The organism is Streptomyces sp. NPDC001904, from assembly GCF_040297005.1.
GTDB lineage: Bacteria > Actinomycetota > Actinomycetes > Streptomycetales > Streptomycetaceae > Streptomyces.
Window position 1 is genome coordinate 1 of the sequence record NZ_JBEOYI010000026.1, and the last position, 57,671, is coordinate 57,671.

Annotated in this window: 45 protein-coding genes and 1 tRNA gene (1 of these 46 running past the window's edge); 30 read left to right on the top strand and 16 right to left on the bottom strand. The window is 71.3% G+C overall.

All coding sequences use genetic code 11. The annotated features are described in order from the left end of the window. Positions 1-448: 448 nt before the first annotated feature. Both ABT127_RS31340 and ABT127_RS31345 read left to right on the top strand, forming a co-directional pair. Positions 449-2,260: a glycoside hydrolase family 3 protein gene (locus tag ABT127_RS31340; protein WP_351457373.1), complete on the top strand. Its 1,812-nt coding sequence runs from the start codon at positions 449-451 to the stop codon at positions 2,258-2,260. Between the two features lie 168 nt (positions 2,261-2,428). Next, complete coding sequence (locus ABT127_RS31345; RefSeq protein WP_351457376.1) at positions 2,429-3,019, top strand: hypothetical protein; 591 nt, start codon at positions 2,429-2,431, stop codon at positions 3,017-3,019. A 43-nt stretch (positions 3,020-3,062) separates the two neighbouring features. Here ABT127_RS31345 and ABT127_RS31350 read toward each other — a convergent pair whose 3' ends face one another. From ABT127_RS31350 to ABT127_RS31360, 3 genes are all read right to left on the bottom strand, one after another. Beyond that, the gene (locus ABT127_RS31350; RefSeq protein WP_351457379.1) at positions 3,063-4,457 is read right to left on the bottom strand and encodes a S28 family serine protease; all 1,395 of its coding nucleotides are present in this window, start codon (positions 4,455-4,457) and stop codon (positions 3,063-3,065) included. 128 nt (positions 4,458-4,585) lie between these two features. Continuing rightward, positions 4,586-5,008, bottom strand: coding sequence for a hypothetical protein (locus ABT127_RS31355; protein WP_502971812.1), 423 nt, complete (start codon positions 5,006-5,008; stop codon positions 4,586-4,588). Positions 5,009-5,085: 77 nt separating this feature from the next. Continuing rightward, on the bottom strand, positions 5,086-8,835 hold the full coding sequence (locus ABT127_RS31360) for an ABC transporter ATP-binding protein (RefSeq protein ID WP_351457381.1): 3,750 nt from the start codon (positions 8,833-8,835) through the stop codon (positions 5,086-5,088). A 162-nt stretch (positions 8,836-8,997) separates the two neighbouring features. Between ABT127_RS31360 and ABT127_RS31365 the strand changes: the two genes are divergently transcribed. Together ABT127_RS31365 and ABT127_RS31370 are read left to right on the top strand one after the other, a co-directional pair. Continuing rightward, positions 8,998-11,133: an ArnT family glycosyltransferase gene (locus ABT127_RS31365; protein WP_351457384.1), complete on the top strand. Its 2,136-nt coding sequence runs from the start codon at positions 8,998-9,000 to the stop codon at positions 11,131-11,133. A gap of 148 nt (positions 11,134-11,281) precedes the next feature. After that, positions 11,282-12,076 carry an endonuclease I family protein gene (locus ABT127_RS31370; protein WP_351457386.1) on the top strand — a complete coding sequence of 265 codons (795 nt, stop codon included), beginning with the start codon at positions 11,282-11,284 and terminating at the stop codon, positions 12,074-12,076. Positions 12,077-12,082: 6 nt separating this feature from the next. Here the strand turns inward: ABT127_RS31370 and ABT127_RS31375 are convergent, their stop codons facing one another. After that, on the bottom strand, positions 12,083-12,982 hold the full coding sequence (locus ABT127_RS31375) for a LysR family transcriptional regulator (protein ID WP_351457611.1): 900 nt from the start codon (positions 12,980-12,982) through the stop codon (positions 12,083-12,085). A gap of 131 nt (positions 12,983-13,113) precedes the next feature. On the opposite strand from ABT127_RS31375, the gene ABT127_RS31380 reads away from it, so the two are divergent. Both ABT127_RS31380 and ABT127_RS31385 read left to right on the top strand, forming a co-directional pair. Beyond that, the gene (locus ABT127_RS31380) at positions 13,114-13,887 is read left to right on the top strand and encodes an alpha/beta fold hydrolase (protein WP_351457389.1); all 774 of its coding nucleotides are present in this window, start codon (positions 13,114-13,116) and stop codon (positions 13,885-13,887) included. Between the two features lie 36 nt (positions 13,888-13,923). Continuing rightward, positions 13,924-14,742, top strand: a complete 819-nt coding sequence (locus ABT127_RS31385; RefSeq protein WP_351457391.1) for an alpha/beta fold hydrolase — start codon at positions 13,924-13,926, stop codon at positions 14,740-14,742. Here the strand turns inward: ABT127_RS31385 and ABT127_RS31390 are convergent. From ABT127_RS31390 to ABT127_RS31400, 3 genes are read right to left on the bottom strand one after another with little or no spacing between them, the layout of a single operon-like run. Further along, positions 14,739-16,412: a thiamine pyrophosphate-binding protein gene (locus tag ABT127_RS31390; RefSeq protein WP_351457394.1), complete on the bottom strand. Its 1,674-nt coding sequence runs from the start codon at positions 16,410-16,412 to the stop codon at positions 14,739-14,741. The genes ABT127_RS31385 and ABT127_RS31390 overlap by 4 nt on opposite strands. 46 nt (positions 16,413-16,458) lie before the next feature. After that, positions 16,459-17,454, bottom strand: coding sequence for an agmatinase (gene speB, locus ABT127_RS31395; protein WP_351457397.1), 996 nt, complete (start codon positions 17,452-17,454; stop codon positions 16,459-16,461). A 26-nt stretch (positions 17,455-17,480) separates the two neighbouring features. Further along, complete coding sequence (locus tag ABT127_RS31400; protein ID WP_351457400.1) at positions 17,481-18,971, bottom strand: sodium:solute symporter family protein; 1,491 nt, start codon at positions 18,969-18,971, stop codon at positions 17,481-17,483. A 188-nt stretch (positions 18,972-19,159) separates the two neighbouring features. On the opposite strand from ABT127_RS31400, the gene ABT127_RS31405 reads away from it, so the two are divergent. Next, positions 19,160-20,614 carry a PucR family transcriptional regulator ligand-binding domain-containing protein gene (locus ABT127_RS31405; RefSeq protein ID WP_351457403.1) on the top strand — a complete coding sequence of 485 codons (1,455 nt, stop codon included), beginning with the start codon at positions 19,160-19,162 and terminating at the stop codon, positions 20,612-20,614. A gap of 273 nt (positions 20,615-20,887) precedes the next feature. Here ABT127_RS31405 and ABT127_RS31410 read toward each other — a convergent pair whose 3' ends face one another. Continuing rightward, a complete protein-coding gene (locus ABT127_RS31410) occupies positions 20,888-21,736 on the bottom strand; it encodes a nitrilase-related carbon-nitrogen hydrolase (protein ID WP_351457406.1) in 849 nt (282 codons plus the stop codon). Between the two features lie 147 nt (positions 21,737-21,883). Further along, the gene (locus tag ABT127_RS31415; protein ID WP_351457409.1) at positions 21,884-22,870 is read right to left on the bottom strand and encodes a DMT family transporter; all 987 of its coding nucleotides are present in this window, start codon (positions 22,868-22,870) and stop codon (positions 21,884-21,886) included. A 128-nt stretch (positions 22,871-22,998) separates the two neighbouring features. Here ABT127_RS31415 and ABT127_RS31420 point away from each other — a divergent pair, with 128 nt between their 5' ends. After that, entirely contained in the window at positions 22,999-23,802 is an 804-nt protein-coding gene (locus ABT127_RS31420) for a phosphatase (RefSeq protein ID WP_351457412.1), read from the top strand. Positions 23,803-23,898: 96 nt separating this feature from the next. Here the strand turns inward: ABT127_RS31420 and ABT127_RS31425 are convergent, their stop codons facing one another. The 4 genes from ABT127_RS31425 to ABT127_RS31440 form a co-directional block, all read right to left on the bottom strand. Beyond that, on the bottom strand, positions 23,899-24,897 hold the full coding sequence (locus ABT127_RS31425) for a cation diffusion facilitator family transporter (protein WP_502971813.1): 999 nt from the start codon (positions 24,895-24,897) through the stop codon (positions 23,899-23,901). Positions 24,898-24,917: 20 nt separating this feature from the next. Next, entirely contained in the window at positions 24,918-25,787 is an 870-nt protein-coding gene (locus tag ABT127_RS31430; RefSeq protein ID WP_111664738.1) for an acyl-CoA thioesterase, read from the bottom strand. 35 nt (positions 25,788-25,822) lie between these two features. Further along, complete coding sequence (locus ABT127_RS31435) at positions 25,823-26,980, bottom strand: acyl-CoA dehydrogenase family protein (protein WP_351457414.1); 1,158 nt, start codon at positions 26,978-26,980, stop codon at positions 25,823-25,825. 82 nt (positions 26,981-27,062) lie between these two features. Beyond that, positions 27,063-27,662: an SACE_7040 family transcriptional regulator gene (locus tag ABT127_RS31440; protein WP_351457417.1), complete on the bottom strand. Its 600-nt coding sequence runs from the start codon at positions 27,660-27,662 to the stop codon at positions 27,063-27,065. Between the two features lie 93 nt (positions 27,663-27,755). Between ABT127_RS31440 and ABT127_RS31445 the strand changes: the two genes are divergently transcribed. The 11 genes from ABT127_RS31445 (at position 27,756) to ABT127_RS31495 (ending at position 41,758) form a co-directional block, all read left to right on the top strand. Continuing rightward, positions 27,756-29,378 (top strand): carboxyl transferase domain-containing protein, encoded by a 1,623-nt coding sequence (locus ABT127_RS31445; RefSeq protein ID WP_351457420.1) that lies wholly within the window; start codon positions 27,756-27,758, stop codon positions 29,376-29,378. A gap of 15 nt (positions 29,379-29,393) precedes the next feature. Then, on the top strand, positions 29,394-31,400 hold the full coding sequence (locus tag ABT127_RS31450) for an ATP-binding protein (RefSeq protein ID WP_351457423.1): 2,007 nt from the start codon (positions 29,394-29,396) through the stop codon (positions 31,398-31,400). Between the two features lie 11 nt (positions 31,401-31,411). Next, positions 31,412-32,344: a hydroxymethylglutaryl-CoA lyase gene (locus ABT127_RS31455; RefSeq protein WP_351457615.1), complete on the top strand. Its 933-nt coding sequence runs from the start codon at positions 31,412-31,414 to the stop codon at positions 32,342-32,344. A 5-nt stretch (positions 32,345-32,349) separates the two neighbouring features. Beyond that, positions 32,350-33,510 carry an acyl-CoA dehydrogenase family protein gene (locus tag ABT127_RS31460; RefSeq protein ID WP_351457425.1) on the top strand — a complete coding sequence of 387 codons (1,161 nt, stop codon included), beginning with the start codon at positions 32,350-32,352 and terminating at the stop codon, positions 33,508-33,510. Positions 33,511-33,677: 167 nt separating this feature from the next. Continuing rightward, positions 33,678-34,727 carry an ABC transporter substrate-binding protein gene (locus ABT127_RS31465; RefSeq protein ID WP_351457428.1) on the top strand — a complete coding sequence of 350 codons (1,050 nt, stop codon included), beginning with the start codon at positions 33,678-33,680 and terminating at the stop codon, positions 34,725-34,727. A 4-nt stretch (positions 34,728-34,731) separates the two neighbouring features. Next, on the top strand, positions 34,732-35,598 hold the full coding sequence (locus ABT127_RS31470; RefSeq protein WP_351457431.1) for a siderophore-interacting protein: 867 nt from the start codon (positions 34,732-34,734) through the stop codon (positions 35,596-35,598). Positions 35,599-35,769: 171 nt separating this feature from the next. After that, positions 35,770-37,212, top strand: a complete 1,443-nt coding sequence (gene desA, locus ABT127_RS31475) for a lysine decarboxylase DesA (RefSeq protein ID WP_351457434.1) — start codon at positions 35,770-35,772, stop codon at positions 37,210-37,212. Next, a complete protein-coding gene (locus ABT127_RS31480; protein WP_351457437.1) occupies positions 37,196-38,473 on the top strand; it encodes a lysine N(6)-hydroxylase/L-ornithine N(5)-oxygenase family protein in 1,278 nt (425 codons plus the stop codon). Before desA ends, ABT127_RS31480 begins: the two co-directional genes overlap by 17 nt. Next, entirely contained in the window at positions 38,470-39,030 is a 561-nt protein-coding gene (locus ABT127_RS31485; RefSeq protein ID WP_351457440.1) for a GNAT family N-acetyltransferase, read from the top strand. The genes ABT127_RS31480 and ABT127_RS31485 overlap by 4 nt, the downstream gene beginning before the upstream one ends. Continuing rightward, entirely contained in the window at positions 39,027-40,805 is a 1,779-nt protein-coding gene (locus ABT127_RS31490) for an IucA/IucC family protein (RefSeq protein ID WP_351457442.1), read from the top strand. The genes ABT127_RS31485 and ABT127_RS31490 overlap by 4 nt, the downstream gene beginning before the upstream one ends. A 65-nt stretch (positions 40,806-40,870) precedes the next feature. Further along, entirely contained in the window at positions 40,871-41,758 is an 888-nt protein-coding gene (locus ABT127_RS31495; protein WP_351457445.1) for a DUF4429 domain-containing protein, read from the top strand. Between the two features lie 7 nt (positions 41,759-41,765). Here the strand turns inward: ABT127_RS31495 and ABT127_RS31500 are convergent, their stop codons facing one another. After that, positions 41,766-43,346, bottom strand: a complete 1,581-nt coding sequence (locus tag ABT127_RS31500) for a purple acid phosphatase family protein (RefSeq protein WP_351457447.1) — start codon at positions 43,344-43,346, stop codon at positions 41,766-41,768. A 196-nt stretch (positions 43,347-43,542) separates the two neighbouring features. Here ABT127_RS31500 and ABT127_RS31505 point away from each other — a divergent pair, with 196 nt between their 5' ends. Both ABT127_RS31505 and glmS read left to right on the top strand, forming a co-directional pair. Then, a complete protein-coding gene (locus ABT127_RS31505) occupies positions 43,543-43,800 on the top strand; it encodes a hypothetical protein (protein WP_111664752.1) in 258 nt (85 codons plus the stop codon). Between the two features lie 48 nt (positions 43,801-43,848). Then, positions 43,849-45,666 (top strand): glutamine--fructose-6-phosphate transaminase (isomerizing), encoded by a 1,818-nt coding sequence (gene glmS / locus ABT127_RS31510; RefSeq protein ID WP_351457450.1) that lies wholly within the window; start codon positions 43,849-43,851, stop codon positions 45,664-45,666. Between the two features lie 211 nt (positions 45,667-45,877). Here the strand turns inward: glmS and ABT127_RS31515 are convergent, their stop codons facing one another. Then, positions 45,878-46,402 carry a universal stress protein gene (locus ABT127_RS31515; protein WP_351457453.1) on the bottom strand — a complete coding sequence of 175 codons (525 nt, stop codon included), beginning with the start codon at positions 46,400-46,402 and terminating at the stop codon, positions 45,878-45,880. Between the two features lie 341 nt (positions 46,403-46,743). Between ABT127_RS31515 and ABT127_RS31520 the strand changes: the two genes are divergently transcribed. The 4 genes from ABT127_RS31520 (at position 46,744) to ABT127_RS31535 (ending at position 49,714) form a co-directional block, all read left to right on the top strand. Then, positions 46,744-47,148, top strand: a complete 405-nt coding sequence (locus ABT127_RS31520; RefSeq protein WP_351457455.1) for a hypothetical protein — start codon at positions 46,744-46,746, stop codon at positions 47,146-47,148. Positions 47,149-47,546: 398 nt separating this feature from the next. Next, on the top strand, positions 47,547-48,854 hold the full coding sequence (locus ABT127_RS31525; RefSeq protein WP_351457457.1) for a helix-turn-helix domain-containing protein: 1,308 nt from the start codon (positions 47,547-47,549) through the stop codon (positions 48,852-48,854). Positions 48,855-48,916: 62 nt separating this feature from the next. Next, entirely contained in the window at positions 48,917-49,519 is a 603-nt protein-coding gene (gene orn, locus ABT127_RS31530; protein ID WP_111664756.1) for an oligoribonuclease, read from the top strand. A gap of 122 nt (positions 49,520-49,641) precedes the next feature. Next, positions 49,642-49,714, top strand: a tRNA-His gene (locus ABT127_RS31535). Between the two features lie 273 nt (positions 49,715-49,987). Here ABT127_RS31535 and ABT127_RS31540 read toward each other — a convergent pair. Then, positions 49,988-51,043: a LacI family DNA-binding transcriptional regulator gene (locus ABT127_RS31540; RefSeq protein ID WP_351457459.1), complete on the bottom strand. Its 1,056-nt coding sequence runs from the start codon at positions 51,041-51,043 to the stop codon at positions 49,988-49,990. A 254-nt stretch (positions 51,044-51,297) separates the two neighbouring features. On the opposite strand from ABT127_RS31540, the gene ABT127_RS31545 reads away from it, so the two are divergent. From ABT127_RS31545 to aspT, 5 genes are all read left to right on the top strand, one after another. After that, on the top strand, positions 51,298-52,623 hold the full coding sequence (locus tag ABT127_RS31545) for an ABC transporter substrate-binding protein (protein WP_351457462.1): 1,326 nt from the start codon (positions 51,298-51,300) through the stop codon (positions 52,621-52,623). After that, positions 52,620-53,654, top strand: a complete 1,035-nt coding sequence (locus tag ABT127_RS31550; RefSeq protein WP_351457465.1) for a carbohydrate ABC transporter permease — start codon at positions 52,620-52,622, stop codon at positions 53,652-53,654. The genes ABT127_RS31545 and ABT127_RS31550 overlap by 4 nt, the downstream gene beginning before the upstream one ends. Further along, positions 53,651-54,556, top strand: a complete 906-nt coding sequence (locus ABT127_RS31555) for a carbohydrate ABC transporter permease (protein ID WP_502971814.1) — start codon at positions 53,651-53,653, stop codon at positions 54,554-54,556. Before ABT127_RS31550 ends, ABT127_RS31555 begins: the two co-directional genes overlap by 4 nt. A gap of 144 nt (positions 54,557-54,700) precedes the next feature. After that, positions 54,701-56,152 (top strand): GH1 family beta-glucosidase, encoded by a 1,452-nt coding sequence (locus tag ABT127_RS31560; protein ID WP_351457467.1) that lies wholly within the window; start codon positions 54,701-54,703, stop codon positions 56,150-56,152. 126 nt (positions 56,153-56,278) lie between these two features. Then, positions 56,279-57,671: the 5' portion of an aspartate-alanine antiporter gene (gene aspT / locus ABT127_RS31565; protein ID WP_351457470.1), read on the top strand. Its footprint extends 284 nt past the window's final position; the window shows 1,393 of its 1,677 coding nt (coding positions 1-1,393); it begins with the start codon at positions 56,279-56,281; its stop codon lies beyond the right edge, outside the window.

Here is a 57,671-nt window from a genome sequence, read left to right on the forward strand (position 1 = left end):
CGCAGTTCCCCGCGCCCCTGAGGCATGCGCTGACGCGCAGCCTCCCCTGAAGGCCGCAGGCCTCTCAGGGGCGCGGGGAACTGCGCGAGAAGCCCCACCGGCCGGCAGCCGGGCGACAACCCCAGAAGCCCCCCGCGCACCAACTTCCCGGAACCCCCGGAAGACGGGAACCCGGGCGTGGGGCCCGGCGTCCAAGGGGCGAGCTGCCGGTGAGTCTCCGCAGTGCGGTGTCGGCCTCGCTGCTGGCTGCGACCGCTGACCACCCTCTCCGCCGCATGCGGCCGGCAGCAAGCCGTCACCGGCGCACCCCCTCCAACAGCGCCGGTGACGGCCCCTCTTCATGCCCGCTCTCTTGACTGGCAGAAACTTTCCCCATATTCATAGCGCGCGGAAGTTTCCTTCAGCCCCGTGCAAGTGCCCCGCCGCCCTCCCTCCGGAAGGAGCGCAAGTGCACCACCTCTCCAGACGTACGCTGCTCGCCGCCACCACCGCGGGTGTCGCCGCGACCGCCCTGAGCGCCGCACCCGCCCAGGCGTCCAAAGGCCTCTCCGACAAGACCCTGAAGAAGATCATCTCCGGGATGTCCCTGGAGGAGAAGGTCGGCCAGCTCTTCGTGATGCGGGTGTACGGACACTCGGCCGACGCCCCGGACCAGGCCGACATCGACGCGAACCTCAAAGAGATCGGGGTGCGCACGGCCGACGAGCTGATCGACAAGTACAAGCTCGGCGGCATCATCTACTTCCAGTGGGCGCACAACGTCCGCGACCCCCACCAGATAGCCGACCTCAGCAACGGCATCCAGCGGGCCGGACAGCGACAGCCCTCCCGCATACCGCTGCTGATCGCCACCGACCAGGAGCACGGCATCGTCTGCCGGGTCGGCAAGCCCGCCACCCTGTTCCCGGGCGCGATGGCGCTCGGCGCGGGCGGCAGCCACGGCGACGCGCGCGAGGCGGGGCAGATCGCCGGCGCCGAGCTGCGCGCGCTCGGCATCGTCCAGGACTACGCGCCCGACGCGGACGTCAACGTCAACCCGGCCAACCCGGTCATCGGCGTCCGCTCCTTCGGCGCCGACCCCGACGCCGTCGCCGGCCTGGTCGCCGCCCAGGTCAAGGGCTACCAGTCGGCCGGCATCGCCTCGACGGCCAAGCACTTCCCCGGACACGGCGACACCGCCACCGACTCGCACACCGGCCTGCCGGTCATCACGCACACGCGCGAGCAGTGGGAGCAGCTGGACCGGCCGTCGTTCGAGGCCGCGATAGCCGCCGGCATCGACTCGATCATGACGGCCCACATCGTCGTACCGGCCCTGGACCCGGCCGAGGACCCGGCGACGCTCTCGCGCCCGATCCTCACCGGCATCCTGCGCGAACAGCTCGGCTACGACGGCGTCGTCATCACCGACTCGCTCGGCATGGAGGGCGTGCGGACCAAGTACGGCGACGCGCGCGTCCCCGTCCTCGCGCTCCGGGCCGGAGTCGACCAGCTGCTCAACCCGCCGACCCTGGACGTCTCCTGGAACGCGGTCCTCGACGCCGTGAAGAGCGGCGAGCTGGCCGAGGCCCGGCTCGACGAATCGATCCTGCGCATCCTGCGCCTGAAGGCGAAGCTCGGGCTCTTCAAGGCCAAGGAGCTCTACGTCTCGCACGGCGGCGTCGACCGCACCGTCGGGACCGCCGCGCACCTGGCCGCCGCGGACCGGATCGCCGAGCGCACCACGACGCTCCTGGTGAACAAGGAGAAGCTGCTCCCGCTCTCCCGCCGCACCCACAGGAACGTCCTCGTCCTCGGCGCCAACCCGGCCTCGCCCTCGCTCAGCGACGGCCCGCCGATCACCGTGATCGGCGCCGCCCTCACCGAACGCGGCTTCTCCGCCGCGGTGCTGGCGACGGGCACGGCGCCGAGCCAGGCCGTCATCGACCAGGCCGTCGCCGCGGCGGCGGGCAAGGACGCCGTCGTCATCGCCACGTACAACGTGACCGCGGGCAGCGCCCAGCAGAAGCTGGTGAACGCGGTCGCCGCCACCGGCGTCCCGGTCGTCACCCTGTCCGTGCGCAATCCCTACGACGTCGCCCACCTGGGCGCCGCCGACGCGCACGTGGCCGCGTACTCGTGGATCGACGTCGAACTGCGCGCCGCCGTACGGGTGTTGACGGGCGCGGCCAAGCCGCGGGGCAGGCTGCCGGTCCCCGTGCAGCGGGCCGACGACCCGACCCAGGTGCTCTGTCCGATCGGGTACGGGCTGAGGTACTGACGTAACCGCCGCCGTACGGGCAGGGGCAGGCCCGTACCTCCCTGTCCGTACGGGGGTCTACGTCCGCACCACCGGCACACCACCTCCGGCCTACGCAAAGCACCCCGTACCGCTGGCGTGCCCACGCGTCCGCGGGTCAGTCTTGACGGGCACACCCGGGGGGCTGTCATGCGTGCGCGAACGGTTGGAGCGGGGTGCGCGGGGCTGCTGCTGTCCCTCGCGCTGGCCGGCTGTCAGGGCGCGCCGGTAGACGCGGCGAGGGCCACGCCGACACGCGTGTCGCCGTCCGGGTACGGGGCGGTCTTCCTGGCGGCCGGCGAGTGCGGTGCGCGGGGGCCGGCCTCGTTCGGCGAGGTGGCGTGCCGCAGCGAGAGCGCCGTCGCCCGGGTGCTCGCCCGCCACGACGGCGGGCCCTCCGGCGGCCCGGTCTGCCCGGCCGGCACCGACTTCGTGCTGCACATCAGCGAGAGCGACCCCGCGGGCATCGCCTCCCGGGGCTTCGCGTGCATGCGCAATCTGGAGCCCCCGCACCCCGGTGACCCGGGCGGCGGGGGCGGCCCGCGCACCGTCGTCGGCGACTGCGTGTACGCGGCCGGTGAGGGCCGGGTCCGGGAGACGGCCTGCGACGGTTCGGGCGAGCGCGCGCCGCAGTACCGGGTGGGCTCCGCGGTGCGGGTGCGCGACCGGTGCCCGCCGTCGACGGCCCTGTACGTGGCTCTGGGCGGCGGCGCTCCGGTGGGGTGCGCGGTGCGGCTGTGAGGGGGCGGCGGCGGGCCACCGCCCCCTCACGGCGTCGGCCGGGTCACGGCCGGAGCGTCAGCTCCCGGGCCGGGTCGGTCCGGTCCAGCTTCGCGTCGTGCGGCGCCTTGGCCGTCGTACCGGACAGGCCGGCCCACGCGAGGATCCGCTGGGTGGCGAGGTCCTTGTCACCGGCGGTCAGCGCGGCGACGTTCGCGCCGTGGTTGGCGTGCGGCGCGGTCAGCACGTACGAGTCCTCGGCGCCGCGGCCGAGGCGGAAGCGCTCGGCGCCCCACGGGTCGTTGTCGCCGTACACGTACAGCATGCGCGTGGCGTGGTGGCGCACCCAGGCGTCCACGTCGGGCATCGCCCGCTTGTCGAACTTCATGGGGATGGAGCGCGGCACGAAGTTGCGCGGCGGCTGGTAGCCGTAGCGGGAGAGCTTGCCGAGCCAGGGCTGCCTGATGTCGGGCGAGCCGAGCTGGGTGCCCGCCTGGTAGTAGTACGGGGTGTACCGCTCCAGGCCCTGGTCGGCGTAGGACGACCAGCCGCCGACGGCGTCGACGTAGTCGAAGAGGGCCTGGTCGGTGACGGTCTTCGCGTCCGGGACGTCCGCGCAGGCCGACTCGGGCTGGTACTGCCAGAAGCCCCACACGAGGTCGAGGACGGTCGCCTCGTACGCCTTGTCCAGCGAACCGACCGTGTTCACGGTGTAGTTGTTGGCGGCGAGGTAGTCCTTGTACTTCTTCTCCAGCGCGGTGCGGCGCACCAGCGTCTCGCGCTGCACCTTCTGCAGGGCGACGCGGCAGTCCTTCGGACCGACGTGCGCGAGGAAGCGGTCGTAGGCCGAGTCCTCGTCGTTCACGACGTCGTTCGGGGCGACGTAGGCGACGACGCCGTCCATGTCCCGCGGGTAGAAGCGCTCGTAGTACGTGGCGGTCATGCCGCCCTTGGAGCCGCCGGTGGTCAGCCAGTTGGCACCGTAGACGGGCTTGAGGGCCTGGTAGATGGCGTGCTGGTCGCTGGCCGCCTGCCAGATGTCGAGCTTGGACCAGTCGGCGGGCTGCGGCCGGGACGGGGTGAAGAAGCGGTACTCGACGGAGACCTGGTTGCCGTCGACGATCCGGGTCGGCTCGCTGCGCGAGGGCGTCGTCGAGACGTTGTAGCCGCTGGTGAACATGACCGTGGGACGGCTGACGTCCTTGTGCAGCACGGTGATCCGCTGCTGGAACGTGCCCTTGGACGGATGCTTGTGGTCGACGGGCTGGGTGAAGTTCAGGACGAAGTAGCGGTACCCGTCGTACGGCTTCTCCTCGACGAGGCTGATGCCGGGTACGGCGAGCAGCCGGTCCTTGATGTCGGTGGCGTCCGCGGCGGCGGTGGCCGTCGTCGTGCCGGCCGCGGCCACCGTGCCTATCAGCACGACGAGCGACAGCAGCCATCTGAGCACCTTGCGCATACACACTCCCCTGGAGACGCGAGTACAACAGCGCCCCGGAAACTATCGGAGCGATCCGCGTACCACCAGAGGGACTTGGTGTCCGCTGAGCAGAACAGGCCCGGCGCGGCAGGCCCGGAGGACCGGCCTCAGCACAGGATCCAGCCGGTGCTGACCGACCGCGAGCCCACCTTCCCCGTCACCCGGACGCAGCGGTGCCCCGCGTGCACGATGACCGGTCCCGCGCGCTGGGTGAAGCGGCCCGCGTCGACGACCGCGCGGTTGCCGCGCGCCTGGACGCCGACCGACATGTACTGGCGGGTGCCGCCGCGCTCGGGATAGGTGACGGCGCAGACGTAGCCGTTGTTCTTGTAGACGACCGTCCGGCCGGTGGCGAAGGAGAGGGTGCGGACCTTGTGCCCGGAGCAGAGCACCGCCGCGTGCGCGCTGCCGACGGCCGGACCGCCGACGACCAGCAGGCCCGAGCCGAGCAGCGCGGCCAGCAGGAGCGCGGCCGGGCGGCGCGGCCCGCGGCGTATGCCGGCGCCCGCCTCACCGTCTCTTCGCACCACGGATCCCTCCCGTCACATCGGCATCAGCGTACTGATGAACGGACGCGACACAGGGGTCGTACGGTTGCGCGAATCCATCACCTCGACGCGCTGACCACGTCCGCCGCGTCGTCGTCCTCGCCGATGAAGGTGCGCCACAGCCGGGCGTACGTGCCGTCGAGGGCGAGCAGCTCGTCGTGGGTGCCGTCCTCCACGACCCGCCCGTGGTCCATCACCACGACCCGGTCGGCGCGGGCCGCCGTCGTCAGGCGGTGGGCGACGACCAGGGTGGTGCGTCGGCCGGCCAGCCGCTCGGTGGCCGCGTTGACCTGGGCCTCGGTGGCGAGGTCGAGGGCGGCCGTGGCCTCGTCGAGCAGCAGGACGTCGGGGTCGACGAGCTCGGCGCGGGCCAGGGCGATCAGCTGGCGCTGGCCCGCCGAGAGGTTGCGGCCGCGCTCGGCGACCTCGTGGAGGTAGCCGCCGTCCAGGGTGGCGATCATGGCGTGCGCACCGACCGTCCGGGCCGCCGCCTCCACCTCGGCGTCCGTCGCCCCGGGCCGCCCGTACGCGATGGCGTCGCGGACCGTGCCGGGGAAGAGGTACGCCTCCTGCGGGACGACGCCGAGCCGGTGCCGGTACGCGGTGAGGTCGAGGTCGCGCAGGTCGGTGCCGTCGGCGGTGACCCGGCCGCCGGTCGGGTCGTAGAACCGGGCGACCAGCTTGACCAGGGTCGACTTGCCCGCGCCGGTCTCGCCGACGAACGCGACGGTCTGCCCGGCCGGGATCCGCAGCCGTACGCCGGACAGGGCGGTCTCCCCCTCTTCTGCGGGGCCGTACGCGAAGTCGACGTCCTCGAAGGCGATCTCGCCGCGCAGGGACAGCACGTCCAGGGGCTCGGCGGCGCCCTTCGTGGAGGTCGGCTCGCGCAGCAGTTCCTGGATGCGGCCCAGCGAGACGGTGGCCTGCTGGTAGCCGTCGAAGACCTGGGAGAGCTGCTGCACGGGCGCGAAGAACAGGTCGATGTAGAGCAGGTAGGCGACCAGCGCGCCGGTCGTCAGCGTGCCCGCGTCCACCCGGTGGGCGCCCACCATCAGCACGGCGGCGGCCGCCACCGACGACAGCAGCTGGACGAACGGGAAGTAGACGGAGATCAGCCACTGGCCGCGGATCCGCGCGCTGCGGTAGCTGTCGCTGCCCGCCGCGAACCGCGCCCTGCCGTCCTTCTCGCGCCGGAACGCCTGCACGATGCGCAGTCCGGCGACGGTCTCCTGGAGGTCGGCGTTGACGACGGAGACCCGCTCGCGGGCCAGCTCGTACGCCTTGACGCTGGAGCGGCGGAAGTAGAACGTGCCGACGATCAGCAGCGGCAGCGTCGCGAAGACGACGAGGGCGAGCTGGAGGTCGATGACGAGCAGGGCGACCATGATGCCGAAGAAGGTGACGACGGAGACGAACGCGGTGACCAGGCCGGTCTGCAGGAACGTCGACAGCGCGTCGACGTCCGTCGTCATCCGGGTCATGATCCGGCCGGTCAGCTCCCGCTCGTAGTAGTCGAGACCGAGCCGCTGGAGCTGGGAGAAGATCTTCAGGCGGAGCGAGTAGAGCACCCGCTCGCCGGTGCGGCCGGTCATCCGGGTCTCGCCGATCTGCGCGGCCCACTGCACGAGCACGGCGACGAGGGCCAGCCCGGACGCGGCCCAGACCGCGCCGAGCGCCAGCCGGCTGACGCCCTCGTCGATGCCGTGCCGGATGAGGACGGGCAGCAGCAGTCCGACGCCCGCGTCGACCGCGACCAGGCCCAGGCTGATCAGCAGCACCGGCCCGAAGCCGCGCAGCAGCCGCCGCAGGCCGTAGGAGTCCTCGGGCGTGACGGCCCGTGCCTCGTCGATGTCGGGGGTGTCGGTGGCGGGCGGCAGCGCGTCCACCTGCGCGAGCAGCCCGGGAGTGGCGGGCATCCCGGACAGCGCCGGATCCTTGGTGTTGTCACGGTCGCCGCTCCACAGCCCGGGGGTGACCCCGCGCTCGGCGTCGAACTCGGCGTCCAGCTCCTCCCGTACGGACGTGTCCTCGGCCGGGGCCGTGGGCAGCGTGTGCCCGGGCGATACGCCGCCCAGCTCGTCGGGGTCGGTGAGCAGCCGCCGGTAGAGCGGCGAGCCGGCCTCCAGCTCCGCGTGCGTGCCGATGGCGGCGAGCCGGCCGCCGTCGAGGACGGCGATGCGGTCCGCGAGGTTCAGGGTGGAGCGGCGGTGCGCGATGAGCAGGGTGGTGCGGCCCGCCATGACCTCCTTGAGCGCCTCGTGGATCTCGTGCTCGACGCGCGCGTCCACGGCGGACGTGGCGTCGTCGAGGACCAGCAGGCGCGGGTCGGTGAGGATGGCGCGGGCGAGCGCGACGCGCTGGCGCTGGCCGCCGGAGAGGGTCAGCCCGTGCTCGCCGACCTTGGTGTCGTACCCCTCGGGCAGCTCGGCGATGAACCGGTCGGCCTGCGCGGCGCGCGCGGCGGCCTCGACCTGCTCGTCGGTGGCGTCCGGCATCCCGTAGGCGATGTTGGCCCGCACGGTGTCGGAGAAGAGGAAGGAGTCCTCCGGCACGAGGCCGATGGCGGCCCGCAGCGAGGCGAGGCTCAGCTCGCGCACGTCGTGGCCGCCGACGAGGACGGCGCCGCGCGTGACGTCGTACAGGCGCGGCAGCAGCAGCGACACGGTGGACTTGCCGGAGCCGGACGAACCGACGACGGCCAGGGTCTCGCCCGCGCGGATCTCGAAGGAGAGCCCGTCCAGAACGGGCCGGTCCCCGCCCGCGTACTCGAAGGCGACGTCGTCGAACTCGACGGTGGCCGGGGCGTCGGCGGGCAGTTCCTTGGTGCCGTCCACGAGCGACGGCTCGGTGTCGATGAGTTCCAGGACGCGCTCGGCGCCGGCCCGGGCCTGCTGCCCGACGGTCAGCACGACGGCGAGCATCCGCACCGGGCCGACGAGCTGGGACAGGTACGAGGAGAAGGCGACGAAGGTCCCGAGCGTGATCTGCCCGCGCACGGCGAGCCAGCCGCCGAGGGCCAGCATCGCGACCTGCCCGAGCGCGGGCACGGCCTGGAGGGCGGGGGTGAACTTGGAATTGAGCCGGATGGTGCGCAGCCGCCCGGCGAACAGCCGCCGACCGACCTCACGCAGCTTCCCCGTCTCCTGGTCCTCCTGCCCGAAGCCCTTCACGACCCGGACGCCGCTCACCGCGCCGTCGACGACACCCGCCACGGCTGCGGCCTGCGCCTGCGCGTACCAGGTGGCGGGGTGCAGCCGGGAGCGGCTGCGCTTGGCGATGAACCACAGGGCGGGGGCGACGGCGACCGCGACCAGGGTCAGCGGCAGCGACAGCCACGCCATGATCACCAGGGATATGAGGAACAGCATGAAGTTCCCGATGGTCATCGGGAGCATGAAGAGCAGGCCCTGGATGAGCTGAAGGTCGCTGGTGGCACGGCCGACGACCTGCCCGGTGGACAGCTCGTCCTGCCGCCGCCCGTCGAGCCGGGTGATGGTGTCGTACATGTCGGTGCGCAGGTCGTGCTGGACGTCGAGGGCGAGCCGGCCGCCGTAGTAGCGGCGGACGTAGGCCAGGACGTAGACGACGACGGCCGCGCCGATCAGCGCGCCCGCCCACAGCCCCATGGACCGCGTGTGGTCGCCGATCACATCGTCGATGATCACCTTCGTGATCAGCGGGACCAGCGCCATGACGGCCATGCCGCCGAGCGAGGCCCCGAGCGCGAGCACGACGTCCTTGGGATAGCGCCAGGCGTATCCCGCGAGCCGCTTCGCCCAGCCCCGCCCGACCTGTTTCTCCGCCGTCACACCGTCGCCTCTCGCCAACCCTCTGCTGTGCCGTGAGGACCAACACGGCACGCCGCCGATTTCATCCCGCCGCAACAATCCGACGGGCGTTCCCCCGGCTTTCACAGGTGGCACCCAGCCTCGGCACAGCCCGCGCCCACCCGCGCCGTGCACCTTTCCCTGGTGACCTCTGCGACCGAACCGCTCCCCCACGCTCCCGCCCCGCCACCACCGGCGGCCCCGCCGACCGCGCACCGCGCCCCGCGCTGGTCGCTGCCCGCGCTGCTCGGCATCCTGGCGCTCGCCGCGGTGCTGTACGCCTGGAACCTCTCGTCGAACGGCCTGAACAGCTTCTACAGCGCCGCGGTCTACAGCGGCACGCAGAGCTGGAAGGCCTGGTTCTTCGGCTCCATCGACGCGGGCAACTTCCTGACCGTCGACAAGCCGCCCTTCGCACTGATGGTGATGGGCCTGTCCTGCCGGATCCTCGGCTTCGGCACCTGGCAGATGATGCTGCCGCAGATCGGGGCCGCGCTCGGCACGATCTGGATCCTGCACTCCTCCGTGAAGCGGGTGTGGGGCCACGCGGCCGCCGCGCTCGCCGCGCTGGTCCTGGCCCTGACCCCGATCACGGTCGCGATCGACCGGGACAACAACCCGGACACCCTGCTGGTCCTGCTGATGGTGGGCGGCGCGGCCCTCGCGCTGCGCGCCACCCGCGACGGCCGGCTCCTGCCGCTGCTCGGCTCGGCCCTCTGCTTCGGCCTGGCCTTCAACACCAAGATGCTCCAGGGCTACATCGCGCTGCCCGCCGTCCTCGCCGTGTACCTGTACGCGTCTCAGCCGGGCTGGGCGAGGAGGATCCGCAACCTGGTGCTCGCCGCCGTGGTCCTCGCGGTCTCCAGCTTCTGGTGGGCGACGGCCGTCTCCCTCGTACCGGCCGACGACCGCCCCTACATCGGCGGCTCCACGGACGGCTCGGCCTGGGACCTGATCATGGGCTACAACGGCCTGGGCCGGGTCCTCGGCGGCGAGGGCAACGGCGGGGGCGGCGGAGGAGGGGGCGGCGGCTTCTCCGGCGCCGCGGGTCTCGGCCGGCTCTTCAACGACACGCTCGGCGGGCAGATCTCCTGGCTGATCCCGTTCGCGGTGATCGCCCTGACCGGCGGTCTGGTGCTGCGCGGGCGCGCCTCCCGCACCGACATCACGCGCGCCGCGCTGGTGCTGTGGGGCGGCTGGCTGCTGCTGCACTACGGCACGTTCGCGACGGCCGAGGGCACCATGCACCCGTACTACACGACCGCGGTCGCCCCCGGCGTCGCGGCGCTGTGCGGAGGCGGCGGCGTGATGCTGCTGCGCGCCTTCCGCACCGACAGGCGATGGGTGTGGGTGCTGCCCGTCGCGCTCGGTGCCACCGGGATCTGGGCGGTCGTGCTGCTGCGCCGCGCCTCCGGCTGGAACGGCTGGCTGTGGCCGCTGATCGCCCTCGTCATGGCGCTCGCGATCGCGGGCCTGCTGCTCTTCCGCACGGCGTCGGGCACACGGCTGCGGCTGTTCGCCGCGGCGGTGGCGGCGGCGGTCGTCGCGTCCGTGGCGGGCCCCGCCGCGTACTCCTTCGCGGAGCCGTTCTCGTCCGGCGCGGGCGGCGGCATGGGCGGCACCAACCCGACGGCCGGGCCCACGACGGGCGACGGCATGGGCGGCCCGGGTGGCGGCGGTGGCGGCGCTGGCGGCCGCGGTGGCTTCCCCGGAGGCGGCGAGATGCCGGGCGGGGGCGGCCGGCAGGGTTCAGGCCCGGGCCAGGGCAACCGGCCCGGCGGGATGCCGGGCCAGGGCGAGGGCGGCCAGGAGGGCGGGTTCACCCCGCCGAACGGCGGCGGGGAGATGCCGGGTGGCGCAGAGGCGCCCGGCGGCGGCATGGGCGGCTCGGTCGACAGCGACCTGATCGCGTACCTGGAGAAGCACCAGGACGGCGCCACGTGGCTGCTGGCGGTGTCCAACTCACAGTCCGCCGCACAGATCATCCTGAGCACCGAGAAGCCCGTGATCTCCATGTACGGCTTCACCGGCTCCGACAAGGGCATGACCGTCGCCAAGCTCGAGAAGCTGGTGAAGAGCGGTCAGTTGCACTACATCCAGGTCGGCGAGAGCGGGATGGGCGGCGGTATGGGCGGCGACGACGTCGGCTCCGCGGTCACCGCGTGGGTGAAGAAGCACGGGACGGCGGTGAAGGCGAGTGCGTACGGCAAGAGCTCGTCGTCCTCGTCCGCGTCCTCGTCCTCGTCCCTCTACCGCCTGGACCCGTCGGACGTGAACTGACCTACGCACAGCGGTCCCTGATACTCCATCAGGGATCGCATTTGTGTCACACGATCGACCCGAAACGTTCACCCAAACACTACGTGTCCATGTCACTCTACGCGGGTTGCCTTCCAGTCAACCCGCGTAGAACGGACGGACACCCCTCATGCCCGGAATCCCCATACGCACCGCCGCCCTCACTGCCGCCGCCCTGATGACGGCCGTCGCCCTCCCCCTGGCCACCGCGGGCCCCGCCTCCGCGACGACCACCGCGTACGACTCGACGTACTACAAGAACGCGATCGGCAAGACCGGCGCGAGCCTCAAGTCCTCGCTGCACACGATCATCAGCAGCCAGAGCAAGATCTCGTACTCCGCGGTCTGGGACGCGCTCAAGGTCACCGACCAGGATCCGAACAACAGCAACAACGTGATCCTGCTGTACAGCGGTGTCTCGCGGGCCAAGTCCCTCAACGGCGGGGCCGTCGGCGACTGGAACCGCGAGCACACCTGGGCCAAGTCCCACGGCGACTTCGGCGAGGTGACGGGCCCCGGCACGGACCTGCACCACCTGCGCCCCGCCGACGTCCAGGTCAACAGCGTCCGCGGCAACAAGGACTTCGACGACGGCGGCAGCGCCGTCTCGGGCGGCGGCGGCAGCCTCACCGACTCCGACTCCTTCGAGCCGCGCGACGCCGACAAGGGCGACGTGGCCCGCATGATCCTCTACATGGCGGTGCGCTACGACGGCGGCGACGGCTTCGCCGACCTGGAGCCGAACGAGAAGGTCAACAACGGAAGCGCCGCCTTCATGGGCAAGCTCTCCGTGCTCAAGCAGTGGAGCCAGGAGGACCCGCCGAGCGCCTTCGAGGAGAAGCGCAACCAGGTCATCTACGACACCTACCAGCACAACCGCAACCCGTTCATCGACCACCCGGAGTGGGTCGAGTCGATCTGGTAGCGGCAACTACGGCGCGCCGTCCCCCACTTCGCCGCACGCGACGAGCAGTGCCGCGAGGCGGCGGGACGGCGGGCCGGGGCGCACGGCCAGGCAGGTCGGCAGGGACGGCGCCGCCGCCGGTCCGGTGAACGGCCGGAAGGCGATGCGGTGCGCGGGCTGCACGGCGGCCTGCGCGGCGAAGTAGACGCTCCAGCTCGACCGGCCCGTGGCGATCGCGGCCAGGGTGTCCTGGTCGGTGGTGAACGCCGGGCCCATGACCGGCTCGAACCCCGCCACCCGGCAGGCGTCGACGACCGTGTCGACCAGGTGCGGGTTGCTCTCGCGGGACGCGATCCGCAGGGGCAGCCCGGCCAGGTCCGCGAGATCGATCCCGTCCCGCCCGGCGAGCGGGTGCGCGGCGGGCAGCGCCGCGACCAGTTCGTCCCGCCACAGCGGCAGCAGTTCGAGGCCCGGGGCGCGGTCGGCGCCGCGCACGAAGGTGGCGTCCAGGTCGCCGTCGCGCACCTGCTGGAGCCGTAGCGCCGTGGTGCCGCTGACCAGCTCGACCAGCAGCCGCGGCGCCCGCTCCGACAGCGCGGTCAGCACCGCGTCGAGGCGCAGGCCGAGCCCCGTGCTCGTACCGACGCGCAGCGTGGACTCCTGCTCGCCCCGCACGGTGTCCATCGCCTCGGCCACCGCTCGCTCGGCCGCGAGCAGCGCGCGGGCGTGCGGCAGAAGCGCCCGTCCCGCGCCGGTCAGCCGCACGGCCCGCCTGCTGCGGTCGAAGAGCTCGACACCGAACTCCTTCTCCAGACGCCGCACTTGCTGACTCACCGCGGGCTGCACGATGTGCAGCCGTTCGGCGGCCCGCCCGAAGTGCAGTTCCTCGGCCACCGCCACGAAGTACTTCACCTGCCGCAACTCCACGCCGCCCCGCCCCTCACCCATCACGATCCGTGATGAGTCTAGGAGCGGATCACCCATTGGCCCACGGCCGTCCGCCCGCTGGAATTGCCCCACCGCCGCATCACCCCAGCGCACCGGGAAGGCAGCCCCTCATGGCGTACACGACCGTCAACGGCACGGCACTCCACTACGAGGACCTCGGCACGGGCCGGCCCCTGGTGTTCCTGCACGGCTGGGGCACCAGCGGCCGGGTGTGGGACGCGCAGGCGGCCGACCTCATGGCCGACCACCGCGTGATCGCCCTCGACTGGCGGGGCTGCGGTCGCTCGGAGCGCCCCACGGACGGCTACACCATCACCCAACTCACCGATGACGTGCTGGCGTTCATCGAAGTCCTGGAGCTCGACCGGCCGGTACTGATCGGCTCGTCGATCGCGGGCGCCTTCATCGTCGAGGCGGCCCTCGCCGCGCCCGACCGGATCGGCGCGATCGTCCCGGTCGACTCGGGCGTCCACCACTTCTCCGGGCTCCAGGACGCCATGGACAAGCTGCTCACGGACCTGCGCGCCGACCGGGCGGGAACGCTCGCCGCCTTCGTGCCGCACTGGTACCGGCCCGGGGCGAGCGACGCGATGATCGACTGGACGGTGCGCCAGCTCCTGGAGTCGACGTTCCGCATCGACGGACTCGTCGTCGACCAGGCAGCCTACGACCCGCGCGGCCGGGTGGCCGCCCTGCGCGTGCCCACCCACTTCCTGCACGGCGAACTCGACACCGAGGTCCCCCTGTCGGTGCCCCGCGAACTCACCGCCCTGATCCCGGGTGCTCGCCTCACGGTGATCGACGGCGCGGGCCACATGTCGCAGCAGGACCAGGCCGACCGGTTCACCGCCGCCCTGCGCGCGGCCCTCGCCGGCCTGCACTGACCAACCCGACCAGGCTTTTCCTTGAAGGAGTTACGCATGCCTTTCGTCGACGTGCCCACCTCGGGCGGGATCGCCAAGGCCCACTACCTCGTCACCGGCAACGGTCCCGGCCTGGTCCTGGTGCACGGAACCGGCGCCAGTGCGGAGGCCAACTGGAGCCCGCTCATGGCCGAGTTGAGCGACCGCTGCACGATCGTCGCCCCCGACCTCCAGGGTTCGGGCGGGACGAGTGACCCGGGTGGCCCGGTCTCCGTGACCGACATGGTGGCCGTCGTCGTCGCGGCGGCATGGGACGCGGGGCTGGAGCGCTTCCACCTCGTGGGCCACTCGCTCGGCGCCGTGGTCGCGACGGCGGCGGCCGCCCTGCATCCGGACGCGGTGACCTCACTGATCGCGCACGCGGGCTGGGTGCGCACGGACGCCCACATGGCGTTCCAGTTCGACCTGTGGCGGCAGCTGGCCGGCACCGACCCGGACGCGCTGGCCCGGCTGATCCTGCTCACCGCGCTGGGCAAGGACACGCTGCGCGGCTGGGACGAGGAGACGTTCGCGCAGGCGGCGGCCGGGTTCGCCGAGCTGATCACGGGTGGCCTGGACGGCTTCGTCCGGCAGACCGAGACGGACACCGCAGTCGACCTCACCGGCCTGCTCCCCCGCATCACCGCCCCGACGCTCCTGCTGTCCAGCGCCGACGACCGCCTCGTCCCACCGCACCACCAGCTCGACCTGGCCGAAGGCATCACGCACGCCCGCCTGCTGCGCGTCCCCGGCGGACACGGCCTGCCCGGCGAGAACCCGGACCTGCTCACGGCCAAGGTGGCGGAGTTCCTGGACGGACTCGGCCAGGGGGCCTAGCCCAGGTGCGTCGGCGCGAACATCTTCAGCAGCGCCGGCAGCACGACCACGCTCGGGCCGGGCGCGGCCAGGGCGGCGGCCAGATCCTCGCGGAGCTTCTCCGGTGACGTGCGCACGGCCGGCACGCCGAAGGACTCCGCGAGGGCCACGTAGTCCGGCCGGGTCAGCTCGGTGGCGGTCGCCTGGCCGAAGGTGTCGTTCATGTACTCGCGCAGGATGCCGTAGCCGCCGTCGTCGACGATCAGCCAGGTGACGTTCAGGGACTCCTGCTTCGCCGTGGCCAGTTCGGCGATCGAGTACAGGGCGCCGCCGTCGCCGGAGACCGCGAGGACCGGCGTCGTCGGGTCGGCCGCCGCGGCGCCGAGCGCGGCCGGGAAGCCGTAGCCGAGACCGCCCGCGCCCTGCGCCGAGTGCAGCGGGCCGGGCCAGGCCGACCAGGCCCAGTAGGCCAGGATCGTCATGTCCCAGAAGGACGGCGCCTTCGGCGGGAGCGCGGCGCGGACCGAGGCCAGCACGTCCTGTTCCAGGGTGAGTTCCTGGGAGTCGATGCGTTCCCGTACGGCGTTCAGGACCTCGGCGACGCGTGCCGGGGCCTTCTCGTCCGGGCGCTCCGCCACCGTCTCCAGGAGGGCCTGGACGGCGAGGCGGGCGTCCGCGTGGATGCCGAGCGCCGGGTGGTTGGACTCCAGCTTGCCCGCGTCCGCCTCGATCTGGATCACCCGGCCGCGCGGCGCGAACGTGTGGTAGTTCGAGGAGAGTTCGCCGAGTCCCGAGCCGACGACCAGCAGGACGTCCGCGTCCTCCAGGAAGTCGGTGACGTGCCGGTCCTCCATCCAGGACTGGAGCGAGAGCGGGTGCTCCCAGGGGAAGGCGCCCTTGCCGCCGAAGGTGCACACCACCGGGGCGTTCACCCTCTCCGCGAGCGCGCGCAGCTTGCCCGCCGCGTCGGCGCGGACCACTCCGCCGCCCGCGATGATCACCGGCCGCTCGGCCTTCGCGAGCAGATCGGCCGCGACCGCGGTCAGCTCGGGGCGGGGCACGAGTTCGTGCGGGGTGGCGTCGACCGCCGTGACCTGGGGCAGGGTCGCCGGGGCGAGCAGGACGTCCTGCGGGATCTCCACGTAGACCGGGCCGTGCGGCGCGCTCAGCGCCGACTCCCAGGCCGCGGCGATCGCCGACGGGATCTGCGACTGGGTGCGCACGGTGTGGACGGACTTCACCACGTCGCGGAACGCGGCCTGCTGGTCGCGCAGCTCGTGGAGGTAGCCGTGCCGCCCGCCGCCCAGCCCGGCCACCGGCACCTGGCTGACGATCGTGAGCACCGGCGCGGAGGCCGCGGCCGCCTCCTGGAGCGCGGAGAGGGAGGTGAGCGCGCCGGGCCCGGTGGACAGGAACAGCGGCGCGACCTCTCCGGTCACCCGGCCGTACGCGTCCGCCGCGAATCCGGCGTTGTTCTCCACGCGCAGGCCCACGTAGCGCAGGTCGCTGCGGCGCAGCGCGTCGAAGAGGCCGAGCGCGTGCTGGCCGGGCAGCCCGAAGACGGTGGACGCGCCGAGCCCCGCGAGGGTCTCCACGACCAGGTCGCCGCCGGTCCGCCCGGGCGGCGGGTTGAGGGCCGCTTCGGTCTGGGCCTCGGTGGGCCGCAGGACGAGATCGTGGTCGTGGGTCATCGCGGGGCTCTCTCCTCGAAGTGCCGGAGGTGGTCCGGTGGTGCGGTCAGGCCGTGCGGGACGCCGCGATCTGCCGCGCCATGATCGTCGTCAGCTCGTACGCGGTGTGCGAGGCGGCGACGGCCGTGATCTCGGCGTGGTCGTAGGCGGGGGCCACCTCGACGACGTCCGCCGACACCAGGTTGCACGATGCCAGACCGCGCAGGATCTCCAGGAGCTCGCGGGAGGTCATGCCGCCCGCCTCCGGGGTGCCCGTGCCGGGGGCGTGGGCCGGGTCGAGGCAGTCGATGTCGATGGAGATGTACAGCGGCCGGTCGCCGATGCGCTGGCGCAGCTGGTCGGCGACCTCGTCGGCGCCGCGCCGGTAGACGTCGGCGGAGGTGACGATGCCGAAGCCGAGCTTCTCGTCGTCGGTGAGGTCGCTCTTGCCGTAGAGCGGGCCGCGGGTGCCGACGTGGGAGAGGGCCGAGGTGTCGAGGATGCCCTCCTCGACGGCGCGGCGGAACGGGGTGCCGTGCGTGTACTCGGCGCCGAAGTACGTGTCCCAGGTGTCGAGGTGCGCGTCGAAGTGGAGCAGCGCGACCGGGCCGTGCTTCTTGGCGACCGAGCGGAGCAGCGGCAGCGCGATGGTGTGGTCGCCGCCGAGCGTCATCATGCGGGCGCCGGAGCCGAGGATGCCGTCGGCGGCGGCCTCGATCGTCTCGACGGCCTCGTTGATGTTGAACGGGTTCGCGGCGACGTCACCGGCGTCCACGACCTGCGCGAGGGCGAACGGGGACGCGTCCTGCGCCGGGTTGTAGGGGCGCAGGAGCCGGGACGCCTCGCGGATCGCGTTGCCGCCGAAGCGGGCGCCCGGCCGGTAGGAGACACCGGTGTCGAAGGGCACGCCGACGACCGCGACGTCCGCGGTGCCGACCTCGTCCAGGCGCGGGAGGCGCGCGAAGGTCGCCGGGCCCGCGTAGCGCGGGACGAGCGAGGAGTCGACGGGACCGACCGGACCGTTGGGGTCGGCCTGCACGCGGGGCGTCTCGTTGGGGTTCATGCGCGGGTGCCTTCTTTCCTGCGGGGTTACTGGGCGGCGGCCACGGGGGCGGCGGGCTCGGACGCGGACTCGGCGGTGCCGCGTCCGGCGAGCCGCTCGCGCCAGTGGGCGAGGACGGCGGCGTCGGTCGGCCGGGTGGCCAGGGAGACGACGACGTAGACGACGAGGGACGCCGACAGGCCGTAGTAGACGGGCTCGTTGGCGAGGATCCCGAACTTCATCATCAGGCCGATGACGGAGAGACCGCCGACGACGACGGAGGCGAGGGCGCCGGTGCCGGTGCCGCGCTTCCAGATCAGCCCGCCGAGGATCGGCACGAGGAGGCCGGCGACGAGCAGGTTGTAGGCGACGGTCAGCGCCTCGACGACGTTGTTGAGGATGATCGAGGTGATGATCGCGACGACGCCGAGGACCAGGATGAAGATCCGGTTGCCCTTGACCTCGTCGTGCTCGGCGCCCTCGGCTCCGGACGCGGTGTCGGGCCTGATGCCGCGCAGCCGCTTCCAGATGTCGTTGTTGGCGACGGTGGCGCAGGCGATCAGGGCGCCGGACGACGTCGACATGACGGCGGCGAGCGCGGCGGCGAGGACCAGGCCGCGGATGCCGACGGGCAGCTCGTCCTTGACGATCTGGGCGAACGCCTCGTCGGCCTGGCCCAGGCCCTTCGGGTAGATGACCTTGGCCGCGGTGCCGATGACGGCGCCGCCGATCGCGTAGAGCAGGCAGTAGACACCGGAGACGGTGCCGCCCCAGCGGGCCACCTTGTCGTTGCGGGCGGTGAACACGCGCTGCCAGATGTCCTGGCCGATGAGCATGCCGAACGTGTAGATCAGCACGTACGTGAAGATCGTCTCGCCGCCGATGCCCAGCGGGTCGAAGTACGAGGTGGGCAGCGCGGCCTTCATCTCGCTGAAGCCGCCCGCCTTCACGACGGCCACCGGCAGCAGGATCAGCAGCACGCCGATCGTCTTGACGACGAACTGCACCATGTCGGTGATGGTGATGGACCACATGCCGCCGAGCGTCGAGTAGGCGACGACGATGGAGCCGCCGATCACGATCGCCAGCCAGCGCGGCACGTCGAAGAGCACGTCGAAGATCGTGGCGTACGCGATCGTGGAGGTGACCACCAGCATCAGCGTGTACGCCCACATCACGATGCCGGAGATCATCCCGGCGCTGCCGCCGTAGCGCAGGTCGAGCATCTCCGAGACGGTGTAGACCTTCAGGCGGGCGATGCGCGCCGAGAAGAACAGCGACAGGGCGAGGATGCCGAGGCCGATGGTGAAGACCATCCAGGCGCCCGACAGGCCGTACTGGTAGCCGAGGCCGACGCCGCCGATGGTGGAGGCGCCGCCGAGGACGACGGCGGCCATCGTGCCGGAGTACATGGCCGGACCCAGGCGCCGGCCGGCGACCAGGAAGTCACTCTTGGACTTGGCGCGGCGCATGCCCCACCAGCCCATGGCCAGCATGCCGGCCAGGTAGAGGACGATCACGATGTAGTCGACGGCCATGGGGCAGCCCTCCTTCACACACTTCGGTGGCGTGTCGTGCGGTGCGGGGAAACAGACCCGGATCTCGTCACGGGGACATCCGCCCGTACCCGTACTCACCGGTCGGCACGACCTTAGGTGGCTGGAAAGCGTCGCTGAAGTGTACGTTTCCTCTACTGATCGCGTACGAACCAGAGGAAACGCACACCATGTCCTCCCCGTCGGCACCCGACCGCCGTACGCCCGTCGTGCCGTCGCTGCCCGCCGTGCCCCCGCTGCCCACCGTGCAGCTGAGCGCCCTGCTGGCCCGTACCGAGCTGGGCCTGCGGCAGCTCGCGGGGCCGCCGGCCGACGCGGTTCCGGTGCACTCGGCCCACACCTCGGAGCTGTCGGACCCGTACCCGTATCTGCTGGGCGGCGAGCTGCTGCTGACGGCGGGCGTGCACGCGCCGGAGGCGACGGGGACCGACGCCTACTACGACGGCTACGTGGAGCGGATCGTCGCGGCGGGCGCCGCGGCCCTGGGGTTCGGCGTGGCGCCGGTGCACGACACGGTGCCGTCCGGTCTGGTCGCGGCGTGCGAGCGGCACCGGCTGGCGCTGGTGGAGGTGCCGGAGGAGACGACGTTCAGCGCGGTCGGCCGCACCCTGTGGGACCTGATGACGGCGGTGCGCCATCTCGAACTGCGCCGGGTCACCGAGGCGCAGCAGGGGCTCGCCACCGCGGCCGCCCGGCCCGATCCGGTCCCGGCCGTCCTGCGTCAACTCGCCCAGCGCACAGGCGGGTTCGCGGTGCTGGTCGGCCCGGAGGGCACCGAACCGCAGCGCGCCGGAACCCCGCCGTCCGAGGCGGCGGAGACGGCTCTGGCCGACCTGGTGCGGGTGGTGCTGCCCGGGACGACCCGGCTCTTCCCGACGCCCGCGTCCGCCTCGGACGAGGTGGACGGCGTGCAGCTGTCGGCGTACGCGCTCGGCGGTTCCGGCGGCCGGGCGCTCGGGCTCGCCACCGCGGCGCGGGCGCCCGGCGACCACACCGTCGCGGGGGTCGCGGTCGTCCTGCTCTCGCTGCTGCAGGGCGAGCACCGGTCGACGGGGGACGTCCGGCGCTCCGCGGCGCTGGTCCGGCTGCTGCTCGGCGAGGATCCGCGGGACGCCGCCGAGCTGCTCGGCGCGCCGGGCCGCTGGCGGGTGGTGCACGCGCAGGCGCAGGGCACCCGGCCGGTGCCGGCGCTCGGCACCCCGCTGGTCGACGCCGCCGACTCCCTGCTCCGCGCGCTCGTCCCGGCCGACCTGGACGTCACCGCGCACGACGGCTGGGCCCTGGGCGTCTCGGCGCCGGCCGGCCCCGGTCAGCTGCGCAGCGCGTCCGCTCAGGCGGCCCATGCCCTGGCCCGCGCCCGGGCCCTGCGCACTCCGCTGGTCCGGCACCGCGACGACATCCCGCCGCCCGCCCTGACCGCGCTGGCCGACCGTCCCGAACTGCGGCGGACCCTGCGCACCTGGCTCTCCCTGCACGGAAGCTGGGACCGCACGGCGAACGCCCTCGGGGTCCACCGGAACACGGTGCGGCAGCGCATCGCCAAGTGCGGGGTGCTGATCTCGGCGGACCTGGACGACCCGGACGTCCGCATGGAGCTGTGGTTCGCCCTACGGGATCTGCCGTGAGGCGGTCCCGTCCTCGGGCGCGGGTGCGTCGTGGCTGGCCGCGCAGTTCCCCGCGCCCCTGAGTTGTCTTTCGTCCGCGGGCCGGTGGCCGCTTCTCGCGCAGTTCCCCGCGCCCCTGAGATGCGCACTTCGTGCGCCATCTCATCAACAGAGGCGCGGCGGAGCCGCAGCCTCAGGGGAGGCGGCGCGCAGCGCCTGCCTCAGGGGCGCGGGGAACTGCGCGACCAGCCCCCACCGGGCCGCGGACGAACGGAACGGCGGCACGGCCCGGCCTCAATACAGCTCGGGGCGGCGGTCGCCGAAGACGTCGTTGTGGGCGCCCAGGGACTTGTCCCGGGCCGCTCCGAGATCACAGGAGGCGAGCAACAACGCCGACCCCGCCGTCGGCACCCGCCCGGCGACCGGGAAGCCGTCGGGATCGACGATCACCGAGCCACCCGTCCAGACGACCCCGCGCTCGTCCCCGGCCCGATCGGCCACGGCAACGTACATCCGGTTCCCGGCGGCAGCCGCCTGCGCCTTGGTGACCTCGGCGGGCCGCTCCCCCTCGGGCCGCGGGAACAGCGGCCAGTTCACGGGCGCGCACAACAGCTCGGTACCGGCGAGGGCCGCCCGCCGCACCCACTCGGGGAACTCCAGGTCGTAGCAGACCATGACACCGATCCGCCCGACCCCGTCGATGTCGACGGTCGGCGGCGCCTCGTCACCGGGGACGAAGAAGTCCTTCTCGGTGCCGAAGAGGTGGACCTTGCGGTAGACGGCGCGCAGCTCGCCGGCCGGGTCGACGACGACGGCCGAGTTGCGGACGCGGTCGTCGGCGTCCAGCTCGGCGAGCCCCGCGACCAGGGTGACGCCGTGCCGCCGGGCGGCCGCCGACCAGGCGGTGACGGTCGGCCCGTCCAGCGGCTCGGCGAGGGCACGCGCCTCGGCGACGGAGTCGAAGACGTAGCCGCTGTTGGCGAGTTCGGGCAGGACGACCACCCGGGCCCCGGCGCGGGCGGCGGCCTCGATCGCCTCCTCGGCGGCGGCCAGGTTCTCGGCGACGTCGCCGACCCCGAGGGCGAGCTGGGCGCAGGCCACGGTGGTCATCGGCCGGCCGTCCCGCTCCGTGGAGTCGTTCATCGCGGAGCCTTTCCTCTCGCCGTACGGGGCGCGCGGGCGCACGCCTGGTGACGGCTGGACCCTAACCCGCGCCCCCGCGCCCCGTCTCCGCCCATCCGTCCAAATGCCCCTCCCGCACCTGGACACGGCGTAGGAGGAGACCGCAGATCAGCAGTCCGCGTTCTCCTGCCGCTCGGGACCGGGGACGATCTCCGGCTCCCGGACGGCGGCCCGCGCCCGGGCCCGCGACCGGGAGACCGCGACGCCGGCCAGGCAGAGCACGCCGCCGAGCAGCGTCAGCCAGCCGGGCACCTCGTCCAGGAACAGCCAGCTGAGCAGGACCACGATGGCGGGCACGGCGTACGTCGTCGCGCCCATCTTCCCGGCGGGCGTGCGGGCCAGGGCGTAGGTCCAGGTGGTGAAGGCGAGCGCGGTGGGCACGACGCCGAGGTAGACCATGTTGAGCGTCGCGGACATCGGGGCCCTGGACGCCTCCGAGACCAGCTGTCCGGAGAAGGGCAGGCAGACCGCCGTACCGATGAGACAGGCGAACGCGGTGACCTGGAGCGGGGAGCCGTACGACAGGGCGGGCTTCTGGGAGACGACACCGACCGCGTACGCCACGGCGGCCAGCAGGCACAGCACGACGCCCCCGATCAGCTCCCCGGAGCTGCCCTCGACGTCCCCGGAGCCCGAGGACCCGGCCGACATCGACAGGCCGACCACGACGGCCCCCGCGAACGAGACGAGCATCCCGGCGAGCAGCCGCGGCGGCAGTCCCTCGCCGAGCAGCCGGGCGGCGAGCAGCGCCATCAGGATCGGCCCGACGTTCACCAGCAGCGCGGCGGTCCCGGCGTCGACGAGCCGCTCGCCCCAGTTCAGCGCCACCATGTAGCCGCCGAACCAGACGACGCCCGAGATCACGATCCCGCGCCAGGCGCCGCGCGGCGGCAGCCCTTCACGGCGGATCAGCACCAGCGCGACCAGCACCACCGACCCGGCGAGCAGCCGCCCCAGGGCCAGGGATCCCGGCGAGTAGGCGGCGCCCGCGCTGCGGATGGAGACGAAGGCGGAGGCCCAGGCGAGCACCGTGAAACAGACGGCGCCGACGGTGAGCGGTCCGGGGGCGGCGGGACGCGGGTCCGATGAGGTCATACGGGGGAGCGTACGGAGAAAACCGTGCGGGGAGCACCGGAATATCGAGGACCGGAGCGGCAGTGGCGCCGGTCCCACTCCGCGGAACCGATCAGCACCCCCTGGCATGCCCCGGCACAATGGGAGCCATGCCGATACCCGGGATTCCCACCGACAGTCCGACCCGCGCCGCCCTGATCGACCACCTCGTCCGCACCCGCATCGCGGGCGACGTGGCCACGCCCCGCGAGAACAACCTCTCCCACTACCGCAAGCTCGCGAACGGCGACCGGCACTTCTGGCTGGGCCTGGAACTCGGCGACCGCTGGACCGACGAGCAGGACGTGCTGTCGGTGATGGCCGAGCGCTGCGGTGTCGTCGACGACGCGGAGCACCGCTACGGCCAGGACACCATCGACCCGGAGCTGACGGTCGACGCCCTGGAGCGGATGGCGGCCCGGCTGCGCAAGGCGGCCGAGGACCGCCAGCGCGTGCTGTTCGCGACCGGGCACCCGGGCGGGCTGCTCGACGTGCACCGGGCGACGGCCGCCGCTCTGCGCGCGGCCGGCTGCGAGATCGTGGTGATCCCCGAGGGGCTGGCCACCGAGGAGGGCATGGTCTTCCAGTTCGCGGACGTGGCGATGCTGGAGCGCGGGGCGACGCTGTGGCACACGCACTCCCCCGACCCGATGACGCGCATCCTGGACGGCCTGGAGCGCGAGGGCCGCCCGCTGCCCGATCTGGTCGTCGCCGACCACGGCTGGGCGGGGTGCGCGGCCCAGCGCGGGCTCGACTCCGTCGGTTACGCGGACTGCAACGACCCCGCGCTGTTCGTCGGCGAGGCCGAGGGCACGATGCAGGTGACGGTCCCCTTGGACGACCACGTCACGAGCCCCCGTCACTACGACCCGATGACGGCCTATTTGCTGAACGCGGCGGGCCTTCTCGACTGACCGGCCCCTCGGCGCCCCTGGACGAGCGGAGCTCGTCTCAGGGGCGCGGGGAACCGCGCGACCAGCCACGACGGTGGCGCACCCGCGAACGCGGCGCTACCAGGGCTCCAGCCCCGCCTCACGGCGCTGGGCGAACCCGGGCGTCGGGTCCAGGTACACCCGGCGCACCGAAGGGAACCGCTCCTGCAACCGCCGGGCGGCATCCTCACAGGCCCACTCGATCTGGGCAGCGGTCGACGCGTCCCGGAAATCGACCTTGGCGGCGACCAGCGCCTCCCGGGGCCCCTGCACCAGCGTCGTCAGCTCCAGCACGCTCTCGACGTGCTCGCTGCCGACCAGCAGCGCACGGATCTCGTCGCGCATCGGCCGCGGCAACGGCCGCCCCACCAGCAACGCCGCATTGGACCGCCCCAGCACCCACGCGACCCACAGCAGCAGCGCCCCGATGCACAGCGAAGCGATCCCGTCCCACACCCCGGACCCGGTCAACTGCCCGCCCAGCAGGCCGCCGGCGGCCAGCAGCAGACCGGCGAGGGCGGCGCTGTCCTCCATGACGACGGCCTTCACGGCGGTGTCGGGCGTGTGCTTCAGATACGTACCGACGGGCGCCTTGTACCGGGCGGCCTCCCCCCGCGCCTGCTTGACGGCGGTGCGCAGCGAGAAGCCCTCCAGGACGAAGGCGACGGCCAGGACGATGTACGAGACCAGCGGGTCGCCCAGCTCCTCACCGGCGATCAGCGTGTGGATGCCGTCGTAGAGGGAGAAGACGGCGCCGCCGACGAACGTGGCGACGGCGGCGAGCAGCGCCCAGACGTACCGTTCGCCGCCGTGGCCCAGCGGGTGGTCCTCGTCGGCGGGCTTGGCGCCGCGCTTCAGGGCGGTGAGCAGCATCAGTTCGGTGACGGTGTCCGCGAACGAGTGCGCGGCCTCCGACAGCATCGCGCTGGATCCGCTGATGAGCCCGGCGACGACCTTGGCGAGCGCGATGCCGAGGTTCGCCGCCGCGGCGACGAGCACCGTGAAGACGCTCTCCCCGCCGTCCTGCTCCGCGTCGTCGTACCCGTCCGCCACCGCACTTCCGTCCCGTTCATCCACGTACGGGACCTTATGTCCGATCAGCGGGGAACGCGAACCACGCCTTCCTGGATCACGGTGATCGCGAGCCGGCCGTCCTGGGTGTAGATGCGGGCCTGGCCGAGGCCCCGGCCGCCGGACGCGGAGGGCGACTGCTGGTCGTAGAGGAGCCATTCGTCGGCACGGAAGGGCCGGTGGAACCACATGGCGTGGTCGAGGGAGGCCCCGACGACGTCGCCGACGGCCCAGCCGCCGCGGCCGTGCGCGAGCAGCACGGAGTCGAGGAGGGTCATGTCGGAGACGTAGGTGGCCAGGCAGACGTGCAGCAGCGGGTCGTCCGCCAGCTTGCCGTCGGTGCGGAACCAGACCTGCGAGCGCGGCTGCTGCGGCTCGCCGACGAAGGCGAACGGCGGCGCGTCCGCGTACCGCAGGTCGACGGCCTCGCGCGCTTCGAGCATCCGCCGGACGCGGTCGGCGCCGAGGACGTCGGCGTAGCGCGGCAGCATCTCGGCGGCGGTCGGCAGCGACGCGGGGTCGGGCGCGGGCGGCATGTCGGCCTGGTGCTCCAGGCCGTCCTCGTACGTCTGGAAGGACGCGGAGAGGTGGAAGATCGGCTGCCCGTGCTGGATCGCGACGACCCGGCGGGTGGTGAAGGAGCGGCCGTCCCTGATCCGGTCGACGGTGTAGACGATGGGCGCGCCCGGGTCGCCCGCGACGAGGAAGTACGCGTGCAGGGAGTGGGCGTGCCGGTCGGCCGGGACGGTGCGCCCGGCCGCGACCAGCGCCTGGGCCGCCACCTGTCCGCCGAAGACCCGGGGGACGACGGCGGACCGGGACTGGCCCCGGAAGATGTCCTCCTCGATCCGCTCCAGGTCGAGCAGATCGAGGAGGGACTGAAGTGCCTTGTTCATGCGCTCAGTTGTATGCGACGTCCGGATCCTGTGGGTTACAGGCCCATGTTCTTCGCGATGATCATCTTCATGACCTCGCTGGTGCCGCCGTAGATGCGGTTGACGCGGTTGTCCGCGTACAGGCGGGCGATCGGGTACTCGTTCATGAACCCGTAGCCGCCGTGCAGCTGGAGGCAGCGGTCGATGACGCGGTGCGCGACCTCGGTGTTGAACAGCTTGGCCGAAGCGGCCTCGGCGGCCGTCAGCTCACCGGCGTCGAGGGCCTCCAGGGCGCGGTCGGCGACGGCCTCGGCGGCGTCCACCTCGGCCTGGCAGGCGGCCAGCTCGAACTTGGTGTTCTGGAAGGACGCGACCGGCTTGCCGAAGACGGTGCGGTCCTGCACGTACTGCTTGGCGAACGCGACGGCGGCCTTGGCCTGCGCGTACGCGCCGTAGGCGATGCCCCAGCGCTCGGAGGGGAGGTTCTGGCCGAGGTAGTAGAAGCCCTTGTTCTCCTCGCCCAGCAGGTCCTCGACGGGCACCTTCACGTCGACGAACGCCAGCTCGGCGGTGTCGGAGGTGCGCAGGCCCAGCTTGTCCAGCTTGCGGCCGATCGAGTAGCCCTCGAGCTTGGTGTCGACGGCGAAGAGGGAGATGCCGAAGCGGCGGTCCTCGGCGGTCGGCGCGGCAGTGCGGGCGCAGACGATGACGCGGTCGGCGTGCACGCCGCCGGTGATGAAGGTCTTCGAGCCGTTGAGGACGTAGTGCGTGCCGTCCTCGGAGAGCTTCGCCGTGGTCTTCATGCCGGCGAGGTCGGAGCCGGTGCCCGGCTCGGTCATCGCGAGGGCCCACATCTCCTCGGCGGTGACGAACTTCTCCAGGTAGCGCTTCTTCTGCTCGTCGGTGCCGAGCATCTTGATGTAGGGAAGCGCGAGCAGGACGTGGACGCCCGAGCCGCCGAACGTGACGCCCGCGCGCGCGGTCTCCTCGTACTGGATGGCCTCGAACTTGTGCGTCTCCAGGCCCGCGCCGCCGAACTCCTCGGGGACGTTGATGCCGAAGAGACCCAGGTCGGCGAGCTTGGTGTACAGCTCGCGCGGGACGATGCCCTCCTGGAACCACGCGTCGTAGTGGGGGACGACCTCGGCCTCGACGAAGGCGCGCAGGGTCTCCCGGAACGCCTCGTGGTCCTCATCAAAAACGGTACGGCGCACGGAGAACTCTCCCTCTACGACGACTAAGCGCTTGCTCAGAACAACGTTACCGGCCGGTCACCGGAGCGTCCAGAGATACACATCACTCTGCGGCAGCCGCGAAGGCCCCGCGCGCCAGCTTGTGCAACATCCGCGCCGTGGCCTCCCGCCCGGGCAGCGGACCCGGCCGGGACAGGTGCGGCGTGGAGTTCAGCAGCCCGAAGACCGCGTGCACGGCCACCCGGGCCTGCGGCTCCACGAGATCGGGGCAGACCTTGCGGACGACCTCGACCCACAGCTCCACGTACTGGCGCTGCAGCGAGCGCACCAGCTTGCGGTCGGTGTCGCGCAGGCGGTCCAGCTCCCGGTCGTGCAGCGTGATCAGGTCCCGGTCGTCGAGGGCGAAGTCGATGTGGCCCTCGATGAGCGAGTCGAGCAGCGCCTCCGGGCCGTGCTCGGCCTCGGCGACCCGGCGCCGGCCACCGGTGAGCAACTGCCCGCTGATGCCGACGAGCAGCTCGGCGAGCATCGCGTCCTTGCCGGCGAAGTGGCGGTAGAGGCCGGGCCCGCTGATGCCCACCGCGGCGCCTATCTCGTCGACCCCGACGCCGTGGAACCCGCGCTCGGCGAAGAGCCGGGCCGCCTCTTTGAGGATCTGCTCGCGACGGGTGGGGGCATCGGTTCTGGTGGCTCTGGAGACCATGCGTCAATTCTAGACAGCGCGGTTAGCGACCGTTAACCTGAAGGCGAGAGGTTAACGGTCATTAACGTCGTGACGTGGTGAGGGGACCGCAGGATGCAGGAGGCACCTGAGCTGACGAGCGCGGCGGATCCCGCGTCGGAGGCCTGGCGGGCCAATGAGGCGGCCCACCGGGCGCTCGCGGCCGAGCTGCGCGAGAAGCTGACGGCCGCGCGGCTCGGCGGCGGTGAGCGCTCCCGGGCCCGGCACACCGCACGCGGCAAGCTGCTGCCGCGCGACCGCGTGGACACCCTGCTCGACCCGGGCTCCCCGTTCCTGGAGCTGGCCCCGCTCGCGGCCGACGGGATGTACGGGGACCAGGCGCCGGCCGCCGGAGTGATCGCCGGCATCGGCCGGGTGTCGGGCCGCGCCTGCGTGATCGTCGCCAATGACGCGACCGTCAAGGGCGGCACGTACTACCCGATGACGGTGAAGAAGCACCTGCGCGCCCAGGAGGTCGCGCTGGAGAACCGGCTGCCGTGCGTCTATCTGGTGGACTCCGGCGGCGCCTTCCTGCCGATGCAGGACGAGGTCTTTCCGGACCGCGAGCACTTCGGCCGGATCTTCTACAACCAGGCGCGGATGTCCGGGGCGGGCATCCCGCAGATCGCGGCGGTGCTCGGCTCGTGCACCGCGGGCGGCGCGTACGTCCCGGCGATGAGCGACGAAGCGGTGATCGTCCGCAATCAGGGCACGATCTTCCTCGGCGGCCCGCCGCTGGTGAAGGCCGCCACGGGCGAGGTCGTCACGGCCGAGGAGCTGGGCGGCGGCGAGGTCCACTCGCGCGTCTCGGGCGTCACCGACCACCTCGCCGAGGACGACGCGCACGCGCTGCGCATCGTCCGCACGATCGTCTCCACGCTGCCGGAGCGCGGCCCGCTGCCGTGGTCGGTGACGGCGGCGGTCGAGCCCAAGGTGGACCCGGCCGGGCTGTACGGCGCGGTCCCGGTCGACTCGCGCACGCCGTACGACGTCCGTGAGGTCATCGCCCGGGTCGTGGACGGCTCGCGGTTCGCCGAGTTCAAGTCGGAGTTCGGGCAGACGCTGGTCACCGGCTTCGCCCGGATCCACGGCCACCCGGTCGGCATCGTCGCCAACAACGGCATCCTGTTCGCCGAATCCGCCCAGAAGGGCGCCCACTTCATCGAGCTGTGCGACCAGCGCGGCATCCCGCTGGTGTTCCTGCAGAACATCTCGGGCTTCATGGTCGGCAAGGACTACGAGGCGGGCGGGATCGCCAAGCACGGCGCCAAGATGGTCACGGCGGTGGCCTGCGCGCGCGTCCCGAAGCTGACGGTGGTGATCGGCGGCTCGTACGGCGCGGGGAACTACTCGATGTGCGGCCGCGCGTACTCGCCCCGCTTCCTGTGGATGTGGCCCGGCGCGAAGATCAGCGTCATGGGCGGCGAGCAGGCCGCCTCGGTCCTCGCGACCGTCAAGCGCGACCAGTTGGAGGCGCGGGGCGAGGAGTGGCCCGCGGACGAGGAAGAGGCGTTCAAGGCCCCGGTCCGCGCCCAGTACGACACCCAGGGGAGCGCCTACTACGCCACGGCCCGGCTCTGGGACGACGGCGTGATCGACCCCATGGAGACCCGCCAGGTCCTCGGCCTGGCGCTGACCGCCTGCGCCCACGCGCCGCTTCCGGAGAAGTCCGGCGGCTTCGGCGTCTTCCGGATGTGAGAGGAGCTTAGGGAAGTGTTCGACACAGTCCTGGTCGCCAACCGCGGCGAGATCGCCGTCCGCGTCATCCGTACGCTGCGGCAGCTCGGCATCCGCTCGGTGGCGGTCCACAGCGACGCCGACGCGGACGCCCGGCACGTGCGCGAGGCCGACGAGTCGGTGCGCATCGGGCCGCCGCCCGCCGCCGAGAGCTATCTGTCGGTGGAGCGGATCGTCGAGGCCGCGCTGCGCACGGGGGCACAGGCCGTGCACCCGGGGTACGGCTTCCTCGCGGAGAACGCGACGTTCGCGCGGGCCTGCGAGGACGCGGGCCTGACCTTCATCGGTCCGTCCCCGGACGCGATCGCGCTGATGGGCGACAAGATCCGCGCCAAGGAGACGGTCGAGGCGGCCGGTGTCCCGGTGGTCCCGGGCGGCCGCGACCCCGATCTGGCGCGGGCCGCGGCGGAGTTGGGCGCACCCGTGCTGCTCAAGCCGTCCGCGGGCGGCGGCGGCAAGGGCATGCGGCTGGTGCGCGACCTGGCTCTCCTGGAGGAGGAGATCGCCGCCGCGCGCCGCGAGGCCCGGGCCTCCTTCGGCGACGACACGCTGCTCGTGGAGCGGTGGGTCGACCGCCCCCGGCACATCGAGATCCAGGTCCTGGCGGACGGGCACGGCCATGTCGTGCACCTCGGCGAGCGCGAGTGCTCGCTCCAGCGCCGCCACCAGAAGATCATCGAGGAGGCGCCCAGCGTGCTCCTCGACGAGGCGACCCGGGAGGCGATGGGCGCGGCGGCCGTGGAGGCGGCGCGCTCGTGCGGCTACCGGGGCGCGGGCACGGTGGAGTTCATCGTGCCGGGCGAGGATCCGTCCTCGTACTACTTCATGGAGATGAACACCCGCCTCCAGGTCGAGCACCCGGTCACCGAGCTGGTCACGGGCCTGGACCTGGTGGAGTGGCAGGTGCGGGTCGCGGCGGGCGAACACCTCCCCTTCGCCCAGGCCGACATCACCCTGACCGGTCACGCGGTGGAGGCCCGCCTGTGCGCGGAGGACCCCTCGCGCGGCTTCCTCCCCTCCGGCGGCACGGTCCTCGCCCTGCACGAGCCGGAGGGCGACGGCGTGCGCACCGACTCCGGGCTCAGCGAGGGCACCGAGGTCTCGTCGCTCTACGACCCGATGCTGGCGAAGGTCATCGCGTACGGCCCCGACCGGGACACGGCACTGCGCCGGCTGCGGGCCGCGCTGGCCCGGACGGTGACGCTCGGCGTGCCGACGAACGCCGGCTTCCTGCGCCGCCTGCTGGCCCATCCGGCGGTCGTGGCGGGCGAGTTGGACACCGGGCTCGTGGAGCGGGAGGCCGAGTCACTGGTCGCGGCGGACATCCCGCCGGAGGTGTACGCGGCGGCGGGCGTCCTGCGTCAGCAGGCACTCGCCCCGGCGGCGGACGGCTGGGTGGACCCGTTCGCCCGCCCCGACGGGTGGCGCCTGGGCGGCAGCCCCGCCTGGACCGTGCACCACGTCCGCGCCCCCGGCCACGACCCGGTCGAGCTCCGCGTCCGCGGCGCCGAGGTCCTGGTCGACGGCGTGCCCACCATCCCCGCCCGCCTGACCGCCTCCGCGGGCGACTGGCTGTCCCGCGACGGCGACGCCTGGCAGCTCCGCGACCACGACCCGGTGACGGCCGCCCTGTCCGGCGCATCCTCCACCGGCGCGGGCTCCCTCACCGCCCCCATGCCGGGCACGGTGACGGTGGTGAAGGTGGCGGTGGGCGACGAAGTCACCGCGGGCCAGAGCCTGCTGGTGGTGGAGGCCATGAAGATGGAACACGTCATCGCGGCCCCCCACGCGGGCACGGTCACGGAGCTGGACGTCTCCCCCGGCACGACGGTGGCGATGGACCAGGTACTGGCGGTCGTCGAACCCTCCAGCACGGCCGAGGGAATCGCGCCCGAAGGGGCGCGGGGAACTGCGCGAGCAACCACGACGGCGGAGAACTCACCACCCGACGGAAGCCCCTACGGCGAGACGGAGACAAGGTGACCGCCCTCCCGATGGTGGCCCCCGCCGAGGGCCTCCCCACCCGCGTGCGGATCCACGAGGTGGGCCCCCGCGACGGCCTGCAGAACGAGAAGTCCACGGTCCCCACGGAGATCAAGGCGGAGTTCATCCACCGCCTGGCCCGCGCGGGCCTGACCACGATCGAGGCCACCAGCTTCGTCCACCCCAAGTGGGTGCCCCAACTGGCGGACGCGGAGACCCTGTTCCCCGGCCTCCAGGACCTCGGCCCCGCCGTGCACCTCCCGGTCCTGGTCCCGAACGAAAGGGGCCTGGACCGAGCCCTGGCCCTCGGCGCGAGCCGCATCGCCGTGTTCGCCAGCGCCACCGAATCCTTCGCCAAGGCCAACCTCAACCGCACGGTCGCCGAGTCCCTGGCGATGTTCGAGCCGGTGGTGGCCCGCGCCAAGGAGGCGCGGTCGCACGTGCGCGGCTATCTCTCCATGTGCTTCGGCGACCCGTGGGAGGGCCCGGTCCCGGTCCACCAGGTCGTCTCCGTCGCCAAGTCCCTGCGGGAGCTGGGCTGCGACGAGCTGAGCCTCGGCGACACGATCGGCGTGGCCACCCCCGGCCACGTCCAGACCCTGCTCGCGGAGCTGAACGAGGAGGGCGTGCCCACCGACGTGCTCGGCGTGCACTTCCACGACACCTACGGGCAGGCGCTCGCCAACACCCTGGCGGCGCTCCAGCACGGGGTCACCACGGTCGACGCGTCCGCCGGAGGCCTCGGCGGCTGCCCGTACGCGAAGAGCGCCACCGGCAATCTCGCCACCGAGGACCTCGTCTGGATGCTGCGCGGGCTCGGCATCGAGACCGGCGTCGATCTCGGCCTGCTCACCGACACCAGCAGGTGGATGGCCGGACACCTGGGCCGGCCCAGCCCCTCCCGCACCGTGCGGGCCCTCTCCGCGACCCCACAGGAGCAGTGAGAACGATGGATCACCACCTCTCCCCCGAGCACGAGGAACTGCGGCGCACCGTCGAGGAGTTCGCGCACGAGGTCGTGGCGCCGAAGATCGGCGACTACTACGAGCGGCACGAGTTCCCGTACGAGATCGTGCGCGAGATGGGGCGGATGGGCCTGTTCGGGCTGCCGTTCCCGGAGGAGTACGGCGGCATGGGCGGCGACTACCTGGCGCTCGGCATCGCGCTGGAGGAGCTGGCCCGCGTCGACTCCTCGGTCGCCATCACCCTCGAAGCCGGTGTCTCGCTCGGCGCGATGCCGCTCCATCTCTTCGGCACCGAGGAGCAGAAGCGGCAGTGGCTGCCGAAGCTCTGCGCGGGCGAGATCCTGGGCGCGTTCGGTCTGACCGAGCCGGAGGCCGGTTCGGACGCGGGCGGCACCCGCACCACGGCCGTCCGCGACCCGGAGACCGGCGACTGGGTGATCAACGGCACGAAGTGCTTCATCACCAACTCCGGCACCGACATCACGGGCCTGGTCACGGTGGCGGCGGTGACCGGCCGCACGGCGGACGGCAAGCCGCAGATCTCCTCGGTCATCGTGCCGTCCGGGACGCCCGGCTTCACGGTCGCGGCCCCGTACTCGAAGGTGGGGTGGAACGCGTCGGACACCCGTGAGCTCCACTTCGACGACGTCCGCGTACCGGCGGAGAACCTGCTGGGCGCGGAGGGCCGCGGCTTCGCCCAGTTCCTGCGCATCCTCGACGAGGGCCGGATCGCGATCTCGGCGCTCGCCACCGGTCTCGCCCAGGGCTGCGTCGACGAGTCGGTGAAGTACGCCAAGGAGCGCCACGCCTTCGGGCGGAGCATCGGCGGCTACCAGGCGATCCAGTTCAAGATCGCCGACATGGAGATGAAGGCGCACACCGCGCGGCTCGCCTGGCGGGACGCGGCGTCGCGGCTGGTGTCCGGGGAGCCGTTCAAGAAGGAGGCGGCACTCGCGAAGCTCTACTCGTCGACGATCGCGGTGGACAACGCGCGGGAGGCGACCCAGATCCACGGCGGCTACGGCTTCATGAACGAGTACCCGGTGGCCCGCATGTGGCGGGACTCCAAGATCCTGGAGATCGGCGAGGGCACGAGCGAGGTGCAGCGCATGCTGATCGCGAGGGAACTGGGACTGACCTCTTAGCAGTTCAAGCCCCTCCGGCGATTGAGGAGCGGGGTCCGGGGCAGAGCCCCGTGTCCTCGGACGCAACGGGCCCCGCCCTCTGGACATGCCAGGAACTTAGGTTAACCTACCCTCAGTTCTGCGACCCCGCCCGGCCAGAGTTCCGGCACGTCCGAAAGCAGCCCGTGATGCCCAACGCCCGACTGCCCCGCCCCACCCGCCGCGGCATACTCGCCGCCGGCGGCGCCCTCGGCCTCGGTGCCGCGCTGGCCGCCTGCGGCAGCGACAGCGGTTCCAAAGACAGCGGTTCGGACGCGACGAAGGCCGCGGACAAGGCCGGTCCGTTCTCCTTCAAGGACGACCGCGGCACGACCGTGAAGCTGGACAAGACCCCGGCGAACATCGTCGCCTTCACCGGCGTCGGCGCGGCCCTCTACGACTACGGCATCCAGGTCAAGGGCGTCTTCGGCCCGACCACCGTCAAGGGCGGCAAGCCGGACGTGCAGGCCGGCGACATGCCCGTCGACAAGGTCACGGTCATCGGCAACACCTGGGGCCAGTTCAACATCGAGAAGTACGCTGGCCTGGCGCCCGACGTCCTGATCACCACGATGTTCGACTCCGCGGGCACGCTCTGGTACGTCCCCGAGGAGTCCAAGGACAAGATCGCCAAGCTCGCCCCGAGCGTCGGCATCTCCGTCTTCGACCGTCAGCTGACCCAGCCGCTGGAGCGGATGTACGCGCTGGCCGAGTCGCTGGGCGCCGACCTGAAGGACGCCAAGGTCGTCGCGGCGAAGAAGCGCTTCGAGGACGCCGCGGCCCGGCTGCGCAAGGCCGCCAAGGCCCACCCCGACATCAAGGTCCTGGCCGGTTCGGCGAGCGCGGACATCTTCTACGTGTCCGGCACGAACCTCTCCATCGACCTGGAGTACTTCAAGGCCCTCGGCGTGAACTTCGTCGAGCCCTCGGAGAAGGCGAAGAAGGCATCCGGCGGCTGGTTCGAGAACCTGAGCTGGGAGAACGTCGACAAGTACCCGGCCGACATCATCATGATGGACGACCGCGCCCAGGCCCTCCAGCCCGACGCCATCGACGAGGGCACCTGGAAGAAGCTGCCCGCGGTGAAGGCCGGGCAGGTCATCGCCCGCTCCGCCGAGCCGATCCTGTCCTACGACAAGTGCGCCCCGCTCCTGGAGAACCTCGCCAAGGCGATCGAGACCGCGAAGAAGGTGTCCTGACCCCATGACCGCGACGGCCGAAGCCCCCGCTGTAGCCCCTTTCCGATTCTTCGATCTGCAAGTGGTCCGCACGCGGCGGCTCGGCCCGTCGCTGCTCCGGGTGACCTTCACCGGTCCCGACCTGGAGCACTTCCACGGCGGCGGCCGGGACCAGTCCCTCTCCCTCTTCCTGCCGCAGCCGGGCCAGGACGCCCCCGTCCTGCCGCCCATCGTGCCCGGCGACGACGGCCACGGCTGGCACGCCGCGTACCGGGCGCTGCCGGACGACGTCCGCGCGGTCATGCGCTCGTACACCCTGAGCGGCCAGCGCCGGCACCCCGCGCAGGAGGTCGACATCGACTTCGTGCTGCACAACGACGACCCGGCGACCACCGGCCCCGCCTGCCGCTGGGCCGAGGCCGCCACCGCCGGCGACAAGGTCGTGGTGCTCGGCCCCGCGATCGCCGACAACGCCGCCGTGCGCTGCCAGCCCCCGGCCGACTTCGACCACATCCTGATGTGGGGCGACGAGACGGCCCTGCCCGCCGCGCTCGGCATCCTGGCCTGGCTGCCCGCGTCCGTCTCCGCCCACGTGTGGCTGGAGGTCCCGCACCGCGCCGACATCCAGCCGATCCTCACCGCGGCCAATCTCACCGTGCACTGGCTGGTCCGCGACGAGCAGGCCCCGACCGCGCTCGACGCCATCCGCGCCGCCCAACTCCCCGAGACCACAAGGCCGTACGCCTGGCTGTCCGGCGAGTCCGGGTCGATGAAGGAGCTGCGCCGCCATCTGGTGCGCGAGCGCGGCTACGACAAGCGCGCGGTGAAGTTCGTCGGGTACTGGCGGCGCGGTCTCAGCGAGGACGCGCTGCGGGCCGAGGCCGCCGCGTAGACACAATTCCCGCCAAACAACTGCACATTTCGCCATAAACAGGGGCGGGGTCGCGCGTAGAACTTAGGTTAGGCTAACCTAAGTCAAGCGTCGCGGCCCCGCCCCTGCTCATGGCCGCGGCACTCCTGCCCCACCCGGGAACCACCTCATCCCCACCCGGAGGATCCGTTCATGCGCTCGCACCTGCTCAATGACACGACCGCGGAGTTGTACCGCAGCTCCGTGACCGAGGGAATCGAGCGGGTGGCGGCCAAACTCGCCACCGCTGCACGGCCGTTCACCGGCGTCACACCCGACGCCCTCTCCCCCACCGTCGACGCCGTGAACCTCGACGAGCCGCTGCACGACACCATCGCCGCGCTCGACGAGCTGGAGGACGTCTACCTCCGCGACGCCGTCTACTTCCACCACCCGCGCTATCTCGCCCACCTCAACTGCCCGGTCGTCATCCCGGCCGTGCTCGGCGAGGCCGTCCTGTCGGCGGTCAACTCCTCGCTCGACACCTGGGACCAGTCGGCCGGCGGCACGCTCATCGAGCGCAAACTGATCGACTGGACCGCCGCCCGGATCGGCCTCGGCCCGGCCGCCGACGGCGTCTTCACCTCGGGCGGCTCGCAGTCCAACCTCCAGGCGCTGCTGCTCGCCCGCGAGGAGAGCAAGACCGACGACCTCGGCAGACTGCGGATCTTCGCGTCCGAGGCCGGACACTTCAGCGTCCAGAAGTCCGCCAAACTCCTCGGCCTGCCCCCGGAGTCCGTCGTGACCGTCCCGGTCGACAAGGACAAGCGGATGCGCGCCCTGGCCCTCGCGGCCGAACTGGAGCGCTGCAAGGCCGAGGACCTCGTCCCCATGGCCGTCGTCGCCACCGCGGGCACCACCGACTTCGGCTCCATCGACCCGCTGCCGGAGATCGCCGAGCTCTGTGCCCAGTACGACACCTGGATGCACGTGGACGCGGCCTACGGCTGCGGCCTGCTCGCCTCGCGCACCCGCCGGGACCGCCTCGACGGCATCGAGCGCGCCGACTCCGTCACCGTCGACTACCACAAGTCCTTCTTCCAGCCGGTGAGTTCGAGCGCCGTGCTGGTCCGCGACAGCGCCACCCTGCGGCACGCCACCTACCACGCGGAGTACCTCAACCCGCGGCGCACCGTCGCCGAGCGCATCCCCAACCAGGTGGACAAGTCGCTGCAGACCACCCGCCGCTTCGACGCCCTCAAGCTGTGGCTCACCCTGCGCGTGATGGGCGCCGACGGCATCGGCGGCCTCTTCGACGAGGTCTGCGAACTGGCCCACCGGGCCTGGGAGGTGCTCGCCGCCGACCCGCGCTTCGACGTGGTCGTCGAGCCGAGCCTGTCCACCCTCGTCTACCGCTACATCCCCGCGACCGTCGCCGACCCGGCCGAGATCGACCGGGCCAACCTCTATGCCCGCAAAGCACTGTTCGCCTCCGGCGACGCGGTCGTGGCGGGCACCAAGACCGGCGGCCGCCAGTACCTGAAGTTCACCCTGCTCAACCCCGAGACGACCCTTGACGACATCAAGGCCGTCCTCGACCTCATCGCCGGCCACGCCGAGCAGTACCTGGGAGACACCCTTGACCGCGCCTCTTGAGACCTACGACTTCATCGGGATCGGGCTCGGCCCCTTCAACCTCGGTCTCGCCTGTCTCACCGAACCCATAGCCGAGCTGAACGGCGTCTTCCTGGAGTCCAAGCCGGACTTCGAGTGGCACTCGGGCATGTTCCTCGACGGGGCCCACCTCCAGACCCCGTTCATGTCGGACCTGGTGACCCTCGCCGACCCGACCTCCCCCTACTCCTTCCTCAACTACCTGAAGGAATCTGGGCGGTTGTACTCGTTCTACATCCGCGAGAACTTCTATCCGCTGCGCGTGGAGTACAACGCGTACTGCCGCTGGGCCGCGGCCAAGCTCTCCTCGATCCGGTTCAGCACCACGGTGACCGAGGTGCGCTTCGAGGACGACACCGAGACGTACGTCGTCACCACCGACACCGGCGAGACCCACCGCGCCCGCCGCCTGGTGCTCGGCACCGGCACCCCGCCGCACATCCCGGAGGCCTGCGCGGAGCTGGGCGGCGACGGAGTCCTGCACAACTCCCGCTACATGCAGCACAAGCAGGCCCTCCAGCAGAAGAAGTCGATCACGCTGGTCGGCAGCGGCCAGTCCGCCGCCGAGATCTACTACGACCTGCTGAGCGAGATCGACGTCCACGGCTACCGCCTGAACTGGGTCACCCGCTCCCCCCGCTTCTTCCCGCTCGAATACACCAAGCTGACGCTGGAGATGACGTCCCCGGACTACATCGACTACTTCCACGCGCTGCCGGAGGCCACCCGGTACTCGCTGGAGGAGCGGCAGAAGGGTCTGTTCAAGGGCATCGACGGCGAGCTGATCGACGCCATCTTCGACCTGCTCTACCAGAAGGGCCTCGACGGCCCGGTCCCGACGAGGCTGCTCACCAACTCGGCGCTGCGCACGGCCTCGTACGACGACAACGGCACGTACACCCTCGGCCTGCACCAGGAGGAGCAGGACAAGGCGTACGAGATCGAGACCGAGGGCCTGATCCTCGCCACCGGCTACAAGTACGCGACGCCCGCGTTCCTGGAGCCCGTCAAGGACCGCATCCGGCTCGACGGGCGGGGCCGCTTCGACGTCGCCCGCAACTACACGATCGACACCACCGGGAGCGGCATCTTCCTGCAGAACGCGGGCGTGCACACCCACTCGATCACCAGCCCCGACCTGGGCATGGGCGCCTACCGCAACAGCTACATCATCGGCGAGCTGCTCGGCACCGAGTACTACCCCGTCGAGAAGACCATCGCCTTCCAGGAGTTCGCAGTATGAGCACCACCACCCGCACGCTCGGCAAACTGACCCTGCGCCCCGTCGACCCGCTGGCCGACGCGGAGCTGCTGCACCGCTGGGTCACCGATCCGAAGGCCGCGTTCTGGCTGATGCAGGACGCGAAACTGCAGGACGTCGAGCGCGAGTACATGTCCATCGCGGCGGCCGAGCACCACGACGCGTTCCTCGGCCTGCACGACGGGGAGCCCGCGTTCCTGATGGAGCGCTACGACCCGCGTCACGTCGAACTCGTCGGCCTGTACGAGCCCGAGCCCGGCGACATCGGCATGCACTTCCTGACCGCGCCGTCGGAGATACGCATACCGGGCTTCACCCGGGCCGTGATCACGGCGGTGATGGAACACCTCTTCGCCGACCCGGCGGTCGAGCGCGTCGTCGTCGAGCCCGACGTGCGCAACACGGCGGTCCACGCGCTCAACGAGGCCGTCGGCTTCGTCCCCGAGCGGGAGATCGACAAGCCGGAGAAGAAGGCGCTGCTGAGTTTCTGCACGCGCGAACAGTTCGAGAAGGCCACCGGAAGGAGCGCGCGAGCATGAGCATCGCGGACGCAGTCTCCCATCTGACCCCCGAGCACTGGGCGGAGGCCAACCGTCTCCTGATCCGCAAGGCGCTCGCCGAGTTCGCCCACGAGCGGCTGCTCACCCCGGAGCCCGCCGAGGACGGGGCCGACCGGTACGCCGTCCGCAGCGACGACGGCCAGACCAGCTACCGGTTCGCGGCCCGGCGGCTGCGCCTCGACCACTGGCAGGTGTCGGCCGACTCCGTCACGCGCCACCGTGACGGCGCGGAACTCCCGCTGAACGCGCTGGAGTTCTTCATCGAGATGAAGGACTCGCTCGGCCTGAGCGAATCGATCCTGCCGGTCTATCTGGAGGAGATCTCCTCCACCCTGTCCGGCACCTGCTACAAGCTGGCGAAGCCGGCCGCGACGGCCGCCGAGCTCGCGGCCACCGACGACTTCCAGGCCATCGAGACGGGCATGACCGAGGGCCACCCGTGCTTCGTCGCCAACAACGGCCGGCTCGGCTTCGGCATCCACGAGTACCTGTCGTACGCGCCCGAGACCGCGAGCCCGGTCCGGCTGATCTGGCTGGCGGCGACCCGCGAGCGCGCCGCGTTCACGGCGGGCGCCGGCCTGGAGTACGAGTCCTTCCTGCGTGCCGAACTCGGCCAGGAGACCCTCGACCGCTTCGGCACGACCCTGCGCGACCAGGGCCTGGACCCGGCGGACTTCCTGCTGATCCCGGTGCACCCGTGGCAGTGGTGGAACAAGCTGTCGGTCACCTTCGCGGCGGAGGTCGCCCAGCGGCACCTCGTCTGCCTCGGCGAGGGCGACGACGAGTACCTGGCCCAGCAGTCGATCCGTACGTTCTTCAACACCACCGACCCCGCCAAGCACTATGTGAAGACGGCCCTGTCGGTCATCAACATGGGCTTCATGCGCGGCCTGTCGGCGGCGTACATGGAGGCGACGCCCGCGATCAACGACTGGCTCGCCGCGCTCATCGAGAACGACGAGGTGCTCAAGGGCACCGGCCTGACGATCATCCGCGAGCGGGCGGCGGTCGGCTACCGGCACCTGGAGTACGAGGCGGCCACCGACCGCTACTCCCCGTACCGCAAGATGCTCGCGGCCCTGTGGCGCGAGTCCCCGGTCCCGTCCCTGGCCCCCGGCGAGCGGCTGGCCACCATGGCCTCGCTGCTGCACGTGGACCGCGAGGGCCGCTCGCTCGCGGGCGCCCTGATCGAGCGCTCGGGCCTGACGCCGACGGAGTGGCTGAAGCCGTACCTCACGGCGTACCTGACCCCGCTGCTGCACAGCTTCTACGCCTACGACCTGGTGTTCATGCCGCACGGCGAGAACGTCATCCTGGTCCTGGACGAGCGGGGCGTGGTCCAGCGGGCCGTCTACAAGGACATCGCCGAGGAGATCGCGGTCATGGACCCGGACGCGGTGCTGCCGCCGAAGGTCGACCGCATCCGCGCCGACGTGCCCGACGACATGAAACTCCTGTCGATCTTCACGGACGTCTTCGACTGCTTCTTCCGCTTCCTGGCGGCGAACCTGGTCGCGGACGGCGTCGTCGACGAGGACACGTTCTGGGCGGCGGTCGCGGACTGCGTCCGTGACTACCAGGCGTCGGCGCCCCAACTCGCCGACAAGTTCGCCCGGTTCGACATGTTCGCCCCGAGCTTCGCGCTGTCCTGCCTGAACCGGCTCCAGCTGCGCAACAACGAGCAGATGGTGGACCTGGCCGACCCCTCGGGCGCCCTGCAGCTGGTCGGCGCCCTCGACAACCCGATCGCCTGATCGCAGGCGCACAGACCGCAGGGGCTCGGGAGACGGTCCTCCCGGGCCCCTGCCAGAATTGCCCCATGGCGGAAATCATCCAGCGCGACGGGACGTGGACGTTCGACGGCGACGCGCTGCGGCTCGTCCCCGGACGCGACAAGGGCGTGAACCTGCTGCGCAGGACCCTGGGTGAGCTGACCGTCCCGCTCGCGGCGCTGGCCGGGGTCTCCTTCGAGCAGGGCCGGAAGTCGGGGCGGCTGCGGCTGCGGCTGCGCGACGGCGCGGACCCGCTGCTGCAGGCCACCGGCGGCAAGCTGACGGAGGGCACGGACCCGTACCAGCTGACCGTGGAGCCGGACCGCTACGGCGTCGCGGAGTACCTCGTGGACGAGGTGCGGGCCGCGCTGCTGCTCGAACAGGTCCCGTCGTCGGCCTGCACCGCGTACCTGTTGCCCGGCCCGGCCGTGCCGCTCTCGGTCTCCGCGGGCGACGGCACGGCGAGCTTCGACGGGGAGCACGTCCGGCTCGAGTGGAACTGGAAGACGGAGGACGCGAAGGCGACCGCCGGCACCCGGCAGCTGGCCCTCGCCGACATCGAGGCGGTGGAGTGGCAACCGGCCGCGGGCCTGGAGAACGGCTGTCTGCGCTTCACCGTCCGCTCCTCGCCGACCAAGGCCCCGCCGAAGTACGACCCGAACTCCGTCGAGCTGTGGGGCTTCAAGAAGGACCCGCTGATGGCGCTGGTCGCGGCGGCGGTGCAGGCCCGGCTGCCGCATCCGGGCGCGGGGACCGCGGCCCCCGCCCTGGAGAAGGCGCCCGAGGCCGCGCCTCCGGCACCCGCGAAGGTGCCGGAGGACGACCACGACGCGCTGCTGCGCCGGCTGCGCGAACTGGGCGAGCTGCACCAGGCCGGCGTCCTGACGGCCGAGGAGTTCGCGGCGGCGAAGCAGGCGGTCCTCAAGCGGCTCTAGGGCGTGTCTACCGCTTGGACCTGCGGGCCACCACGAACTTGTCGATCTCCGCGCCGGTCTCGGCGATGCCGCGCACCGTCAGGGTCGCCGTGCGCCCGAAGGACGCGGGCTTCACGTCCACGCGCAGGAACGAGTAGTTGGTGTAGCGCACCCGCGACCAGTCGACGGTGACGGCCTTCTTGGCGCCGCCCTCCTCGGTGACGTACGAGGCGAACGGGTCGGTGTCCTTCTCGTTGCCCTCGTAGGAGTCGGTGACCGGGAAGGCGTACAGGCTCTTGCCCGCCGCGCCGGCCGTGACGTAGACGACGCCCTCGGTCTCCGGGTAGACGGTGCCGCCGATCGGCAGCTCCTTGGTGACCTTCTCGCCCTTGAGCACGTCGGAGCGCTCGTAGACGTGGTTGTGGCCGTTGATCACCAGGTCGACGGTGTACTTCTCGAACAGCGGCACCCACTCCTTGCGCACGCCCCCCTCCGAGGCGTGCGCGGTGGCGGTGCAGTACGCGCAGTGGTGGAAGAAGACGACGACGAAGTCGATGCCGGAGTTGTGCGCGCGGAACTTCTTCAGCTGCGCCTCGAACCACTTCGTCTGGGTGCCGCCGGACAGCCCGAGGTTGGCCGGGATCTCGAACGACACGTCGTTGGCGTCGAGCGAGATGATCGCCGTGTTGCCGTGCACGAAGGAGTAGACGCCGGGCAGGTTCTCGGGGTCGGGGCCGTTGGCCGGGGGCTCGAAGCGGGCCTGCTGGCTGCCGTAGCCGTGCGGCGCGTACCAGGCCTCCATGTCGTGGTTGCCGTAGGAGACCATCCACGGCACGGTCTTGGCGACGGACTCGGTCTGCGCGAGGAACTGGTCCCAGGTCCGCGCGTCGAAGGTGTCCGTGGTCTGGCCCGAGCCCGACGGGTCGGCGTACGCGATGTCACCGGCGTGCAGGTGGAAGGACGGGCCCTGGGCCAGGATCAGGGAGTCGTTGGCGAGCGCGTGGTAGCTGACGCCCTGGTCGCCGAAGGCGGTGAAGGTGAAGGGCTCCGCGTGCGAGGGCGCCGTGGTGAAGGTGCCGATCGTGCCCGCGAACTTCGGCGAGGCGGGGTCGAAGCCCTGGTGGCCGACGCCGTAGTAGTAGGTGCGGCCCGGCTTGAGGTGGGACAGCTTGGCGTGCACGTAGTACTGGGTGTGGTCGGCGCTGGTGCCGACCCCGGCCGGGGTGTACAGCGCGCGGACCTCGGCGGAGATCTTCCGCGACAGCTCACCGGCGCTGGACCCGATCCGGATGAACGGGTTCTTGACCGGCGCCGGCACCTGCCAGGAGACCGTCATCTCGGTGCGCGGGTCCTCGCCGTAGGAGAGGTGCCGGCCGAAGGGGGCGACGAGCGCGCCGTCGATGTCGGCGGTCGCGGCGGCCGGCGCGGCGGCCGGGGCGGCCTGGGCGACGGCGCCGGGCACGAAGACCCCGCCGGCGATCGCGCCGACGGTGACGGCGCCGCCGCGCATCATCGTGCGCCGGGAGAAGGTGCTGCGCAGGTACTCGTGCTGCTCGGCGAGGCTCCGCTCGGCCAGTTCGGCGGGAACGCCCATACGTGGAATGTCCATGACCCGAAAGGTGCTGGTGGCAACCATCCCGGCCGGATACGCCGGATGAACGCGGGCCGAACAAGCGGCATGGCGCCCTTCAAACCTTCACAGCCAGCGCCCCGACGCCCTCGCCGCTCCCCCCGACCACGCCACGCCTGCCCGATATCGGGCAGATTTCTTGCGAAACCCCCGACCGTCCCCCAGGATCTACCGAGTGCACGAGGAACTTGTCGATCATCTGACGCGGACCACCGCCCTGAGCCGGGGCGAGGCGCTGCGGGTGATCCAGGACGTGCTCGCCTACTACGACGAACCGACGGAGGGCTTCGTCCGCCGCCGCCACCGCGAGCTCCAGGGTCAGGGCCTGGTGAACGCGGCGATCTTCGAACAGATCGCGGCGGAGCTGCCCTACCGGGCGGTGGCCCCGCCGGAGCTCTCGCTCCGGCAGCTCCGCCGGATCGTCTACGGCTGAACCAGCCGACTGAACCAGTGCTTCACGCAGAGGGGATTTCACCAACTTATGTGCGGAATTGTCGGTTACATCGGCAAGCGTGACGTGGCACCGCTGCTCCTGGAGGGCCTGCAGCGCCTGGAGTACCGGGGGTACGACTCCGCGGGCGTCGTCATCACCAGCCCCAAGGCGGCCGGCCTGAAGATGGTCAAGGCCAAGGGCCGCGTCCGTGACCTGGAGGCGAAGGTCCCGGCGCGCTTCAAGGGCACGACCGGCATCGCGCACACCCGCTGGGCCACGCACGGCGCCCCCTCCGACGAGAACGCGCACCCGCACATGTCCGGCGACAACAAGGTCGCCGTCGTGCACAACGGCATCATCGACAACGCCTCCGAGCTGCGCGCGAAGCTCACCGCCGAGGGCGTCGTCTTCCTCTCCGAGACCGACACCGAGGTCCTCACCCACCTCGTCGCCCGCTCGCAGGCGACGGACCTGGAGGACAAGGTCCGCGACGCGCTGCGCCTGATCGAGGGCACCTACGGCATCGCGGTCGTGCACGCCGACTTCCCGGACCGCATCGTCGTGGCCCGCAACGGCTCGCCGGTCGTCCTCGGCATCGGCGACAAGGAGATGTTCGTCGCCTCGGACATCGCCGCGCTGGTCTCGCACACCCGCCAGATCGTCACCCTCGACGACGGTGAGATGGCGACCCTGAAGTCCGACGACTTCCGTACGTACACCACGGAGGGCACCCGCACGACGGCCTCCCCCACCACGGTGGAGTGGGAGGCGGCCTCCTACGACATGGGCGGCCACGACACGTACATGCACAAGGAGATCTCCGAGCAGGCCGACGCCGTGGACCGCGTGCTGCGCGGCCGCATCGACGACCGCTTCTCCACCGTGCACCTGGGCGGCCTCAACCTCGACGCCCGCGAGGCCCGCACCGTGCGCCGCGTGAAGATCCTCGGCTGCGGCACCTCGTACCACGCGGGCCTGATCGGCGCCCAGATGATCGAGGAGCTGGCCCGCATCCCCGCGGACGCCGAGCCGGCCTCCGAGTTCCGCTACCGCAACCCGGTCGTCGACCCCGACACCCTGTACATCGCGGTGTCCCAGTCGGGCGAGACGTACGACGTCCTCGCCGCCGTCCAGGAGCTGAAGCGCAAGGGCGCCCGCGTCTTCGGCGTGGTCAACGTCGTCGGCTCGGCGATCGCCCGCGAGTCCGACGCCGGTGTCTACGTCCACGCGGGCCCCGAGGTCTGCGTCGTCTCCACGAAGTGCTTCACCAACACCACGGTCGCCTTCGCCCTGCTCGCCCTGCACCTCGGCCGCATCCGCGACCTCTCCGTCGCCGACGGCAAGCGCATCATCGAGGGCCTGCGCAAGCTCCCCGCCCAGATCACCGAGATCCTCGCGCAGGAGGCGGAGATCAAGAAGATCGCCGAGGAGTACGCGGACGCCCGCTCGATGATGTTCATCGGCCGCGTCCGGGGCTACCCGGTGGCCCGCGAGGCGTCCCTGAAGCTCAAGGAGGTCTCGTACATCCACGCCGAGGCCTACCCCGCCTCCGAGCTGAAGCACGGCCCCCTCGCGCTCATCGAGCCGGCGCTCCCCACGGTCGCGATCGTCCCCGACGACGACCTGCTGGAGAAGAACCGCGCCGCGATGGAGGAGATCAAGGCCCGCTCCGGCCGCATCCTCGCGGTCGCGCACCAGGAGCAGGAGAAGGCCGACCGCACCATCGTCGTCCCGAAGAACGAGGACGAGCTGGACCCGATCCTGATGGGCATCCCCCTCCAACTCCTCGCCTACCACACGGCGTTGGCCCTCGGCCGCGACATCGACAAGCCGCGCAACCTGGCGAAGTCGGTGACGGTCGAGTAGCACTGACGGCCGGTGGGGGCTGGCCGCGCGGTTCCCCGCGCCTCTCAAGATGAGATGCCGCACGAAGTGCGCACCTCAGGGGCGCGGGGAACTGCGCGAGAAGCGGCCACCGGCCCGCACACGGAGAACTACCCAGGGGCGCGGGGAACTGCGCGACCAGCCCCCACCGGCCCGCAACTGTGAAAACCAACAGCCGCGCCCCGCAGGCGAGTTACGGGATGACGATGACAGGGCGCTGAGCGCGGCGCGCCAGTCGCCCGGCGACCGAGCCGAAGATCCGCCCGACGAGACCGTGGGTGGAGCCCACGACAATGGCGTCGGCGGAGTACTCCCGGCCGACCTCCTCCAGCTCGTGGCAGATGTCGCCACCCCGCTCGACGAGGATCCAGGGCACCTCGGAGAGATAGTCGGCGCAGGCCAGCTCCAGACCCAGCACCTCGGTGCGATGGTCGGGCACGTCCACGAAGACCGGCGGCTCGCAGCCGGCCCACACCGTGGTCGGCAGCCGATTGGCGACATGGACGATGATCAGCCCGGAGCCCGAGCGGTGCGCCATGCCGATCGCGTACGAGAGCGCCCGCTCACTGGACGTCGACCCGTCGAAGCCGACGACGACCCCGTGCTTGAACGCGGGGTCACAGGCGTGACGGGGCTCTTCGGCGGCTCGGGGGGTCGTCGTAGGGTCGGCGACCTGCCGTTTGCGGCCTTCGGGTTCGGAAAATTCGTGACCGGCCATGAGTGTCTCGGCGTGTACCTCGTGGGCCTCAAATGAGGGGACGACATCTGATCGGCGGAGCTGTGTCCGGGAATCATCTTCCCAACCCCATACCCCCAAGGGTACGGCGACACTCCTCCTCTGCCCAGACTCCGGCCCGCTCTCGGACCTGTACGCACGTGCGCTCCGCAGCGTTCAGGGGAGCATGCACGAGGCGCCGACCGTATGGCAATGGTTGCTGCCCCGTACAGGCGGTTTGCGCACTCTTGTGGGCCACTGCGCGGGCGGATCGAGTGACCGGGACGCACGCCGCGCGTTGAACTCCCGACCGTCACGACCCAGGGAGCCCGAAGGAGCACCACGTGCCCGGACCGTCCACCGCGCACCGGACCACCGGCTCGCGCCGGAGCATCCCGGCCCCCGCCCGCGCGCCGGAGTCGCACACACGGCCGACCCCCCACACCCATGACAAGCCACGCCCAGGGACCGACGGCGCGGGCGACGTCGTCCGCTGGGCGGCGTTCAGCTGCGTCCTGGTGCCGCTGGTTCTCGTCGGCTACGGCAGCTCGGCGGCCGGCGCGGCCGGGGCCGCGCTGGGCCTCGCCGCGGTCACCGCGGCCTGCCGACTGCTCCTGCGTCAGTCCGAACGTGGTGCCGTGCGGTTGCACACTGAACAATGCTGCGCGCATCGTGGTAGGCACGGCCGGACGGGGCAGGGGGCGCACAGGGGCGGGCACCGCGCCGGGCAGAGTGCGCCGGTGGATTGATGCCTTTCGACGCGCTACCCCGTATATTTTCAGCCAACTTCAGCCGCACAGGCTTTCCTTGCTCCTCACCGCCTCCAACCCCCCTCCCACCAGGGCTGAAAGGGCCGCAAAACCCCCGCGCACCCTACGGGGACCGGCCACTGAGTTGAGGCGCACTTCCCAGCAACGCCCGCGAGTGCAACGCTTCGTGATCGAATGCTTCACGCCAAGTTGCCATGTCGACAATGTGCCAGGTCTTTAACTGGTCACAGGGGCAGCCGGAGACACAGTAGATTCGATCATGACTGGTCGAGTTTTTGGCGGCGGGGGACTTCAGCAGGACCGAGGGGAAACGTGCAGGAGCGAACAGCCCGTCAAAGTATTGAGGGAGCCGCGATCACCGAGGGGGGCTTAGCAGGATGAGCCACGACTCCACCACCGCGCCGGAGGCGGCGGCTCGCAAGCTGTCAGGGCGCAGGCGACGCGAGATCGTCGCGGTGCTGCTGTTCAGCGGCGGACCCATCTTCGAGAGTTCCATACCGCTCTCCGTATTCGGAATCGACCGTCAGGACGCGGGAGTTCCCCGCTACCGGTTGCTCGTGTGCGCCGGTGAAGAGGGACCCCTGCGGACGACCGGAGGGCTCGAACTCACAGCGCCTCATGGACTCGAGGCGATCTCGCGGGCAGGCACGGTCGTCGTGCCGGCCTGGCGGTCGATCACCTCGCCGCCACCGGAGGAGGCGCTTGACGCGATACGTCGCGCGCATGAGGAAGGAGCACGCATCGTCGGCCTGTGCACCGGCGCGTTCGTGCTCGCCGCGGCCGGTCTGCTCGATGGCCGACCGGCCACTACGCACTGGATGTACGCACCGACACTCGCGAAGCGGTATCCGTCGGTCCATGTGGACCCGCGCGAGCTCTTCGTGGACGACGGCGACGTACTGACGAGCGCCGGCACCGCGGCCGGTATCGATCTGTGTCTGCACATCGTGCGCACGGATCACGGAAACGAGGCGGCGGGTGCGCTCGCCCGCCGTCTGGTGGTCCCGCCGCGCCGCAGTGGCGGCCAGGAGCGCTATCTCGACCGGTCGCTGCCCGAGGAGATCGGTGCGGACCCGCTGGCCGAGGTCGTCGCCTGGGCGCTGGAGCATTTACACGAACAGTTCGACGTGGAGACGCTCGCCGCCCGCGCGTACATGAGCCGCCGCACCTTCGACCGCCGCTTCCGGTCGCTGACGGGGTCCGCCCCGCTCCAGTGGCTGATCACGCAGCGGGTTCTCCAGGCGCAGCGGCTGCTCGAGACGTCCGACTACTCCGTGGACGAGGTCGCGGGGCGCTGCGGATTCCGCTCCCCCGTCGCACTGCGCGGCCACTTCCGGCGGCAGCTGGGCTCGTCCCCGGCCGCGTACCGGGCGGCCTACCGGGCGCGCCGGCCGCAGTCGGGCGACAGCCCGGGGGCGAACGGCAAGCCGGCGGACAGGCCACAGGTCGACCTCGCCGCCATGTCCGGCGACCCGGGGGGCCCCGGCGGCGTGCCGAGTCAGTCCCGGCGCACGGCCGCGGCCGCGTCGGGCCTGGGCGCCCACGCGGCGTCGCTGCCGGCCGGGCCGACGGGGCACACCGGGCACACGGGGCACTCCGGACACCTGGAGGGCGGCAGGCCGCCGTCCGACACGTTCGCGCCGGGGCGCGCCAGTCTGCCCGGGCCGCGGACGGCGCCCCAGTAACCCGTACAGGAGCTGACGCCCGTCGTCTGCCAGCGAGAAGGTCTGACCCGTAGGGTTGGCGCATGAACGATCGCATGGTGTGGATCGACTGCGAGATGACCGGACTCTCGCTGGCGAACGACGCGCTCATCGAGGTGGCCGCACTGGTCACCGACTCGGAGCTGAACGTACTGGGTGAAGGGGTGGACATCGTGATCCGCCCGCCGGACGAGGCCTTGGAACAGATGCCCGAGGTGGTGCGGCAGATGCACACCGCCTCGGGTCTCCTCGACGAGCTGGCGGGCGGCACGACGCTCGCCGACGCCGAGGAGCAGGTCCTGGCGTACGTACGTGAACACGTCAAGGACGCGGGCAAGGCCCCGCTGTGCGGGAACTCGGTCGGGACCGACCGGGGATTCCTGCTGCGGGACATGCCGACGCTGGAGGAGTACCTCCACTACCGGATCGTCGATGTGTCCTCGGTCAAGGAACTGGCCCGGCGCTGGTACCCGAGGGCGTACTTCAACAGTCCGGAGAAGAACGGCAACCACCGGGCGCTCGCCGACATCCGCGAATCCATCGCGGAGCTGCGCTACTACCGCGAGGCGATCTTCGTCCCGCAGCCCGGCCCCGATTCCGACACCGCGAAGTCGATCGCGGCGAAGCACGTCCTGCCTGCGGAGTAGCCGCTCCCGGGCCCACTCGTACGGGGTCCGCCCCGCTTCGGCAAAAGGGGTGCGCGAGCACCCCTTCGGACCCTGTACACTTTTTCTCGGCCGGTCGGAAGAACGACAAAAGACCGGACATGGTGGGTGTAGCTCAGTTGGTAGAGCACCTGGTTGTGGTCCAGGTGGCCGCGGGTTCAAGTCCCGTCACTCACCCTGAATGATCAAGGCCCGGTCTGCGGAAGCAGACCGGGCCTTGATCGTTTCCGGAACCGTCCGCCAAGCGGCTCCCGCCGGCTTGGCGTCGGGCGCCGACCGACCGTCCCCCCGTAGGGCGGCCGGGCCCGCCTCGACCGAGGTCGCAGACGGGCGGGAGGTCCGCCGGCTTCCAAGGGAGCGCCGGCCGGGCCCGCCGTTCGTCGGCGTGGCGGTCCGGCCGCCCACCGGGTAACCACGGCACCGCCGGCTACACCTGCCGGGGGACGGCCGCTACGACGAGGCCCGGATCACCAGCTCCGTCGGCAGCACCAGGTGCCGCTCGGCCCCCCGCCGGGCCGACGAGCGCTTGCCCTCGGCCGCCAGGGCGATCTCGTCCAGGAGCAGCTCCGTCATCGCGCGGCCCATGTCGCGGGTGGGCTGGCGGACGCTGGTCAGGCCGGGCTCCAGGTGGCGGGCGATCATGGAGTCGTCGAAGCCGACCAGGGCCACGTCGTCGGGGATGCGGCGGCCCGCCTCGCGCAGCACCTGGCGGGCGCCCGAGGCCATCAGGTCCGAGCAGGCGAAGACCGCGTCGAGGCCGGGGCTGCGTTCAAGAAGATCAGTCATGCAGCGCCGGCCGCCCTCCTCGGTGAAGTCTCCGTAGGCCACCATTTCCTCGTCGTAGGCGAGTCCGGACGCGGCCAGTTCGTCCTCGTACCCGACCAGTCGGCGCTGGGCGCCGTACACGTCGAGCGGGCCGGTGATGATGGCGATGGAGCGCCGGCCGCGGGAGACCAGGTGCTCGATCGCCGAGCGGGCCCCGGCGTAGTTGTCGGTGTCGACCGAGGGCAGCGGCTCGTCGGCCGAGCGGGGACCGCTGATCACCGTGGGGATGTCCATCTGGAGGAGGCGGTCGGCGAGCGGGTCGTCGGAGTGGACGGAGACCAGCAGAACGCCGTCGACGCGGTGGGCCGCGAGGTAGGAGGCGAGCTTGTCGCGCTCGCGCTCACCGCGGGCGAAGGTCAGCAGAAGCTGCAGGTTGGACTCGGCGAGGGCCATGCCGACACCGCCGACCATGCCGGAGAAGTAGGGCTCCGAGAAGAACCGGGATTCCGCTTCCGGGACCACCACGGCTATGGAGTCCGTGCGGTTGGCGGCGAGGGCGCGGGCCGCCGTGTTCGGGACGTAGCCCAGCTCGGCGATCGCCTCCTCGACGGAGGCACGGGTGGTGTCGCTGACCCGGGGGGAGCCGTTGATCACCCGGGAGACGGTGCCGCGGCCGACGCCGGCCCGGGCCGCGACCTCCTCCAGCGTCGGACGCCTGCCGTGAGTGCCGTGAGCCACCATGGCTTCTACCTCCCCGAGTCTCCCGCGGAATCTAACAGCCCGATAACCGCGGCGACTTGTCGCCGTCACACGTCTTGACACCCACCGCCCGAGGCGCGAATCTTCAACTCATCACGGATGGGAGCGCTCCCATCCTAGTGGACGCATACAGAAGCCGCACGCTCCCCGACCGAGCCGCACGTGAACACAAGGGTCCAGCAAGGCAGTTGGCCGGGATCAGTACAGATGAGCAAGTGAGCACTTTGGAGGACGCAATGCGCACGACTGCCCGTACGTCCCGCCGCGCGATGACCTTCGCGGTCGTCGCCGCCCTGGCGACAGGACTGCTAGCCGGATGTGCCAGTGACGACGGCGACTCCGGCAGCGGATCGAGCGGTGGCTCGGGTGGCGGAGGCAAGACGACCCTGACGGTCGGCACCTTCGGCACCTTCGGTTACAAGCAGGCCGGGCTCTACGACGAGTACATGAAGCTCCACAAGGACATCACGATCAAGGAGAACGTCACCACTCGTACCGACGTCTACTGGCCCAAGACGCTCACCCGTCTGCAGGCCGGCTCCGGCACGGACGACATCCAGGCCATCGAGGTCGGCAACATCACCGAGGCGGTGCAGACCCAGGCCGCCAAGTTCGTCGACATCGGCAAGGAGGTCGACAAGTCCAAGTGGCTGGACTGGAAGAACGCCCAGGCCACCACCAAGGACGGCAAGCAGATCGCGCTCGGCACGGACGTCGGCCCGATGGCCATCTGCTACCGCAAGGACCTGTTCCAGAAGGCCGGCCTGGAGACCGACCGCACCAAGCTCGCCGACTCCTGGAAGGGCAGCTGGGACAAGTACGTCGACCTGGGCAAGAAGTACATGAAGAAGGCGCCCAGCGGCACCAAGTTCGTGGACTCGGCCTCCTCCGTCTACAACGCGGCGCTCGGTGGTGAGAAGGAGCGCTACTACGACAAGGACGGCAATGTCATCTGGGACAAGTCCTCGGGCGTGAAGAACTCCTGGAACGCCGCGATGACCGTCGCGACCAGCGACATGTCGGCCAAGCTCAAGCAGTTCGACAAGCCGTGGGACCAGGGCTTCGCCAACGGCACCTTCGCCACCGTGGCCTGCCCCGCGTGGATGCTCGGCTACATCCAGACCAAGGCCGGCAAGGCCGGCGAGGGCAAGTGGGACGTGGCGGCGGCGCCGACCGCGGCCAACTGGGGCGGCTCGTTCATCGGCGTGCCGACCGCGAGCAAGCACCAGAAGGAGGCCATCGCGCTGGCCAAGTGGCTGACGGACCCTGAGCAGCAGGCGAAGGTCTTCGCCAAGCAGGCCAGCTTCCCGTCCCGCCCCGACGCGTACAGCAGCCTGAAGGTGTCGCCCGACACCACCACGTACTTCTCGGACGCGCCGCTCGCCCAGATCTTCTCCGACTCGGCGAAGACCATCCCGGTCCAGAACTTCGGCGTCAAGGACCAGCCGATCGGTACGGCGATCACCGACACCGGCATCCTCCAGGTGGAGCAGAAGGGCAAGTCGCCCGCGCAGGGCTGGGACGCGGCCACCAAGGAAGTCAAGGACGTGCTCGGCCAGTGACCAGCTCCGAACAGGCACTCGCGCGCGACGCGTCGAGCGCCGACGCCGGGTCCGGCTCCCTCACCGAGGAGCCGGGCCCGGCCCGGGGCGCTCAGGGTCGCGGTACGGTGCCGGCCCCCTCCTCCTGGCGCAGCCGGCTGTACCGCTGGGACATGAAGGCGTCCCCGTACGCGTTCATCTCCCCGTTCTTCATCATCTTCGGCGCCTTCTCCCTGGTGCCGCTGCTCTACACCGCCTGGTACTCGCTGCACAACGTGCAGCTGTCCTCGCTCGACTCCCAGACCTGGGCGGGCCTGGACAACTACACGAACCTCTTCGCGTCGGACTTCTTCTGGAACGCGCTGAAGAACACGTTCAGCATCGGTGTGATCTCCACCGTGCCGCAGCTGGTCGCGGCCCTCTGGCTCGCCCACATGCTCAACTACCGGCTGCGCGGGTCGGTCGTGTGGCGCGTCGTCGTGCTCACGCCGTACGCGACCTCGGTGGCGGCGGCGACGCTCGTCTTCGTGCTGCTGTTCTCGCCGGACACCGGCATGATCAACTGGCTGCTCGATCTGGTCGGCGTGGATCCGGTCAACTGGCGTGAGTCCGACTGGGGTTCGCAGTTCGCCGTGTCGTCGATCGTCATCTGGCGGTGGACCGGTTACAACGCGCTGATCTATCTCGCCGCGATGCAGGCCATCCCGGCCGACCTGTACGAGTCGGCGGCGCTGGACGGCGCGAACCGGTGGCAGCAGTTCCGGCACGTGACCATTCCGATGCTGCGGCCGACCATCCTGTTCACCGTGGTCGTCTCCACCATCGGCGCGACCCAGCTGTTCGGCGAACCCTTGCTGTTCGGCGGGGTCAGCGGCACCAAGGGCGGGTCCGAGCACCAGTACCAGACGCTCGGCCTGTACATGTACGACCAGGGGTGGATCGTCGGCAACCTCGGCAAGGCGTCCGCGATCGCCTGGTCGATGTTCCTGATCCTGTTGGTCATCGCCGCGATCAATCTGCTGATCACCCGACGGCTGAGGAAGTCCCAATGACCACGATCACTGATGTGACGCCGGCACCGATGCCGACGCCGGCGCCGCCGCCCGGCCCGAAGCGGCGGGTGATGGGGGCCGGCAAGCAACTGCACGCGGGGCCGGTCACGTACCTGGTGCTCGTGCTGTTCGCCGTGATCTCGCTGGCGCCGCTGGTGTGGACGGCGATCGCGGCCTCCCGCACCAACACCCGGCTCGCGCAGACGCCGCCGCCCTTCTGGTTCGGCGGGAACCTGTTCAAGAACCTGCAGACCGCCTGGGAACAGGCCGCGATGGGCACCGCGATGCTCAACTCGGTGATCGTGGCGTCGGCCATCACCGTCGGCACGGTCGTGTTCTCCACCCTCGCCGGGTTCGCCTTCGCCAAGCTGAAGTTCCGGTTCTCCTCGACGCTGCTGCTGATGACCATCGGCACGATGATGATCCCGCCGCAGCTCGCCGTCGTGCCGCTCTACCTGTGGATGAGCGACCTGGGCTGGTCCAACCAGCTGCAGACCGTGATCCTGCCGACCCTGGTCAGCGCCTTCGGCACGTTCTTCATGCGGCAGTACCTGGTGCAGGCGCTGCCGACCGAGCTGATCGAGGCGGCCCGGGTCGACGGCGCGAGCAGCCTGCGGGTCGTGTGGCACGTCGTCTTCCCCGCGGCCCGGCCGGCGATGGCCGTGCTCGGGCTGCTGACCTTCGTCATGGCCTGGAACGACTTCCTGTGGCCGATCATCGCCCTGACCCAGGAGAACCCGACGGTCCAGGTCGCCCTCAACTCGCTGGGCACCGGCTACATCCCCGACGACTCCGTGATCATGGCCGGCGCGCTCCTGGGTACGTTGCCGCTGCTCATCGCGTTCTTGCTGTTCGGCAAGCAGATCGTGGGCGGCATCATGCAGGGCGCGGTGAAGGGGTAGCGGGCCTCGCCTTCTCGTCTGCCGGGCCGGTCGTCGTGGGCGAGTGCGGGTCCGGTGGGGGCTGGTCGCGCAGTTCCCCCACCACCCGCACCCGACGGCGAACCCGGCCCCTCCTGTCCTCTTACCCCCAATGGGAGCGCTCCTATGACCACCACCGACAACATCGGCACCGCCACCACCACCGCCCCCGCGGCAGCGACCCGCTTCCCCGCCGGGTTCCTGTGGGGATCCGCCACCGCCTCGTACCAGATCGAGGGCGCCGTCCGCGAGGACGGGCGCACACCGTCGATCTGGGACACGTTCAGCCACACTCCGGGCAAGGTGCTCAACGGGGACACCGGCGATGTCGCCGTGGACCACTACCACCGCTGGCGCGACGACGTGCGGCTGATGGCGGACCTGGGTCTGACGGCGTACCGCTTCTCCGTGGCCTGGCCGCGGGTGCAGCCGACCGGGCGCGGGCCCGCCGTGCAGCGCGGGCTCGACTTCTACCGGGGCCTGGTCGACGAGCTGCTCGCGAACGGCATCAAGCCGGTCGCCACCCTCTACCACTGGGACCTGCCGCAGGAGCTGGAGAACGCGGGCGGCTGGCCCGTCCGGGACACCGCCCACCGGTTCGCGGAGTACGCCACCCTCGTCGGCGAGGCGCTCGGCGACCGGGTCGAGCAGTGGGTGACCCTCAACGAGCCCTGGTGCAGCGCCTTCCTGGGATACGGCTCGGGCGTGCACGCGCCGGGCCGCACCGACCCGGCCGCCGCGCTGCGCGCCGCGCACCACCTCAACCTCGGCCACGGCCTCGCCACGTCGGCGCTGCGCGGCGTCCTGCCCGGCCGCGCGCAGATCGGTCTCAGCCTCAACCCGAGCGTGGTCAGGTCCCTCACCGACGAGCCCGCGGACCTGGACGCCAAGCGCCGGATCGACGCGCTCGCCAACCGGGTCTTCACCGGTCCGCTGCTGAAGGGCGCCTACCCCGAGGACCTGATCGCCGACACCGCGCGGCTCACGGACTGGTCGTTCGTGCAGGACGGGGACACCGGGATCATCCACCAGCCGCTGGACTTCATCGGCCTCAACTACTACACGCCCGCCATCGTCTCGGCCCCGCGCGCCGAGCGGACCGGCGCCCGGCTCGACGGCCACGGCGCCAGCGACCACTCCCCCTGGCCGGCCTCGGAGGACGTCGAGTTCCACCACGTGAACGACGACGTCACCGCGATGGGCTGGCCGGTGGACCCGACCGGCCTGAGCGACCTGCTGCTCGACTACACCGCGCAGGCCCCCGGCGTCCCCCTCTACGTGACGGAGAACGGCGCCGCGTACGACGACGTCGTCGTGGACGGAGCGGTGCACGACCCGGACCGGGTCCGCTATCTGCACGCCCACCTCGGTGCCGTGCACGACGCGATCGCCCGGGGCGCGGACGTCCGCGGCTACTTCCTCTGGTCGCTGCTGGACAACTTCGAATGGGCCTACGGCTACAGCAAGCGGTTCGGCGCGGTCTACGTCGACTACGAGACGCAGCAGCGCATCCCGAAGTCGAGCGCCACCTGGTACGCGCAGGTGGCGCGGGCCGGCGGGCTGCCCGCGCAGGACTGACCACAGGCCGGGGGGAGGGCCGGTACGCCGAACGCCACTCGCGTGGCGGAGCGGCGTACCGGCCCTTACTTTTCGGCTATGCCCGATAACTCACGTATGTCCGTCCACGAGAGCCACTGAGTCGCCATGGGGGTACTCAAGGACCACCCGGAACTCGTCCTCTTCGCGAGCCTCGCGCTCGGCTACCTCGTCGGGAAGCTGCGCGTGGGGCCTCTCACGCTGGGCGGCATCTGCGGCACGCTGATCGTCTCGCTGCTGCTCGGCGCCTGGACCAAGGCACAGGTCTCCGACGATGTGAAGACCGTGTTCTTCGCGCTGTTCATCTTCGCGCTCGGCTACATGGCCGGGCCGCAGTTCTTCCGGAACCTCAACAAGAAGTCGCTGCGCTTCTTCGTGCTCTGCGGCATCGAGCTGGTCTGCGTCCTCGGCATCGCCTTCGGCCTCGCCAAGTGGTTCGACCTGGACGTCGGTACCGCCTCCGGCATCCTGGCCGGCGCGGCCACCGAGTCCGCCGTGGTCGGCACCGCGACCGAGTCCATCGGCAAGCTCAGCAATCTGACCGCGTCGCAGATCACCGAGTACCAGGGCAACGTCGCCACCGCGTACACGGTCTGCTATCTCTTCGGCCTGATCACGATCGTGCTCTACACGAGCCAGATCATGCCGATGATCCTCCGCATCAATCTGCGCGACGCCGCCCGCGAGCTGTGGGAGAAGACCCGCAGCAGCGGCAGCCTGGAGGCGGACGAGCGTCCGGCGCTGCCGGGCATGGTGGGCCGCACCTATCTGGTGACGACCGCCGACGGCCGCACGGTCAGTGATCTCCAGGAGCATCTCGACGAGCGGGTGACGATCGAGAACGTCAAGCGCGGCAGCAAGATCCTCACCGTCACGCCGGACCTCGAACTCACCCTTTCGGACCTGGTGCTCCTGGTCGGCCGGCGGGCCAACGTGATCGAGGCGGGCCGGATGATCGGCCCCGAGACCCCGGGCGTGCCCGGCCTCGATTCGCCGCTCGCCAGCCGCGAGGTCTCCATCACCGACAAGGCGCTCGACGGCAGGACGGTCGACGAGCTCCAGCGGGCCAACCCCGAGTTTCTGAAGGACGGCGTCTACGTCACCGACATCACCCGCGGCGACACCGACATCCCGGCCAACGGCGACACGGTGCTGCACCGCGGCGACGTCCTCACCCTGGTCGGCGCCCGCTCGGGCCTGAACAAGCTGGTCGCCAAGATCGGCTCGGTGGTCAAGAACGACGCCACCGACTTCATCTACCTGGGCCTCGGCATCGCGGCCGGTTCGCTGCTCGGTCAGATCGTGGTCAAGTTCGGCGACGTACCGCTCTCGCTCGGCACGGGCGGCGGCTGTCTGGTCTCCGGGCTGCTCTTCGGCTGGTTCCGCTCGCGGTCGCAGACCTTCGGCGCGTTCCCGCCGCAGGCCGCCTCCACGATCAAGGACATGGGGCTGGCCGTCTTCATCGCCTGTACGGGTCTGGTGTCCGGGCCGCAGGCCTGGC

What these genes read in the sequence shown, in the direction of transcription:
- ABT127_RS31410 (WP_351457406.1), bottom strand. Translation starts at nt 21,736, where the DNA reads ATGAACGACTCCACGGAGCGGGACGGCCGGCCGATGACCACCGTGGCC.
- desA (WP_351457434.1), top strand. Translation starts at nt 35,770, where the DNA reads ATGCGCTCGCACCTGCTCAATGACACGACCGCGGAGTTGTACCGCAGC.
- ABT127_RS31380 (WP_351457389.1), top strand. Translation starts at nt 13,114, where the DNA reads ATGGCGTACACGACCGTCAACGGCACGGCACTCCACTACGAGGACCTC.
- speB (WP_351457397.1), bottom strand. Translation starts at nt 17,454, where the DNA reads ATGAACCCCAACGAGACGCCCCGCGTGCAGGCCGACCCCAACGGTCCG.
- ABT127_RS31420 (WP_351457412.1), top strand. Translation starts at nt 22,999, where the DNA reads ATGCCGATACCCGGGATTCCCACCGACAGTCCGACCCGCGCCGCCCTG.
- ABT127_RS31500 (WP_351457447.1), bottom strand. Translation starts at nt 43,346, where the DNA reads ATGGACATTCCACGTATGGGCGTTCCCGCCGAACTGGCCGAGCGGAGC.
- ABT127_RS31390 (WP_351457394.1), bottom strand. Translation starts at nt 16,412, where the DNA reads ATGACCCACGACCACGATCTCGTCCTGCGGCCCACCGAGGCCCAGACC.
- ABT127_RS31495 (WP_351457445.1), top strand. Translation starts at nt 40,871, where the DNA reads ATGGCGGAAATCATCCAGCGCGACGGGACGTGGACGTTCGACGGCGAC.
- ABT127_RS31345 (WP_351457376.1), top strand. Translation starts at nt 2,429, where the DNA reads ATGCGTGCGCGAACGGTTGGAGCGGGGTGCGCGGGGCTGCTGCTGTCC.
- ABT127_RS31440 (WP_351457417.1), bottom strand. Translation starts at nt 27,662, where the DNA reads ATGGTCTCCAGAGCCACCAGAACCGATGCCCCCACCCGTCGCGAGCAG.
- ABT127_RS31545 (WP_351457462.1), top strand. Translation starts at nt 51,298, where the DNA reads ATGCGCACGACTGCCCGTACGTCCCGCCGCGCGATGACCTTCGCGGTC.
- ABT127_RS31490 (WP_351457442.1), top strand. Translation starts at nt 39,027, where the DNA reads ATGAGCATCGCGGACGCAGTCTCCCATCTGACCCCCGAGCACTGGGCG.
- orn (WP_111664756.1), top strand. Translation starts at nt 48,917, where the DNA reads ATGAACGATCGCATGGTGTGGATCGACTGCGAGATGACCGGACTCTCG.
- ABT127_RS31470 (WP_351457431.1), top strand. Translation starts at nt 34,732, where the DNA reads ATGACCGCGACGGCCGAAGCCCCCGCTGTAGCCCCTTTCCGATTCTTC.
- ABT127_RS31555 (WP_502971814.1), top strand. Translation starts at nt 53,651, where the DNA reads ATGACCACGATCACTGATGTGACGCCGGCACCGATGCCGACGCCGGCG.
- ABT127_RS31405 (WP_351457403.1), top strand. Translation starts at nt 19,160, where the DNA reads ATGTCCTCCCCGTCGGCACCCGACCGCCGTACGCCCGTCGTGCCGTCG.
- ABT127_RS31525 (WP_351457457.1), top strand. Translation starts at nt 47,547, where the DNA reads ATGAGCCACGACTCCACCACCGCGCCGGAGGCGGCGGCTCGCAAGCTG.
- ABT127_RS31460 (WP_351457425.1), top strand. Translation starts at nt 32,350, where the DNA reads ATGGATCACCACCTCTCCCCCGAGCACGAGGAACTGCGGCGCACCGTC.
- ABT127_RS31560 (WP_351457467.1), top strand. Translation starts at nt 54,701, where the DNA reads ATGACCACCACCGACAACATCGGCACCGCCACCACCACCGCCCCCGCG.
- ABT127_RS31445 (WP_351457420.1), top strand. Translation starts at nt 27,756, where the DNA reads ATGCAGGAGGCACCTGAGCTGACGAGCGCGGCGGATCCCGCGTCGGAG.
- ABT127_RS31455 (WP_351457615.1), top strand. Translation starts at nt 31,412, where the DNA reads ATGGTGGCCCCCGCCGAGGGCCTCCCCACCCGCGTGCGGATCCACGAG.
- ABT127_RS31370 (WP_351457386.1), top strand. Translation starts at nt 11,282, where the DNA reads ATGCCCGGAATCCCCATACGCACCGCCGCCCTCACTGCCGCCGCCCTG.
- glmS (WP_351457450.1), top strand. Translation starts at nt 43,849, where the DNA reads ATGTGCGGAATTGTCGGTTACATCGGCAAGCGTGACGTGGCACCGCTG.
- ABT127_RS31515 (WP_351457453.1), bottom strand. Translation starts at nt 46,402, where the DNA reads ATGGCCGGTCACGAATTTTCCGAACCCGAAGGCCGCAAACGGCAGGTC.
- ABT127_RS31350 (WP_351457379.1), bottom strand. Translation starts at nt 4,457, where the DNA reads ATGCGCAAGGTGCTCAGATGGCTGCTGTCGCTCGTCGTGCTGATAGGC.
- ABT127_RS31430 (WP_111664738.1), bottom strand. Translation starts at nt 25,787, where the DNA reads ATGAACAAGGCACTTCAGTCCCTCCTCGATCTGCTCGACCTGGAGCGG.
- ABT127_RS31540 (WP_351457459.1), bottom strand. Translation starts at nt 51,043, where the DNA reads ATGGTGGCTCACGGCACTCACGGCAGGCGTCCGACGCTGGAGGAGGTC.
- ABT127_RS31485 (WP_351457440.1), top strand. Translation starts at nt 38,470, where the DNA reads ATGAGCACCACCACCCGCACGCTCGGCAAACTGACCCTGCGCCCCGTC.
- ABT127_RS31385 (WP_351457391.1), top strand. Translation starts at nt 13,924, where the DNA reads ATGCCTTTCGTCGACGTGCCCACCTCGGGCGGGATCGCCAAGGCCCAC.
- ABT127_RS31415 (WP_351457409.1), bottom strand. Translation starts at nt 22,870, where the DNA reads ATGACCTCATCGGACCCGCGTCCCGCCGCCCCCGGACCGCTCACCGTC.
- ABT127_RS31400 (WP_351457400.1), bottom strand. Translation starts at nt 18,971, where the DNA reads ATGGCCGTCGACTACATCGTGATCGTCCTCTACCTGGCCGGCATGCTG.
- ABT127_RS31465 (WP_351457428.1), top strand. Translation starts at nt 33,678, where the DNA reads ATGCCCAACGCCCGACTGCCCCGCCCCACCCGCCGCGGCATACTCGCC.